The organism is Nonomuraea sp. NPDC049504, from assembly GCF_040676845.1.
Taxonomy (GTDB): Bacteria; Actinomycetota; Actinomycetes; order Streptosporangiales; family Streptosporangiaceae; genus Nonomuraea; species Nonomuraea salmonea.
Genome location: NZ_JBFAPT010000023.1, coordinates 112,003 through 168,764 on the forward strand (window position 1 = coordinate 112,003; position 56,762 = coordinate 168,764).

Here is a 56,762-nt window from a genome sequence, read left to right on the forward strand (position 1 = left end):
TGCCGCCGGGGCCGACGATGGTGCGTCCAGGCTCGATGGTGAGGCGGGGCACCGGCAGGCCGGCGTCGGTGCAGACCTTGGTGACGATCTCGCGCAGCCCGTCGGCCAGCTCCTTGATGTCGGGGGCGTCGTCGCCCTCGACGTAGGCGATGCCGTAGCCGCCGCCGAGGTCGAGCTCGGGCAGCACGACGCCGTGCTCCTCCTTGATCTCGACGAGCAGCCCGGCCAGGCGCCGCGCGGCGACCTCGAACCCGGCCGTGTCGACGATCTGGGAGCCGATGTGGGAGTGCAGCCCGACGAGCTGGAGCTGGGGCAGGGCCAGGATGCGGCGTACGGCCTCGGCCGCCGCACCCGAGTTGAGCGACAGCCCGAACTTCTGGTCGTCGTGGGCCGTGGCGATGAACTCGTGGGTGTGGGCCTCGACGCCGGTGGTCACCCGGATCATCACCTTGGGCCGCTTGCCGTGCTCCTGGGCGAGGTGGCCGAGCCGGGCGATCTCGTCGAAGGAGTCGACCACGATGTGGCCGACGCCGGCCTCCAGCGCCCTGCGCAGCTCGGCGGTGGACTTGTTGTTGCCGTGCATGGTGATGCGCTCGGCGGGGAAGCCGACGCTGAGCGCGACGGCCAGCTCGCCGCCGCTGGCGACGTCGAGGCCGAGGCCCTCGTCGAGCAGCCAGCGCACGATCTCCTTGCACAGGAACGCCTTGCCGGCGTAGTGGACCTCGGAGCCGGCGAAGGCCGTGGCGTAGTCGCGCATGCGCGAGCGCACGTCGTCCTCGTCGATGACGTAGAGCGGGGTGCCGTGCTCGCGGGCCAGGTCGCGTACGTCCACCCCGCCCACGGTCAGCGCCCCGTCGGCCCGGCTCGACGTTCGAGGCCAGATCGCGGGGTTGATCCGGTTGAGGTCGGCGGGCGCCTGCGGCGGGCGCTCGTGGGGCAGCATCTCGGCGTGCCGGTCCCCGGCGGGATGGGCGAATCGACTCACCCGATCGAGGCTATCGGAAGCGCAAGTAAGCCATGACCCTGTGACCACGTATCGAGACGCGATCAAGGTCTGGCAGGGTAATTTTTACTCTTTTTCGCCGTTTCACCGGATATTTTCTGCTCACAGCCGGTCTGGGCCGGGAAGCACCGTACGTACCACATCGGCCACCCGCACGCGGGCCGCGTGCGCCGGCGACGGCTCCTCGTCGCCCGCCGGAACGGCGGGCGCCCGCTCGTGCGCGTCGTGGTAGGCCAGCGCCAGCCGCACCAGGTACGCCTCCCACCCGGGGTCCCTGCTCGACCGGCGTCCCGGGAGCTCGGCCAGGACCCTGAGCACGTGCCGGTGCGCCGCGTCGTCGGGCAGGCCCGCCGGGCCGGGCACCCCGAGGTCCGCCGCCCACCTCAGCACGGCGCAGGCGCGCGCGTGCGCGTAGCGCACGACGAAGCCGGGGTTGTCCCAGGTGCGCGGGAAGTCGGGCCAGGACGGCTCGTACGGCACCGGCGCCGCCTCGATGAGCAGGAAGGGGTCGTCCACGACGATCCGCAGGAACCCGGCCCCCGCCACCTCGGCGCGGACCACGCCCCCGAGCGCGCGCACCCGCTCGGCCAGCTCACCGGGCGGGATCCGGCGCCGCAGGGCCGCCGCGGAGACGTAGCGGATCTCGTGCTCCCACGTGCCGTCGGGCACGGGCGGCTCCCCCAGCACGGCGACCAGCTCATCGGACGTCACTCCGAAGACCTTATGCGCATGGCACCCGGCTCGTTCCTCCCCGACGAGCGGACGGGGGCGGCTCAGATGAGCGCGTGGGGCTCGGCGGAGCCGTACTCGACGAGCTGGGCCGCGCCGAGCAGCCAGCGGTCCTCGTCGCGCACCCGTACGTAGCCGAACCGGTCGGCGGAGAAGACCTTGACGCCGTCGGTACGGCACTGCCGCATGAGCACCTCGTCCCAGCCCTCGGTGAGGTCGGCGAAGCCCAGCTCGCGCAGCGCGTTGCGGCGGGCGAGCAGGGTGCCGCCGGCGATCTCGGGCAGGTAGCCGTACTCGGCCTCCGGCTGCTTGAGCAGCGTGGCCTGCGGCTTGCGCAGGTGGGCGTAGAAGGCGGCCTTGCCGACGATGTCGGCGGTGCTGAACAGGAACGCCCTGCGCAGGTCGGACAGGTAGTGGGGGCCGTAGACGTCGCGCGGGTCCATGACCGCGACCAGGTCGGCCTCGCACAGGTCGATGCCGGCGTTGAGCATCGCGCCGACGGTCATGGACGGCGCCGGCCGCCGGTGGATGACCTCGACGTCGGGCAGCACGTCGCGGGCCCGCAGCTCGGCCTCCGGCGGCCCGATGACGATGACCTGGTCGACGCCCGATTGCCGGGCGACCTGCGCCAGCGCGTGCTCCATCGTGTAGGGGTCGACGATGGGCAGCAGCACGGAGGTGTTGAGCGTGGGCCGCGCGCTGGGCAGGCCGATCGCGTCGAGCATCTCGTCGATGCGCTCGCTCATCGTGCCCATCGCGTACGCCCGCCGCAGCGCCACGTGCGCCCGCCGCGAGTCGGCCTCGGTGCCGATGGGCGTGCCGCAGGCGGCGATCTCGGCGAGACGCCACTGCGGGGTGCCCGGCGGGCAGTCGGCGGCGGCCGGCCAGCGGTAGGAGGTCAGCACGTCGGGGTAGGTCAGGTGCTCGGGCAGGAGCTGGTCGAGCGTGAGCACGCGGTCGATGCGGCCACCGGACAGCGGCAGCGGGTTGTGCACCCGGGGCTGCACCCCGAACTGCAGGCGCGGCCACGCCACGGTCAGGTCGGCGGTGAAGCGGTGCTCGAACAGGTCGGCGGCCTGCGCGTACGCGGAGACGTCGCCCTTGGTGTGCCAGAAGACCGTGCGGATGCCGCGCTCGGCGCACCACGCGAGCAGCGACTTCAGCCCGTCGCCCGGCTCGCCGATGATCTCCTCGGCCCACGGGCCCTGCGTGACGGACTCCACGACCAGCAGGTGGGGCACCTCCAGCGGGAGCACCCTGGCGAAGTCGCGGGGCGTGAAGCCGGTGGTCTGCCGCCACTCGTAGCGCAGCAGCGCCTCGGCGTGCGGGTCGGCGATGACGGCGGCGGTCAGGTGCGGCCTGGTGTTGGGGCCGGTGGGCACCCGGAAGGGCTTGAGCTTGAACTGAGCGCCGCCCAGCGTCCTGGTGCTGGTGGTGGCCTGGAAGGCGGCGCCAGGGCGCTCGTCCTGGGGCTTGTTCCCGGTGGCGACGGGCTTGCGCTTGGGCGCCGTGGGGCGCTTGACCGGCTTGGCGGCGCCCTTGAGGCCCCTGGCCAGGCGTACCGGGTTGCTCTTGCCGCTCTTGATGGCGTCGCCCAGCCGGTTCCAGCGGGCGACCTTGATCGACGAGAGCTTCCAGTTGGCCACCTCGGCCTGGAAGCGCTGCTCGGCCAGCTCCTTGCGCAGCTTGTCCGCGGCGGCCTGCTCGGCGGCCAGCCGTTCCTCGGTCTCGCTGAGCTGCTCCGCGAGCGCCTTCGCCTCCTCGGCGCGCTGCTCGGCCTCGGCCAGCCTGGCCTGGGCGGCGTCCAGCAGCCTGGCCAGCTCGGCGGCACGCTCGGCCTGCGCGACGGCGTCACGCAGCGCTCTCCGCGTACTCTCTAGCTCAGTCGACAAACCGGACCTCCACTCTCTCAGCCCGGCAAAGGATACTCTTTTGCGGAAGCGTCTCGAAGGGATGAGATCCGGTGCAGTTCAACGTAAGGCCCTACGTCTGCGGCGCTCTCGGCCGGATCGATACCGCACTGCTCGGCAAGCTCACCGCCGCGGGACCGAAGGTCTGGCCCGCGCTGCAGTCGGCCGACGCGGCGCTGTTCAGCTCCACGCCGCTGCCGCCCTACCACCGCTCCGGTGACGCGTACGCGTTCGCCTGGGGCGAGCGCCGGCCCAAGGCGGCCGAGGACGAGTGGATCACGGTCGCGGAGACGTACGAGACCCCCGGGCTGATCGGCGACGGCGGGCGGGTGGCGCTGCACACGGGCGCGCTCGGCCTGGTGGACGTCTACTACGTGCGGGTGGACGACGCGGTCTACTTCTCGTCGCTGATCCAGCCGCTGCTCACCCTGGTGCCCGTCGCGATCGACTGGTCGGCGTGGGCCTCGATCCTGCAGGTGACGTTCCCGCTGGGCGAGGCGACGCCGTACACGGAGGTGAAACGGCTGCCGGGGGCGAGCGCGCTGGTGTGGGAGCACGGCAGGCTCACCACCGAGCGCCGGTTGCCGCGCTGGCTGCGCACGGAGCCGTACGAGGCGTGGATCAGCCCTCAGGAGATCGTCGAGCTGCTCGACCACGTCTACGCCGACTACGAAGGCCGCCCGCTGCTCGTGCCGGTCAGCGGCGGCTACGACTCCCGGCTGCTGGCCGGCGTGGCCAAGGCCAGGGGCGCGGACGTCGAGTCGTGGACGACCAGCCCCGACGACGGCACCGACACCGACATCGCGTTCGCCAGGGCGATCACCAGGGAGCTGGGCATCCCGCACCGGGTGGTCCCGCAGGACGCCGCCTCCTACCCGGCCGACGCCATGGAGGTGGCGCGCAGGCTGGAGTACCTGACGCCGCACCACGCCTGGTACGCCCCCTTCGCCAAGGAGGTGCACGGCGCGGGCCGGATCCTGGTGGACGGCCTGGCGGGCGGGCCGCTGCTGAAGAACTTCATGGTCAGCGGGGCCGCGCTGGAGGCCAGGACGCAGGCCGAGCGCTCGGCGGCGGTGCTGGGCTCGCTGTCACTGGGGCAGCCGTCGCAGCCGTTCCTGTCGAAGGCGGCCGCGCAGTGGATGGAGGAGACCGTACGCGAGCAGTTCCTCGCGGCCACCTCCATGTTCCACGGCCACCGGGCCGAGCTGCCGCTGTCGGTGCTGCACACCAGGACCGTGCGGGGCATCGCGCGCTCGGCGGTGAACCTGGTGGGCCCCGAGGCGTCGTTCCTGGCGCCGTTCATCCATCCGGAGTTCTTCGACGCGGCGCTGTCGGTCGGGGTGGCCCGCAAGCACCAGGGCCGCTTCTACCGCGAGGTGCTGCACGCGGCCAATCCGAGGGTGGCCGCTCTGCCCTCGACGAACGTGGTCAAGCAGCCGCTCATGAGGGTCCCGCTGCGCTCGACCGCGGCTCCTGCCCGAAATTATGCGCACCGGATGCTGGAGGTCGTGGTGAGCCGGGTGCCGGGGCTGCTGTCGGATGAGCTGCACGAGGTGGTGGCCGGCGGCCCCGATGCTCTGACCAGGTTCAACGGCTGGAACGACCGCTTCTGGGTGCGCGGTCTCGTGCTGTTCGGGCTGTGGCTGAACGACTTCGAGAACGACCTCTCGGACGTCGCTCCACCTTTTTAGTGAACTCTGGGTAACAGGGCGATTACATACGGATCTCTCGGGTATTAACCGTCGCACAGCAGAAGCGGGTTCCGGAAAGCCAACGGGCTGGTAGTGTTCGGCCCGTAAGCGCCGCACAAACGGGCACCAGATCACAAATCCGGTCTCGTTCGAGGGCAGTGGAGTTCGCAGGGATGACGACTCCACGCGGCGCGGTCACCAGATAGTAACGCCGGGGCAACCGGTGACTTCGTCCTGCCCACATCTCTTCCTGTGAGCGACATCATGATCAACGCATCCCCAACGCCGGAGCCGATCTCCGAGGCCTTCGTCTCGGAAGACCCAGCCTGGTACAAGCGGGCGGTGTTTTACGAGGTTCTCGTCCGGGGGTTCAAGGACTCCAACGGCGACGGCACCGGCGACCTACGTGGTCTCATCGAGAAGCTCGGCTACCTCGAGTGGCTCGGTGTCGACTGCCTGTGGTTGCTGCCGTTGTACGAGTCGCCGCTGCGCGACGGCGGGTATGACATCTCGGACTATATGAAGATCCTTCCCGACTTCGGGGACTTGGGGGACTTCGTCCAGCTGATCGAGGCCGCCCACGAACGCGGCCTGCGGATCATCACCGACCTCGTGATGAACCACACCAGCGATCGGCACCCCTGGTTCCAGGCGTCCCGGCACGACCCCGAGGGGCCGTACGGCGACTTCTACGTGTGGTCAGACCATCCCGGCGGCTACCCCGACGCACCGATCATCTTCATCGGCGCCGAGGAGTCCAACTGGACGTACGACCCGGTGCGCAAGCAGTACTACTGGCACCGTTTCTTCCACCACCAGCCGGACCTGAACTATGACAACCCGGCGGTGCAGGAGGCCATGCTGGAGGTGCTGCGGTTCTGGCTGGACCTCGGCATCGACGGTTTCCGTCTTGACGCGGTGCCCTACCTGTTCGAGCGCGAGGGCACGGCCTGCGCCGGGCTGCCCGAGACGCACTCGTACCTGAAGAAGATCAGGGCCGAGGTCGACCGCCTCTACCCCGACCGCGTGCTGCTCGCCGAGGCCAACGGCTGGCCCGAGGACGTCGTCGAATACTTCGGCGACCCCACCACGGGCGGCGACGAGTGCCACATGGCCTTCCACTTCCCGCTGATGCCGCGCATCTACATGGCGGTGAAGAAGGAGACCCGCGAGCCGATCTCCGAGATCATGTCACTCACGCCCAAGCTGCCTGAGCACGCGCAGTGGGGCATCTTCCTGCGGAACCACGACGAGCTGACGCTCGAGACGGTCACCGAGGAAGAGCGCGACTACATGCACAAGGAGTACGCCAAGGACCCGCGCATGCGGGCCTACCTCGGCATCAGGCGGCGCCTGGCCCCGCTGCTCGACAACGACCGTGACCGCATCGAGCTGTTCACGGCGCTGCTGCTGTCGCTGCCCGGCTCGCCGATCATCTACTACGGCGACGAGATCGGCATGGGCGACAACATCTGGCTGGAGGACCGCGACTCGGTCCGCACGCCGATGCAGTGGAGCCCCGACCGCAACGCCGGCTTCTCCTCGGCCGACCCCGGCCGCCTCTACCTGCCCGCCGTCATGGACCCGATCTACGGCTACCAGGCGGTCAACGTGGAGGCCCAGCAGCGCCACGAGGGGTCGCTGCTGCACTTCACCCGCAAGATGCTGGAGATCAGGCGCAAGCACCCGGTGTTCGGCGTCGGGGCGTACACCGAAATGTGGTCGTCCAACCCGTCCGTGCTGACGTACGTGCGCGAGGACGGCGACGACGTGATGCTGTGCGTCAACAACCTGTCGAAGTTCCCGCAGCCGGTGGAGCTCGACCTGCGCCGCTTCGAGGGCATGATCCCGGTCGAGGCGCGCGGCGGCGTGCAGTTCCCGCCCATCGGGGAGCTGCCCTACCTGCTGACGCTGCCCGGCCACGGCTTCTACTGGTTCGCCCTGAAGAAGGACGAGCAGAGCGAGCGCAAGGCGATCAGCGAGACGTGACCGGCACCTGGGCACGGGCCGCGCGGCGCGCTGGGATCAGCGCGACCGCGAGGGCCGTGCCCACGGCTATGAGCACGGTCACCGTCAGGGTCACCGGCGACGGCGCGCGGCCGATGCCCGCGCCGACGCCGCTGGTGTGACCCTGCAGGTCGATCAGGCCGGTGACCACGCTGACCCCCGCCACGGCGCCCACGCCCACACCGAGCACGACCAGCAGGCCCGTGCCGGTCACCAGCGTGGCCATGACCTGACGCGGGGTCAGCCCCATGGCCTTGAGCACGGCCAGGTCGAAGGCGTGGTCGCGCAGGCCGAGCGCGCTGGCGGTGAGCAGGTTGGCCAGGCCGATGAGGGCCAGCACGGCGATCATCGCCACGATCACCACTCTGATGATCGACAGCCGGTCGGCCGGGTTCACCGCGGCCTGCACGTCGAGGCTCTCGCCCGACTCCGCGAGCAGCCTGCCCCGCACCTCGCCGGGGTCCGCGCCCGGCTTGAGCGCCACCGCGTAATACTCCGGCGGCACGGAGTCCTTCGCCGCCAGGCTGTCGATGCCGACCGAGAGCACCTCGCCGTCCTGCTCCGGCTCGACGGTCCTGCCGACGATCCGGACGATCAGCGGGGTGCCGCCCACCGTGAGCCGCACCCGGTCGCCGATCTTCACCCCCAGCAGGTCGAGCAGGCCCTGCCCGGCCACGGCCTCGCCCTGGCGGGTGTACATGCGGCCCTCGACCACCGGGAACGGGTAGGGGTCCGTCGAGCTGCCGATCGCCCGCACCCTCACCGAGCGGGCCTCGCCCGGAGCCAGCGCGTTGACGTCGGTGCCCGCGTAGACGGCTTTGACGTCGCGGTCTCGGCCGGCCAGCTTCTCGGCGGCGGCCGCTTCCAGTTTGCCGGGACGTACGTAGAGGGCGGCGTGCTGGCCGACCTGCTCCGGGTGGGCCAGGAAGTTGTCCAGCGTGGCCCAGACACCGAGCCCGATGGTGATCATCATCATCGGCACGGCCAGGCCGAACGCCGTCAGGAACGCGGGCACCCTGCGGGTGAAGGCGTCGCGGGTGCCGAGCACGAGGGCGGGCGGCAGGCGTACGAGGAGGGCCAGGCGGGCCAGCCTGGACAGGCGGCCACTCGGCGGCGCCGCGGGCGCGGCCGGGATCGGCGGCGTGCGCCCGCCTCGCCAGGCCGGCACCCCGACGGCGGCCAGCACCAGCAGGGCCGTGCCCGCCACGATGGCCAGCACCGGGATGGGCGCCACGGACGTCGGGCCGAGCACGGCCGCCATCACGCCCCAGCCCGCCACCGTACCGATGGCCACGCCCAGCAGGCCGAGCGCGCCGTGCTCGACGAGGAGCAGCAGCGCGAGCTGGCCCCTGGTGAAGCCCATCGACTTGAGGGTGGCGAGGTCGCGCAGCTGCCCCAGCACCCGGCCGCCGGCCGCGTTGGCCAGCGCGAGCGCGGCGGCCACGATGCCGACCACGCCGAACAGCGCGAGCAGCGTGCCCAGCAGCCGGTTGTCCAGCTCCATGGCCGCCCTGACCTCGCGCCAGGTGTAGACGCGCTGCAGGCGGTCCTCCAGCATGACCACGACGCGCTGGGAGACCACCTGGGAGGCCTCGGCGTCGGTCAGGCGCAGCCCGGTCACCCACTCGCTGCGGCCCAGCATGGGCTCGATGCGGTCGAGCATGAGGGGCAGCACGTACGCCAGGCCGGGCGTCCACTCGGGGTAGAAGCCCTGCTCGGCGGAGTCGGCGATGCCGCGTACGTAGAGGGTGTGGCGCTGGCCGCTGAGCGCGATGATCGAGAAGGGCGCGCCGATGCGCAGCCCCAAGGAGTCGGCGAACGACCGCTCGACCACCACCCCGTCGGGCTGGGACGGGTCGAGCCACCTGCCCTCGGCCACCACGGGGTGTGCCACGGCCGGCGGCGTGGCCGGCATGGCGCGCAGCGCGGCCGGCTCCTTCTTGCCGTTCTGAGCCACGGTGACGGGCGCCGAGCGGTAGGGGCCGGCGGTCTGGGTGACGCCCTCGATGCCGCCTAAGGCGACCTGAGGGCTGTCCTTGGTGTAGAGCCAGACGTGGGCGCCGTCGGTCTGGGCGAACAGGCTGCGCCACGGGTTGGTGCCGTCCTCCAGCAGGGTCGCCGCGGTGATCAGCGCGGCGACGATGCCGGCCACGGCCAGCACGGTCAGCGCGGCCTGGCCCCTCCTGGCGCGGAGGTCGGCCCTGATCCACCGGCTGCCGGCCAGAGACGTGCTCATCGGAGGTCGATCACCTCGCCCGCCGTGCGGGTGCGGCGGCGGGCGATGCGGCCGTCGTCGACGATCTCGCCGTCGAACAGCGACACCAGCCGGTCGGCCAGGCTCGCCACGCGGGCGTCGTGGGTGACCATGACGATGGTCTGTCCCTCCTTGTGCACCTTGCTGAGCAGGTTGAGCACGTCGCGGGTGTTGCGGCTGTCGAGGTTGCCGGTGGGCTCGTCGGCCAGCAGCAGGCTGGGCTGGTTGGCCAGCGCCCTGGCCAGCGCGACCCGCTGCTGCTCGCCGCCGGAGAGCTGGGCGGGGGCCGCCTCTGCCCGGTCGGTGAGGTTGAGCGCCTCCAGCAGGCTCTCGCGGCGCTCGCGGGCCACCTTGGGCGAGGCGCCGCTCAGCAGCGCGGGCAGCTCGACGTTGTCGCCGACGGTCATGTTGGCGACCAGGTTGAAGAACTGGAAGACGAAGCCGATCTTCTTGCGCCGCAGCAGCGCCCAGGCGCTCTCCGACAGGGTGTCGACGCGCTTGCCGTCGAGCCAGATCTCCCCGCTCGTCCGCGCGTCGAGCCCGCCCAGCATGTGGACGAGCGTGGACTTCCCCGAGCCGGAAGGACCCATGATCGCGACGAACTCGCCCGGCTCGACCTGGAGATCCACCCCGCGCACGGCGGGCACCGGCACCGCGCCATCCTGGTAGATTTTGACCAGATTGACCGTTTTCACAACCGAGCTCATGCCAGATCCTCCTGGCAGCGCTCGAGCCAGTCAAGATCAGCCTGGAGATGCAGCATGGCTCCTTCGATGAGCAGCATCGCCACGCGGTCCGTCGGCGGGGTGGCGGCCAGGAGTTCGTTGAGATCGCTCATGAGTGACAAGTAGTGGCGGCGCTGACGGCTGATCAGCACCATGCGGTCGGCGATGCCGGTCAGCGGGGCGAGCACGAGCTTCATGAAGAACTCGTCGCGCACCCGGGGACCCTCGGTCGGCTCGTCGACCCAGTCCTCCAGCACCTCCCGGCCCTTGGCGGTCAGATAGTAGACCTTTTTGTTGGGCCGGTTGGACTGCTCGACGTCGACCACCCGGATGAGGCCGTCCTTCTCCAGCCTGCCGAGCGTGACGTAGACCTGCCCGATGTTGGGCGATGGATAGGCACTGCCGAAGGTCTGCTCCAGTGCCTGTTTCAGCTCGTAGCCGTGAGCCGGCTCTTTGGCCAGGAGCGCCAGCAGGTGAAGCCGCACCGCCACCTCCCCGCGTCCTGTTACGTATGCGTTACAGAGCAATCCGTTGACCTACAGATTACAGGTGTGCATAACATGAATGCATCTACCTAACACGTATGTAAAACACTCTGAACACGGAGGAAACAGGGTGCTTCGCTCGCTGCCGCTGCTCCTGGCCGTGACTCTCGCGGCCGGTTGTGCGGCGACGGGCAACGAGGGCGGAGGCGAGACGGGAACGGGCGGAACAGGCCCGATCACGTTCGCCACCGGACGCGACACCACGGCGTACCTGCAACCCCTGCTGGATCGCTGGAACGAGGCCCACCCGGCCGAGAAGGTGACGCTGCTGGAACTGCCCGAGGCCGCCGACGAGCAACGTGCTCAGATGGCGGCCAACCTCCAGGCCCAGAGCAGCCGGTACGACGTGCTCGGGCTTGACGTCTTCTGGACTGCCGAATTCGCGGAGAACGGCTGGATCATCCCCCTGGAGCGCGGGTTGTTCCCGCTCGACAGGTTCCTGCCGCCCGTCGTGGAGACGGCCGTCTACAAGGACAAGCTCTGGGCCGTCCCGTACACCAGTAATGCGGGGCTGCTCTACTACCGGGCCGACCTGGTCAAGAAGCCGCCCAGGACGTGGGCCGAGCTTCGCGCCGAGTCACGCCGAATCACGAAAAAGCACAACATAGGAGGCTATGCCGGGCAGTTCCTGGCCTACGAGGGGCTCACGGTCAACTTCTCAGAAGCCGTGCACTCGGCCGGCGGCGAGATCGTCAGCCGCGACGGCACCGAGGTGACCCTCGACCCGGCCAAGGGCGCGACCGCGATCGAATTCATGCTCCAGGGACTTCGCGAGGGCTGGATCCCGCACGAGTCGCTGAGCTACAAGGAGGAGGAGTCCCGCCTGGCCTTCCAGGAGGGACGGCTGGCCTTCGCCCGCAACTGGCCGCACGCGTACGGACCGGCCAAGGCCAAGCTGGGCAAGAAGCTGGGCGTGACCCGGCTGCCCGGCCTGGACGGCCCCGGCTCCAGCACGCTGGGCGGCGCGAACCTGGCGATCAGCGCCTACTCCAAGCACCAGCAGACCGCGCAGGAGTTCATCCGCTACTTCACGAGCCTGGAGAACGAGCGCCGGGTCCTCACCGAAGGCTCGTTCCCGCCCGTGTGGACCGAGCTCTACGACGATCCCGAGCTGATCAAACGCTTCCCCTACCTGCCCGTGCTCAAAGAGAGCATTCTGGCCGCCCACCCTCGGCCGGTGAGCGCCAACTACACCCAGCTGAGCCTGGTGATCGCGAGTTCGGTCGCCAAGGCGCTCAGCAACCCCTCCCCCGGGGCCGCGCAGGACGTGGCGGCCTCCATGAAGTCCGAACTCCAAGAGATCATCAGAACCCAGTGAGGCAGCCATGCGAAAAGGCAGAGCAGCAGCGATCCTGGCCGGGCTCGCGGTAGCCGTCGCCGCCTGCGGTAACGCGCCGACGACCACCGAGCCCACGGCGTCGGAGTCGGCTCCCGCGTCCGACGGCGCCAAGACGCTCCAGGGCGTGAAGCTCGAAGTCGCCGCCAAGTGGACCGGGGCGGAGCAGAAGAACTTCGAGCAGGTGCTCAAGGCTTTCTCCGACAAGACCGGCGCCGAGGTCACCTACGCCTCCACCGGTGAGGACACCGGCGCCTACCTCGGCCCGCGCATCCAGGGCGGCAGCCCGCCCGACGTGGCCATCCTGCCGCAGCCGGGTCTGGTGCAGCAGTACGCCGAGCAGAACGCGCTCAAGCCGCTGAACGACGACGTGGTCAAGGAGATCGACGCCAACTACACGCCGTACTGGAAGGAGCTCGGCTCCGTCGACGGCAAGGTGTACGGCGTGCTGGTCAAGGCCGCCCACAAGTCGCTGGTCTGGTACCGCTCGCAGGCGTTCGAGGACGCCGGCGTGCAGCCGCCCACCAACTGGGACGAGATGGTCAAGGCCGCTCAGACCATCGCCGACTCCGGCACCCCGCCGTTCTCCTTCTGCGGCGCCTCGGGCTGGACGCTGACCGACCTGTTCGAGAACGTCTACCTGTCCACCGCCGGCCCGGAGAACTACGACAAGCTCTCCAAGCACGAGATCCCGTGGACCGACGACACCGTCAAGGCGGCGCTGGAGAAGATCCAGCAGATCGTCTCCAAGAGCGAGTTCCTGGTCGACGGCACCTCCGGCACCATGCAGACGGACTTCCCGACCTGCGTGAGCAAGGTCTACGGCACCGACAAGGCGGCCATGGTCATCGAGGCCGACTTCGTGGCCGTCGAGGCCGACCAGTCGGGCGCCAAGCTGGGCGAGGAGGCCAAGTACTTCCCGTTCCCCTCGGCCGGTGACACCGCCCCCGTCGTGCTCGGCGGCGACGTCGCCGTGGCGATGAAGGACAACCCCGGCGCGATGGCGCTCGTGCAGTTCCTCGCCTCCAAGGAGGGCGGCGAGGTCTGGGCCAAGCTCCCCGGCTACCTGTCGCCCAACAAGAACGTCTCCCCCGACAACTACCCCGACCCGCTGACGAAGCAGCTCGGCCAGACGATCGTCTCCGCCGGTGACGCGGTCCGCTACGACATGTCCGACCTGGCCCCCAGCGCGTTCGGCGGCACGGACGGCAAGGGCGAGTGGAAGGTCCTGCAGGACTTCCTGCGCGACCCCAGCGATGTCAAGGGCACCCAGGAGGCGCTCGAAGCCGAGGCCAAGAAGGCCTGGAAGTAAAGAGGTAAGGCCGTGACCGAACGGTTGGACGGCCGGCAGGACTCGCCCGCGGCCACCGCGGGCGAGCCCCCCACCGGACCGGCTGAAACCCCCCGTACGAGAAAACGCCTCGGCCCCTCGCCGGCGGTCGCCATCGCCTTCCTCCTCCCAGCCGCGTTGCTGCTGGGCATCTGGGTGGTCTATCCGATCGTCTACTCGATTTTCCGGAGCCTGTTCGACGCGGCGGGCACCGGATTCGTGGGCCTGGGCAACTACGCCACGATCTTCAGTGATCAGGGCATGCTCACCACCATCCGCAACAACCTCATCTGGGTCGTCGTCGCACCGATCATCGTCACCACCCTGGGACTGATCTTCGCGGTGCTGACCGAGCGCATCAGGTGGGCGACCGCGTTCAAGCTGATCGTGTTCATGCCGATGGCCGTCTCCCTGATGGCGGCGGGCGTCATCTTCCGCCTCGTCTACGAGGAGAACCCCGACAAGGGCCTGGCCAACGCCGTCCTCACGACCGTGAGCGACACGTTCTCCTCCTCGCAGGGCTACCCCGAGGCCAGGCCGCGCGAGGGCGACCAGTCGCCCGTGGCCGACGAGGCCGGCTCGGTCGTCACCAAGCAGCCCGTGCAGAGCGGGCAGCCGGTGCTGATCCCGATCGTCGGCGTCAAGCCGGACGTGCTGCCCTCCGGCGCCCAGCCCGCCAAGGCCGCCACCGGTCCTGGACTGTCGGGCACGGTGTGGTTCGACTTCACGCCGGGCGGCGGCGGCCAGAGCGGCGCCGTGGACGGCACGGAGAAGGGCCTGCCCGGCATGACCGTCGAGGCCGTGCAGCAGAACGGCGAGGTCGCGGCCACCACCACGACCGCCGCCGACGGCACGTTCCGCTTCGACGGGCTGGCCGACGGCACCTACACCGTACGGCTGCCGAAGGACAACTTCGAGGCCTCCTACAACGGCCTGACCTGGCTCGGCCCGACCCTCATCACCCCGGCGATCATCGGAGCGTTCGTCTGGGTGTGGGCAGGTTTCGCCATGGTGCTGATCGCGGCGGGCCTCGCGGCCATCCCGCGTGACTCGCTGGAGGCCGCCCGCATCGACGGCGCCACGGAGTGGCAGGTGTTCCGCAGGATCACCGTGCCGCTGCTGTCGCCGGTCCTGCTCGTCGTCTTCGTGACGATGATCATCAATACCTTGAAGGTGTTCGACCTGGTGTTCATCATCGCCCCCGCCTCGGTGCAACCCCAGGCGAACGTGGTCGCGCTGGAGATGTGGCGCGTCTCCTTCGGCGGCGGGAACAACCAGGGGCTGGGCAGTGCGCTGGCCATCTTCCTGCTGATCCTGGTCCTTCCCTTCATGATCATGAACATCCGACGGTTCCGGAGGGGAGACTCATGACCACCGCGACCGCCACCGCATCCTCCGGCGCCTCGTCGGGGCTGGAGTCGGGCACGCCGCGCAGGAGCGTGGTCGGCAAGATCGTCGATCGCGTGGGCGGCGGCGCCGTCCAGGTCGTCATGGTGGTGCTGGGCCTGTTCTGGCTGGTACCTACCCTGGGCCTGCTGGTCGTCTCCATGCGTACGACGCAGGTCAACAACGCCGAGGGCTGGTGGACCGTCTTCACCAAGCCGGCCGAGCTGACCCTGCAGAACTACGCCAACCTGCTCGGCAGCGGGTTCACCGCCTCGTTCTGGAACACCGTGGCCATCACGGTACCCACCACGGTCCTGGTGATCGGCATCGCGGCCATGGCGGCGTACGCGTTCGCCTGGATGGACTTCCCCGGCCGTGACGTCAGCTTCCTCGTCGTGGTCGGCCTGCTCATCGTGCCGATCCAGATCGCGCTGATCCCCATCGCGTCCTTCTACGGGTCCACCGGCATCTTCGGCTCGATCCCCGGCGTGGTGCTGTTCCACGTGGCGTTCGGCCTGCCGTTCGCGATCTTCCTGCTGCGGAACTTCTTCGTGGGCATCCCCGCCTCGCTGCTGGAGGCCGCCCGCATGGACGGCGCATCGGAGTGGAAGATCTTCATGTCGGTGGTCTTCCCGCTGGGCAAGCCCGCCATCGCGTCGCTGGGCATCTTCCAGTTCCTGTGGGTGTGGAACGACATGCTCATCGCGCTGGTCTTCGCCAACACCGGCAACCAGCCGATGACCAAGTACCTGCAGTCGCAGATGCGGCAGTTCGGGTCGAACGTCGACATCCTGTCGTCGGGCGCGTTCATGTCGCTGATCATCCCGCTGGTCCTGTTCTTCGCCTTCCAGCGGTACTTCGTCCAGGGCATGATGGCCGGCTCCGTGAAGTGACCGGCCTGATCTGACGGGCGCCCGTTCACCCGAGGGGGTGGGCGGGCGCTCGCCCGCGTAACGGCGGCCGCCGCCGTCCCGATGTGCGTCCATGAAGCGTCTCCTCGCTCTCACCGCAGCGGCCTTCATCACGCTCCCCCTCACCCCGGCGGCCGCCTCCCCCGTGCACGGCGCCCGTCCCGGCGCGCCGGGCGCCGGCGACCCGTACTTCCCCGAGCAGGGCAACGGCGGCTACGACGCCGCCCACTACGACCTCACGCTCGACTACGACCCCGCCACGGGACGCCTGCAGGGCCTCGCCCGCATCACCGCCCGTGCCACGCAGGCGCTCAGCCGCTTCAACCTCGACCTCGTCGACACGCTCACCGTCCGGTCCGTGACCGTGGACGGCCGGGCCGCCGCCCACGCGCAGAGCGGCTCCGAACTCGTCGTCACGCCCGCACGTGCACTCCCCCGCGGCCGCGCCTTCACCACCGCCATCCGGTACGACGGCGAGCCCGTCCACGTCGTGGACCCCGACGGCTCCATGGACGGCTGGATCAAGACCTCCGACGGCGTCTACAACGCCAACGAACCCCAAGGCGCCAAGAGCTGGTTCCCCGGCAACCACCACATGACCGACAAGGCCACCCACCGGTTCACCGTGACCGTGCCGAGCACCCGGGTCGCCGTCGCCAACGGCGACCTCGTACGGCGGACGTCGAGAGCCGGGCGCACCACCTACGTGTGGAACTCCCGCGAGCCCATGGCCAACTACCTCGCCACCGTGACCATCGGCGCGTTCTCCCTCACCGACACCAGGATCGGCCGCTACCGGGTCACCACGGCCGTCGACCCCCAGCAGTCCGCGCCGGGCTTCGCCGAGCGGCACCCGCCGGTGCTCGACTACTTCAGCGGACTGTTCGGGCCGTACCCGTACTCCTCCACCGGCGGCATCGTCGACCACGCGCCCGAGGTCGGCTACGCGCTGGAGACCCAGACCAGGCCCGTCTACCCCGGCGCGCCCGGCGAGTCGCTGCTCGCGCACGAGCTGGCGCACCAGTGGTTCGGCAACTCGGTGACGCCGACCTCATGGCGCGACATCTGGCTCAACGAGGGCTTCGCCACGTACGCCGAATGGCTGTGGTCCGACAAGCTCGGCACCAGGACCGTGCAGGAGTCGTTCGAGGAGGCGTACGCGCGGCCCGCCGACGACGACTTCTGGCAAACCCCGACCGCCGACCCCGGCGGCCCCCAGAACCTCTTCCACGCCCCCGTCTACGACCGCGGCGCCATGACCCTGCACGCGCTGCGCGGCACGGTCGGCGACCGCACGTTCTTCGCCATCCTGCGGGCCTGGGCCCGCGAGCACCGCTACGGCAACGCCGACACCGCCGCCTTCGTCTCCCTCGCGGAACGCGTCGCCGGCCGGCGACTCGGCGCTCTCTTCGACGCCTGGCTCCACCAGCCCGGCAAGCCGTCCCTGTGATCATTCTGGTACGGCTCGTCCCCGACGTTTCGGCGGCAAGCCGTACCAGACCTGACTAAGCTCAACACCCATGGCCGGTCGTCCCCTGAACGAAGTCGTCGAAGCCGGATGGGCACGCGCGCTCGAGCCCGTCACCGAGCAGATCTCCCACATGGGCGAGTTCCTGCGCAAGGAGATCGCCGAAGGCAGGCAATACCTGCCCGCGGGCGCGAACGTCCTGCGCGCCTTCAACCAGCCCTTTGACGACGTCAAGGTGCTGATCGTGGGCCAGGACCCCTATCCCACCCCCGGCCACCCGGTCGGGCTGTCGTTCTCCGTCGCCCCCGACGTGCGGCCGCTGCCCGGCAGCCTGGTCAACATCTACAAGGAGATGGAGACCGATCTCGGCCTGCCCCGCCCCTCCAACGGCGACCTCACCCCGTGGGCCGAGCAGGGCGTCCTGCTGCTCAACAGGGTGCTCACCGTCATGCCGGGCAAGCCCGCCTCCCACCGGGGCAAGGGCTGGGAACAGGTCACCGAGCAGGCCATCCGCGCCCTCGTCGCGCGCCAGAAGCCCATGGTCGCCATCCTGTGGGGCCGCGACGCCCGCAACCTCGCCCCCATGCTCGGCGACATCCCGCGCATCGAGTCCGCCCACCCCTCCCCCCTCTCCGCACGCAGCGGTTTCTTCGGCTCGCGGCCCTTCAGCCGCGCCAATGAGCTGCTCGTCCAGCAAGGCGCCGCGCCTGTCGAGTGGAAGCTGCCCTAGCATCGTCGCCATGACTGATGAAGAACCGAAGTTCCTGCGTCTCACGGTCGAGCTGACCGTCGAGGTGCTCGACATGGACGCCCTACAGGCGGCGGCGCTGCGTGAGATCAGGCACCCCGACGCCGACCTGACCGACGAGGAGCGCACGGAGCAGGCCGAACTGGTCGCCTCCGACGACAGCGGCGCCTCCGCCCTGCAGTGGCTGATCGAACCCGACCACGTGCTGCAGCTCGTCGACCACATCGACGAGATCGAACCCCGGGAGGCCGTCCTCGGCGTCGAGCCGTCCGAGGGGCCCAGCGAGGAAGAGGACGAGGAAGAGCACGACCACGCGTGACCCGTACGGCGTCAGCCACGACGTCACCGAACGTCGTGGCTCTCCGCCCTCACCCAACCCCCCATCCCCCCACACCCGCATCTAGGGTCTCTCCACCGCCGACTTCCCAAAGAGGGAACCTCATGATCGTCGCATTCTCCATCACCCCGCTGGGCGTCGGCGAAGGAGTCGCCGAACCCGTCGCCCGCGCCGTCAAGGTCGTCCGCGAAAGCGGCCTCCCGAACCGCACGGACGCGATGTTCACCACCATCGAGGGCGAGTGGGACGAGGTCATGGACGTGGTGAAGCGCGCTGTGGACGCGGTGGCGGAGGTCGCCCCCAGAGTCAGCCTCGTCCTGAAGGCCGACATCAGGGAAGGCGTAACAGACGGCATGACCTCAAAACTCGAATCCCTGGAAAGCCACCTCACCTGACCCTGGGACGTCGCGGCCAGACCACCCAAGCGACGGCCCGCTCAGCCCACTTCCCTGGGCCAGCAACCTCAGCGCCCGGTCGCCAAACCGCTAACAGAAGTGCTCAGCCCTGCGCTCAAGTGGACTGCTCAGACCGGAGACCGCACCCTGGGACCAAGGTCGATGGCCGACACCGAACGTCCACATCAACTGGCTGGACCGCCTTCTCAGACCGCCTCGTCAACCCCTTGCTCAGGGCCGGGGTCGGTGAGCTCGTAGCCTGCCTCCTCGACGGCGGCCCGCACCCGCGCAAGATCCAGCTCCCGATCGCTGGTCACCGTGACCCGATCCGCCTCGACGTCCACCCGCACGGCAGTGACGCCGGGGACACGTTCGAGCTCTTCGGTGACGGCGTCCGCACAGTGCCCACACGCCATACCGCTCACCACGTACGTACTGGTGCTCACGCCGGCACCTCCCCACCGGCGCCTCCACCGAAGCGCTCCCCAGAACGATCCTCAGAACGATCGCCGTAGGGCCCATCCGAGCGCTCACCTGAATCCCCGCCAGGACGCTCGCCGAGCTTTTCGCCGGCCACCCGTGTCACCGAACCGCCCTTCCTCTCCTCGTCAGGGACCGTGCGTGTGAGCATGTGCGCCTCGCGCATCCGCCCATCGCTCGCGAACCGCCCGAAGAAGTACACCTCCATGGCGAACTCCTTCTTCCGCTGCTCCACGTGCATCGTGTAGCGGGCGGCGAGCCGATCTCCATCGGCCACCGCCTCGTGCACCTCCATGCGGCTGACGGGCCGGTTCTTGCGCACAGGGCGGGTGTGCGCGATCAGCTTCTCCCGATCCATCCGGTGACCGTCGGCTGTCTCGACGATGTCCGCCGTGTGGTAGCGATCCACGATCACCGCCGGATCCTCGTCGTCCCGCAGGAGATCCTCTGTGAAGGAGGCGAAGAACTCGGTGATGAACTCTTTGGGGTCGCTGTCGCTGAGTGGACGCATGCTCACTCCGGTCCGCTGTAGTAACTTTGACAGTACGTCAAAGATACATACGTACTCAACTTTGGCAAGGTGTAAGAATTGAGCTCCCCACCGGCCCGCGCTCGTCGCGCCGACGCCCGACGCAGCCGTGCGGCCATCCTCGACGCCGCGATCAAGCTGCTCGACGCCCGGCCGGACGCCAGCGTCGACGCCATCGCCACCGCGGCAGGCGTGACCCGCCAGACCGTCTACGCCCACTTCCCCTCACGCCAACGGTTGCTGACGGCAGTGCTCGACCGACTCACGGAAGAGGCAGTGGCGGAGATGGACGCCGCCGACCTCGACACCGGCCCAGCCGCCGACGCCCTGCTGCGCCTGATCGACGCCGGCGCCAGAGCCGCCGGCCGCCACACCAAGCTGATGCAACACCTCAGCACTCTGCCCGTCCCCCCGGACGAGGATCAGACCCGCCACACCCCGGTAGCCGACCGGCTGAGACGCGTCATCGAACGCGGCCGACAAGCAGGCGAGTTCGACAACCACCTCCCGGTGGACTGGCTGATCGCAGCCGTCATCACACTGAGCCACACCGCCGGCGAAGAACGCATGGCCGGGCGCCTCCCCGCCGCCGAGGCGGACGAAGCCCTCCGAATCAGCCTCCTCCGCCTCCTCCACCCGTCCTGACCACCCTCCCGCACCAGCGACCGCTTGACCACGCTCCTCCACCAGCGACGATCACCACACCCCGCCGGGGCAACACCCCGTCCCGCCTCTGTTGTCGTCGCCGAGAGGCCGGCGTGCGGGCCCATAAGGGTGGTGCTGGGGGCGGTGTGTCCTGAGGGTGGATTTCGAGATATATCTTGACCCGTCCTCGGACGCGACATATCTTGTTGCGTTGTAGACGCGATAGTACGCGACTTGGGAGGTGGGGGCAATGGAGCAGGAGCGGGTGCCGGTTCTTGTTGTTGGTGGGGGGTATGCGGGGCTCAGTGCGGCGGCGCTGCTGGCTTGGCGGGAGGTGCCGGTCATGCTGGTTGAGCGGCATGCCAGTACGTCCGTGCAGCCCAAGGCGTTCGGGGTCGGGCCCCAAGCTCTGGAGATGCTGCGGTCCGTGCCCGGCGTCGAGGAGGAGCTGACTGCCATCTGGGCGGGCATCGGGGAGAACATGCGGATCGCGATCGCCGGTAGCCTGGCCGATCCTCAGCCGCGCATGATCGTGCACGATGAGCAGGAGGAGTTCGCCTTCATGGCTGAGCTCACGCCTGTGCCTGCGGTGGGAGCGCCGCAGGCGGAGATCGAGCGGATTCTGCGTACCAAAGCCGAGGATCTGGGCGCTGATCTGCGCTTCTCCACTGAGCTGGTCTCTCTGGAGCAGGACGCCGCCGGGGTCAGTGCGGTGATCAGGGACAAAGATGGTGAGCGGCTCGTACGGGCCGAGTACGTGATCGCCGCCGATGGGTATCGCAGCCCGCTGCGGGCGGCGCTGGACGTTCCTACCTCCGGTAAGGGGTCGCTGGGGGAGCTGTGCTCGATCATGTTCGACGCCGATCTGTCGGGGCTGGTCAGGGAGCGGGAGGTCACTCTCTGGTATCTGCAGAACGACGTCTTCACCGGCGTGATCGTCACCGGCACCGGGACCGGGAGTCACGTGCTCGGCGTCAATCTCAAAGAGGGCGAGAGCGAGGCCGACTTCACCGAGGAGCGCTGTGTCGAACTCGTACGGCTGGCCACTGGGCGGCCTGAGCTCGACGTACGGGTGCTCGACCGGCCTCTGGTCGGGATCTCCCATGTGCTGGCCGACACCTACCGTGCTGGACGGGTGTTCTTCGCCGGGGACGCCGCTCACACCATGCCGCCTACCGGTGGGCAGGGCGGGAGCACCGCGCTCGAGGATGGGTGTGACCTGGCGTGGCGGTTGTGGCTCGTGCTCAGCGGGCAGGCAGGGCCGGCCTTCCTCGACACCTACGATGCCGAGCGCCGGCCCATCGGCAGGCTGATGGCCGACTCGCAGCTTGCCAACCTCGGTGTACGCATGCCGCCCGCCGCCCGTGTCGGGTATCCCGAGCCTCTTGAGGATCCGATCGGTGTGCTGCTCGGGCGCCGGTATCACTCCTCCGCCATCATCGATGAGCCCGGCGATGACGGGTCGATCCTGGAAGACCCGCGTGTCCCTACTGGGCGGCCCGGCAGTCGGGCCCCGCACGTCGTTCTCGACTGGGACGGGCAGCTCATCTCCACCATCGACCTGTTCGGGACCGGGTTCGTCCTGCTGGCCGCCAAGCCCGGTGGTCAGGTGTGGATGGACGCCGGGCGGCTGGTCAAGGATCGGCTCGGGATCCGGCTCACTCGGCTGCTGGTGGGTGACGAGCTTGTCGATGTGGAGGGACGCTTCATGGAGCGGTACGGCGTGCGCGAGGGCGGCGCCGTTCTGGTGCGGCCCGACGGGTACGTCGCCTGGCGGTCCCCCGACGCCGACCCGGACCCGCTGGGGACGCTCGAACGTGTCCTCCGCCGGATCCTCAGCCGCTGACGGCCTACGGGGGCCGGCGGCTGAGCCAAGGTGAGGGCAGGCGGTGATCTGCGGGGTGATGGTCATGCGGCCATCCGGGTGGTTTCAAGGGCTCCAAGGGCCCGGGCTCCGAGGCCCGGGGTGGTGTGGCGGGGGGCTTGGGTGGCGCAGAGCCAGCTGTTGAGGGAGCCGGTGAAGCCTGAGGGCGGGCCCACCTTGAGGCAGGTGACCACTCCTGCGCCTGGGGTGGGGCCGATTTTGAGTCGCCGGATGCTGCCCGTGCGGCCCAGCTCGCCGGCGTCCGCGTCGTACGGGGTCAGCTGGACGGCGAACGGGAGGCCGCCGTCGGGCTGGTCGGAGGGGTGGATGCGGAGGAAGTCGTCGATCTTGCGGGTGGCGGCTCCCGGGTGGGCGTTGAGGTAGGACAGGTGGTCGGTCACCAGGCGGTTGGCGACCGTGCGGAGGAGGTTGGTCGCGCAGAGGTTGTGGGCACAGGCGGCGCCGTCGAGGGTGATCTCGGGGAGGGCGAAGCGGCGCAGGCCCCTCGACGTGACGCGCAGGCAGTCGCAGGCGCCCATGTCGGCAGGGTCCCAAGGTGGGCAGGTGGCGGCGTCGTGGACCTGGACGTCCCAGGACAGCCAGTCGTCGGTGAGGCGGAAGTGGGTGGGCTCGCCCGAGCAGCGGCCGCAGGTGAGGATGGTGGAGGCGGTCAGCGGGTCGATCAGCAGACCGTCGCACTCCTTGGCCATGGCTCTGGCGGCGGCCCTCGCCACTTGGGCGGCGGTGGGCAGCCGGTGCGGGGGTGCCGCCGAGGTGACCACCAGGTGCTGTCTGGTGCGGCGCAGGCGGCGTCTCTCGTCGTCGGTGAGGCCGGCGCCCGCGGGTCTCCACTGGGTGGTGTGGTGGGTGACCGCCAGCATGCCGGCGGCCGCTGCGCTGATCGCCGCCCGCCTGTAGGGGGAGCCGATGCGCCAGGGAATGAAGGACGTGGGGTCGAACGGCAGGTGTTCCATGGCGACGATGAAGCGGGAGGTCGTGGTGGCCGGCAGGGGGAGGGTGATCTTCATGGGTCGGGGCCTTCGCGGAACTGGGGGTGGATGTTGGCTGCGGCGATCCGGTGAAGCGATGGATCAGGCGGCAACCAGGATGAGCGAAGGCGGGTGGGGTTCGGAGATTGGAATGCGGTTCTGTGGATGGGGGGATCCACGGCGTGCCGGTCTGTGGATAACCTCGCGTGACCGGAGCACAGAGGGCTGAAAGGGCCGGGGGCCGAGAGGCCAAGGGAAGGCCAGGGGCCGCGGTCTGAAGGCCCAAAGGGCGGCGGGCCGAGGGTGAGGGCTGGAGCCGGGGGCCAGGAACCGAAGGCTGGAAGGTGGGAACTGGGGGCGCCGGAAGCTCGGCGCCCCCATGAGAGGTCAGGCGGGGCGGGTGATGACCATGGATTGGGCCGGTAGGCGGAGGCCGTCCGTGTCGGTCGATATGGGCTCGTCCGACGCCAGCAGCACCGTTCCCTTGCCCACCGGCACCGTCACCGTCTCCTGCGCGAAGTTCACCGCCACGGCCAGCTCCCCCCTCCACATCACCAGCCACCGCGCCAGCGGATCGACCTCCACCCGCACCCGGTCGAGTCGCGGGTCGGACAGTTCGGGCAGGGCTTTGCGGAGGGCGATCAGGTCGCGGTACCAGCACAGCAGCGACCAGTGCGCCTCCTCCTTGACCTCGCTCCAGTCCAGCTTCGACCGCAGGAACGTCTCCTCATCGGACGGGTCGGGCGCGTCCCAGCGGTAGCCGTACCCGACGAACTCGCGGGCGCGCCGCGTCCCCTCGCTCCCCCGCAGTTCCTGGTCGACGTGGTCGGAGAAGAACAGGAACGGCGAGCGCGACCCCCACTCCTCCCCCATGAACAGCATCGGCGTGAACGGCGAGGTGAGCAGCAGCCCGGCGCCGAGCTTGAGTGCGGGCAGCGGGAGGCGGTCGCCGAGCGGGCGGTTGCCGATCTGGTCGTGGTTCTGCAGGCAGGCGACGAGCCGGTGTCCCGGCACGCCGGCGAAGGAGTGGCCGTGGGAGCGGGCGCGGAAGCTGGAGTACGTCCCGTCGTGCACGACCCCGTGCGTGAGCACCTTGGCCAGCGCGGAGAGGTCGGCGAAGTCCTGGTAGTAGCCGTGGCTCTCGCCGCTGACCGCGCAGTGCAGGGCGTGGTGGACGTCGTCGTTCCACTGCGCGGTCATGCCGAGGCCGCCCGCGTCGAGCGAGCGGACCATGCGCGGGTCGTTCAGGTCGGACTCGGCGATCAGCGACAGGGGACGCCCGACGGCGCAGGCGAGCACGTCCACCTCGGCGGCGAGCTCGGCCAGCAGGTGGGTGGCGCGCCGGTCGTGCAGCGCGTGGACGGCGTCGAGGCGCAGGCCGTCGATGTGGTAGTCGCGCAACCACTGCAGGGCGTTGCCGATGAAGTAGCGGCGTACCTCGTCGGAGTCGGGCCCGTCGAGGTTGACCGCCTCGCCCCAGTAGCTGCCCTCGAAGCCGGCGAAGTACGGGCCGAAGGGCCGCAGGAAGTTCCCCGACGGCCCGAGGTGGTTGTAGACGACGTCGAGGATGACACCGATCCCGGCCCGGTGGCAGGCGTCCACGAACGACTTGAGCCCGTCGGGCCCTCCGTACGTCTCGTTCACGGCGTACAGATCGACGCCGTCGTACCCCCAGTTGCGCATGCCGGGAACGGGCGCGACCGGCATGATCTCGACGAAGTCCACGCACAGCTCGATGAGGTGCGGCAGCTTCTCGATGGCGGCCGAGAACGTCCCCTCCTGGGTGAAGGTGCCGATGTGCAGCTCGTAGACGACGCCGCCGCGCAGGTCACGGCCCTTCCAGTCGTGGTCTGCCCAGGTGAAGCGGTCGTGCTCGTAGACGGCGCTCGGCCCGAAGATGCCCTCGGGCTGCCGCCTGGAGCGCGGGTCGGGGTAGGGGCCCTCGCCGTCCACCGTGAAGGCGTACCGCGTGCCGTGGCCGGCCTCCGCGACCTCCTGCGACCACCACCCTCCGTCGCCGCGTGTCATCGCCCGGCGGGAGCCCATGGTGTCGACCTCGACCGCCGTCGCCTTCGGTGCCCAGACCTCAAAGATCATGTCTCTCCAGGAGTGCGACCGGGTACTGACCGAGCAGGTGTGCGAGGGGGATGCGGCCGCTGTGGCGGCCGCCGGTGAGCAGGTCACGCCAGTTGCCGGGGGGCAGCGTGAGCGTGGTGGCGCCCCAGCCGGTGGCGGCCAGGCGTACGGGCAGCCGGGTCGCGACGGCCACGGCCTGCGGCCGGTCGCCGCGGGCGAAGGCGATCACGTGGCCGGCGCGCTCGCCCTCGGCACGCAGCGGCAGGTACGCCGCGTCGCCGTCGAGCCGCCGCCGCAGCCGCAGCGCCTGGGTGGTGACGAGCAGCTTGGCGGAGTCCCAAGCGGTCTCCGGTTTGCGTGGGTACGTCACCGGCCGCCGGTTGTCGGGATCGACCAGCGAGAAGTCGGTGGTCTCGTTGCCCTGGTAGACGTCGGGCACCCCGGGCATCATGAGCTGCACCAGCTTGGCGCCGAGCGAGTTCGCCATCGCGTACGGGTCGATGCGCTCGGTGAACCCGCCCACCGGCAGCCGCACGGCGGCCTCGGCGAAGGCCCGCAGCCGCCGCTCGTAGGCGGGGTCGGGGTTGACCCAGGAGATCGCGGTCTTGGCCTCGCGCGCCGCCTTCAGCAGGTAGTCGGTGAACCGCTCGGCGGAGATGGGCCAGGCCGCCATGAGGTTCTGCCAGGCCAGGTAGTCGAGGTGCGGGTCGAAGCTGACCTGCGCCGACCACTCGGCCACGGCCGCCGCCCACTCCCCCGGCATCTCCGCCAGCACCGACAGCCGCGCCCGGACGTCCTCGGAGCGTTTGGTGTCGTGGGTGGACAGCGTGGTCATCGTGTACGGCCACATCCGCCCGCAGAAGTCGTGGAACTCCTCCACCGGGGTCCCGAACACGTCCGGCTCGCCGCCCACCTCGTTGAGGCAGGCCAGGGGGAACCACCGGTAGAGCGCCGTGTCCTCGACGCCCTTGGCCATGACGGGGCCGCACGCCTGCTGGAAACGCACGATCGACTCGGCGGAGCCGTACAGGACCTCCTGCACGAGCGGCCGGACGGCGGGAGAGCAGGTCGCGGCGGCCCGCTCGACGATCTCGACCGACTCGGGCGGCGGCGGCTCGCCCGGCACCACGTACGCGCGATAGACCGGCATCGCGGCGAGCAGCTCGCGCACGGCGTCAGGCGCGCACGAGGTGATCCTGGCCAGCCGGTCCACCTCGGCGCCGAAGAACAGGTCGAGCACCTCCCGCTTGGCCCGCGCCATCACCGGCCGGTAGTCGGCGGGCTGCCCGGTCAGCCGGGTGAACAGCTCGACCAGCGGCTCCTTGCCTTGGGGGTCGACGAACAGGCCGTTGACCCGGTTGAGCACGTCGTAGCCGGTCGTGCCGTCGCAGGCCCAGTCGGCGGGCAGCCGCTCGGGCCCGATGAGGATCTTCTCGACCACCGTCCAGGCGCCGCCCGTGCGCTCGCGCAGCCGTTCGAGGTAGCCGCGCGGGTCGGCCAGGCCGTCGGGGTGATCGACGCGCAGCCCGTCGACCAGCCCTTCGTCCAGCAGCCAGAAGATCACCTCGTGGGTGGCGAACATCACCGCCTCGTCCTCGACGCGCAGCCCGATCAGCGACGAGACATCGAAGAAGCGCCGGTAGCCGGGCCCCTCGCGCCAGTCGACCAGGCGGTAGCGGCCGGGGTGGGGGTAGGCGTGCTCGTGGTAGCGCAGCACGTCGCCGTCCACGACGGGCCGCACGTCGTCGCCGATCACGGGCAGCGCGACCGTGCCGTCGGTCCAGTCGATGTCGAACCAGCTCGCGTACCGCGACTCCGGCCCGTCCTTCAGCACCGACCAGAACGCGGCGTTCACGGTGTTCATGTGGTTGGGCACGATGTCGAGCACGATGCCGAGGTCGTGCGCCGCGAGCTGCTGCGCCATCTCCCTGAACCCGGTCGCGCCGCCGAACTCCTCCCTGATCCTGGAGTGGTCGGTGACGTCGTAGCCGTGCCGCGACTCGGGCGTGGCCTGCAGGACCGGCGACAGGTAGACGTGGCTGACGCCGAGGTCGCGGAGCTGGCCCGCGATCTCGGCCACCTCCGCGAAACCGAAGTCGGGGGTGAGCTGCACCCGGTAGGTCGAGGTGGGCCTAGACACGGCGCAGCACCCGTACGCTGCGGCCCGGCACCTCGATGGCGTCCCCTGCCTTCACCATGCGCGCGTCGAGCCTGATCGGCATGGCCGTGTCGATCTCGGTGTGCCACATCTCGCCGTAGTCCTTGGGGATCGTGAAGGTGATCGTGTCGTGGTGGGCGTTGAACAGCAACAGGAACGAGTCGTCCCTGATCGGCCGACCGCGCCGGTCGGGCTCGGTGATGGCGTCGCCGTTGAGGAAGACGGCCAGCGACTTGGCGTAGCCGACGTGCCAGTCGCCGTCCGTCATCTCCTCCCCTGACGGGGTGAGCCAGGCGATGTCGTTCAGGCCGCGTACCGGCTTGCCGTAGAAGAAGCGGCGCCGCCGGAAGACCGGATGTTTCTTGCGCAGCTCCGCCAGCGTCTGGGTGAACTCGAGCAGCAGCCAGTTCTCCCTGACGTCCGACCAGTCCACCCAGGTGATCTCGTTGTCCTGGCAGTAGCCGTTGTTGTTGCCGCGCTGCGTGCGGCCCAGCTCGTCGCCGTGGGAGAGCATCGGCACGCCCTGCGACAGGAACAGCGTGGTGAGGAAGTTGCGCTTCTGCTGCTCGCGCAGCGACTCGACGGCGATGCCCGCGGGTCCCTCCTCGCCGCAGTTCCAGGACCGGTTGTCGTCGGTGCCGTCGCGGTTGCCCTCTTTGTTCGCCTCGTTGTGCTTGTTGTTGTACGACACCAGATCCTGCAGCGTGAACCCGTCGTGACAGGTCACGAAGTTGATCGAGGCGGCTGGGCGGCGGCTGTCGTCCTTGTAGAGGTCGCTCGATCCGGTGAAGCGGGAGCCGAACTCCGGCAGCGTGGCCGCCTGCCCCCGCCACAGGTCGCGGATGGTGTCGCGGTAGCGGCCGTTCCACTCCGTCCAGCGCGAGGGGAAGTTGCCGACCTGGTAGCCGCCGGGCCCGACGTCCCACGGCTCGGCGATGAGCTTGACCTGCGACAGCACGGGGTCCTGCTGCACCAGGTCGAAGAACGCGCTCAGCCGGTCGACCTCGTGCAGCTCCCTGGCCAGCGTCGAGGCCAGGTCGAACCTGAACCCGTCCACGTGCATCTCGATGACCCAGTAGCGGAGCGAGTCCATGATCATCTGCAGGACGTGCGGCGAGCGCATGAGCAGGCTGTTGCCGGTGCCCGTGGTGTCGACGTAGTAGCGCTTGTCGTTCTCGACCAGCCGGTAGTAGTTGACGTTGTCGATGCCCCTGAAGCCCAGCGTGGGCCCCAGGTGGTTGCCCTCGGCCGTGTGGTTGTAGACGACGTCGAGGATCACCTCGATGCCCGCCTCGTGCAGCGAGCGCACCATCGCCTTGAACTCCAGCACCTGCCCGCCGCGCTGCCCCTGGCTGGAGTAGCGGTTGTGCGGGGCGAAGAAGCCGATCGAGTTGTAGCCCCAGTAGTTGGCCAGGCCGCGCTGCTCAAGGATGTGGTCGGTGACGAACTGGTGCACCGGCATCAGCTCCAGCGCCGTCACGCCGAGCTTGGTGAGGTGGTCGAGGATCTCCGGGTGGCCGAGGGCCGCGTACGTGCCGCGCAGGTGCTTCGGGATCTTGGGATGGCCGATCGTCAGGCCCCGCACGTGGGCCTCGTAGATCACCGTGTCGTGGTACGGCGTCGCCGGCGGCCGGTCGTGGCCCCACCCGAAGAACGGGTTGATCACGATCGAGCGCGGCACGTAAGGGGCCGAGTCGGCGTCGTTCCTGCTGTCGGGCTGGCCGAAGCGGTAGCCGTAGACCGCCTCGTTCCAGTCGACCCCGCCCTCGATGGCCATCGCGTACGGGTCGAGCAGCAGCTTGGCCGGGTTGCAGCGCAGCCCGCTCGCCGGGTCGTTGGGCCCGTGCACCCGGTAGCCGTAGCGCTGGCCTGGCCCGATGCCCGGCAGGTAGCCGTGCCAGATGAACCCGTCGACCTCCGTCAGCGGCACCCGGGACTCGACGTTGTCGTCGTCGAACAGGCACAGCTCGACCTTGTCCGCGACCTCGGTGTAGAGCGAGAAGTTCGTGCCGGCCCCGTCGTACGTCGCCCCGAGCGGGTAGGGGTCTCCCGGCCAGATCTCGATCATCGAGGCTCCCTTGCGGTCTTTCCCCATGTTCCGTTCCCCCGCTCCACGCGACAACCCCGCCCCCTGACCACCCTGTTCCTTCCCACGCCACGCCCGTAGTTACTCCGGCCGAGGTCAAAGGGGTGGGCCGTCCCCGACGGCGCGGTATCGGAGACGGCCCACGTCTCCAGCATCGTTTGCCACCGCCTGTTCGGGCTACATGCTGATGTCATGGGCGGTTTCAGACAGTTCTTACTGCGCGGCAACATCGTCGAACTGGCGGTCGCGGTCATCATCGGCGCCACGTTCAGCGGCCTCGTCGAGGCCCTCGTCACCGACCTCGTCACGCCGCTGATCGGCGCCGTGACCGGCGGCCGGCAACCCGACTTCGCCGACTACTCCTTCACGATCAACGGCAGTCGTTTCCTGTACGGCGACTTCCTCAACCACCTGGTCACCTTCCTGATCATCGCGGCCGTCGTCTACTGGCTGATCGTGGCTCCGATGACCCGGCTCGTGAAGCTGTTCGAGCGGGACAAGGCGGCCACCACCAAGCAGTGCCCCGAGTGCCTGTCGGAAATCCCCGCCGAGGCGCGCCGGTGCGCCCACTGCACCGCCCACCTGGTGCCGGATTCGGAAAAACCCAGGTAGTGACGCACGGCACGGGTGCGGGTCCGTCAAGATGGACCGATGAGCGTTGAGTTGATGGTCTGGGACGAACCGGTGCCGATCAGCAGGGACCAGGCGCGCGCGACGTACCTGGCGGTCAAGCGGACCGAGCCCGGCGACGGCCCCACACCCGACGTCGCCAAGGAGCTGCCGGGAGAGGTCACGCTCTATCCCGGCCACGTGCTGGTGACGATGGACCTCGACACCATGGACGAGGTCTCCGCGCAGGTGTTCACGGTGGCCCGCGCGCACGGCATGGTCTGCTACGACCCGCAGCGCGACCTGGTGCACAACGTGGCGCCGCTCGGGGTCTACGAGGGCATGCAGCTCCACACCGGAGACGGCATGACCGTCAACGACCCCGACCTGGGCCTCGTGCACGACGTCCTGGCCACGATGTCCCCCCAGAACCCGTTCGTCGCCCTGGTCAACTTCGGCCGGCACTTCCTCCAGGTGTCGCCGGGGTACGAGCTGGAGTACAAGGAGGGCACGCTGATCCGCACGATGGTCGAGGACCTGTCAGAGGTCCAGCAGTCCTTCCACGACTACGCGACCGGCGACCGCGCCTTCCTCAGCCGGCACACCTGGTCTCAGTAGACGACGACTCGCCGGGAGGAATGCGGCAGGATCAGGTCGCATGAGAACTCTGTACCCGCCCATCGACCCGTACGACTCCGGCCTGCTCGACGTGGGCGACGGCAACCAGATCTACTACGAGGTCTGCGGCAACCCCGAGGGCAAGCCCGCGGTCATGCTGCACGGCGGGCCGGGCGGCGGGTGCAACGCCGGGCACCGCCGCCAGTGGGACCCGGAGCGGTACCGGATCGTGCTGTTCGACCAGCGCAACTGCGGCCGCAGCCGCCCGCACGCCTCGGACCCGGCGACCGACCTGAGCACGAACACGACCTGGCACCTGGTCGCCGACATGGAGCGGCTGCGCGAGCACCTGGGCGTCGAGCGGTGGCAGGTGTTCGGCGGGTCGTGGGGCAGCTCGCTGGCCCTCGCGTACGCCCAGACGCACCCGGACAGGACGTCCGAGCTGATCCTGCGCGGCATCTTCACGCTGCGCCCGCAGGAGCTGCGCTGGTTCTACCAGGAGGGCACCTCGTTCCTCTTCCCCGACCTGTGGGAGACGTTCGTGGCGCCGATCCCCGAGGACGAGCGGGACGACCTCATCGGCGCCTTCAGGAAGCGGCTTGAGGGCGACGACGACGCGGCCCGGCTGGCGGCGGCCCGCGCGTGGGCGCAGTGGGAGGGCGGCACGGTCACGCTGATGCCGGACCCCGAGCTGGTCGAGCACTTCGGCGAGGCGGAGACGGCGGTCGCGTTCGCCAGGATCGAGAACCACTACTTCACCCACGGCGGCTGGTTCGAGCCCGACCAGCTCATCAGGAACGCGGACCGGATCCGGCACATCCCGGGCGTGATCGTCCAGGGCCGCCATGACCTCTGTACGCCCATGGCCACGGCCTGGGACCTGCACAAGGCGTGGCCCGAGGCGGAGTTCCACGTCATCCCGGGGGCCGGGCACGCCTACTCGGAGCCGGGCATCCTCGACCGGTTGATCGCCGCCACGGACGGGTTCGCGGACTCGGGGAAGTAGCGCGGCAGGCGGGCGCGCAGCAGCCGTACGGCGGGGGTGATCGCCCCCACCAGGAGCAGCGCGAACAGCGGCGCCAGGGCGAGGCCGAACAGGAAGCCGCCGGCCACGTCGTGCGGGTAGTGCACGCCCACGAACACCCGCGAGAACGCCATGAGCGCGGCCAGCGGGAACACCGCCCAGGCCAGGGCGCGCCAGCACAGCACGAGGGTGGCCGCCGCGCCGGCCGCGATCACGGAGTGGTTGCTGGGGAAGGACCAGTCGTCGAGGGGCGGGCACGCGGCGATCGTCGCGATCCCGCCCCGGCACGGCCGGTCCTCCTTCACGAGCACCTTGACGACCTCGCTCAGCACGTACGCGAGCACGATCCCGGCCGGCCCGGCGACGACGAGCGCCAGGTCGCGCGCGGGACCGCGCCAGGCCCGCACCGCCGCCACCACGAAGAGCAGCGCGAACAGGAAGAGCCCCGCGTCCGTGCCGACCTCGGCGACGGTGTGCAGCCATGCGGGTGTGCTGAGAGCGAAGTCGACGATGTCGTGGTACACGCCTGTCCAATCGATGAATGTCCGATGGACAGAACCTTACGAACAGGAAGCCTCTGGCGCCTCCACCATAAGGCGGAAAGTCATCAGGTCAGGAGCTGACGCGCCAATGCGGCCTGTTTCGACTCCAGCTCGGCGCGGGTGATCAGCCCGCGGTCGAACGCCTCGGTGGTGGCGTCGCGCTCGGCGACGTAGTAGGCGGCCATGATCTCGCTGCGCAGCGGGGTGAAGCCGCGCTCGACGCAGTCGGCGAAGACGGTCACCTTCTGCTCCAGGGCGTCGGCGGCGACCGTACAGGCGAGATCCCGTGCCCTGAGCTGCTGAACCGCTTCACGAAGGGTCACGGGGCCGAGAGACCCGTGGAAACGGGTATCAAGAGTGATCTTCACGTTCTTTACGCCTCCGCACGTTGACAACGTTCGGATCAAAGCGGCGTATTCCCTGGTGAGAGTGGGTAAGAGGGCCGTCGTGATCGGAGCGCACGTGATCGTCGGATATGCGAACGACCCAGGCGGGCGGGACGCGCTCGCCCTCGCCGCCGTGATCACCCGTGTCACCGGCGGCGAGCTGACGGTCGCCACGATCTACCCTCCGGGCAGCCCAGGGCTGGCGGTCGAGGCGCAGGCCAACCTCGCGCACGCGGCCGAGGAGCTGGGACCGGTGCCGGCCGAGTACCTCACGTTCGAGAGCAGGGGAACGGGACGCGGGCTGTCGGTGCTGGCCAGCCGGATCAAGGCCGACCTGATCGTGGTCGGCTCGGGCGGTGGCGGGCAGCACGGCCGCATCTCCATCGGCGCCACCGCCGACCACCTGCTGCACATGTCACCCGAGGCGGTCATGCTGGCGCCGACCGACTACGTCCCGCCCGACGAGCTGACCAGGCTCACGCTGGCCTACGTGCACCGGCCCCAGTGCGACGCCGCGGTCGAGCAGGTGGCGCAGGCCGCGCTGCGCTTCGGCGTGCCGCTGCGGCTGCTCACGTTCGACCTGCGCACCGAGGACCAGGGCAGGCTCCGCGACGACCTCGCGCTCGCCGTGCGCCTGGCCTGGGAGAGCACCGGCATCGAGGCGGAGGCCGAGGTCGCCGAGGGCCACGACGTCGCCGCCGCGCTCGGCGACGTCGAGTGGCTGGACGGCGAGCTGCTGGTCTGCGCGGCCAGCGAGGACGCGCAGCCGCACCGGGTGTTCCTCGGCGAGCTGGCCATGAAGGTGCTGCGCGCGTCCCCGCGTCCCGTCACCGTGCTGCCGCGCGGCTTCGGCTAACGCCGCCTGATCACCTGCTCGTACAGCTCCAGGTAGCGGTCGGCCATCACCGACGGCGAGAAGCGGCGGCGGGCCTCGCGGCGGCACTCCTCGGGGTCGATCTCGTCGGCCCGCAGCACCCACTCGGCCAGCTCCTCCTCGCTGTCGGCGAGGAAGCCGGTACGTCCGTGGTCGATGATCTCCGGCAGGCAGCCCCTGCGCAGCCCGATCGGGGGCACCCCGAGCGCCAGGGCCTCGACGACGGCGGTGCCGCCCGGCTCGTCCCACTGGATGGGGAACAGGGCGGCGCGGGCGGAGCCGTACAGGTCGTCGCGCTCCTGGCCGCCGACCGCCCCGACCCACTTCACGACCTCGCCGTCGAGGTAGGGGGCCACGTGGTCGAGGTGGTAGCGGACGTCGGGATGGCTGTGCAGCGGGTGGTAGGGGTTCTGGGCGACGATGTCCAGCTCGGCCTGCGAGTCGCGGGCGCTCACCGGACCGGCCAGCACCAGCGGCAGGCCCAGCTTCTGGCAGATCCTGGCGGCCACGTGCTGGCCCTTGAGCCCGCAGATGCGGCCCATCACCACCAGGTGCTCGCCGCGCGGCACCCGCACGTCGCGGGCGGCCAGCGGGGTCGCCAGGTGGATCGCGCCCAGGGAGGCGGCGCGCAGCGCCCCGGGGGCGCGGGCGAGCTGCGACTCCGACACGCCGTTGACCGCGATCTCGCCGGGGAAGGCGCCGTAGAAGGCCGGATGCTTGCGCAGGTCCCAGTGCAGGGTGTGCAGGACGGGCGGGCCGCCGTACGCCGAGAGCACCGCGGGGCCGACCACCTCCACGTGGTCGTGCACGAGGTCGATGTCGTCGCGCCGCCGCAGCTCGGCCACGACCCGGGCGAGATGGGCGTGGGTGATGCCCATGACCTGGTTGTACGGCTTCTGCAGCTCGCTGAAGCAGCCCTCGTCGTACGCGGAGACCAGCTCGTCCACCTCCAGCGTGCTGGAGCCGACGGAGGCCAGCACCACGCTCACCCCGCGCTCGCGCAGCGCGGGCACCAGCGTGGCCACCACGTTCTCGATCCCGCCGTAGCCCGCCGGCGGCACCTCCAGCCACGGCCCCGCGTTCATCAGGACTCTCATGCCAGATCCTCCTCCAGGACGAGGGAGGCCAGTGGGGGACGCTCCGCCACGGCCACGTCCACCAGGCCCGCCTCTCCTTCGAGCCCGAACTGCAGCAGCGTGTGCCCCGGAGGCTCCGGGGCGAGCACGCGGCCCTGACGCTCCAGCCGCGACCAGGCGGTCTGCATGATCTGCCCGGCCATCCTGCCGAGCGCGGCCATCGACTGGTGGGTGTGGGTGCGGTGTCCCAGGTCCACCTGAGCCATCGCGTCAAGACCGACGAGGTGCAGCAGGTCGACGAGCAGGCCGAACTCGACGCCGTACTCGGTGACGTAAGGGACCTGCTCCAGCACCTCGCGCCGGGCGGCGTACTCGCCGCCGAGCGGCTGGGAGAAGCCGGCCAGCTCGGGCCAGAACATGTTGAGCAGCGGCCGCGCGACCAGCTCGGTGACCCGCCCGCCGCCGCCGCGCTGGACGACCCCGTCGGCCCCGGTGTAGGGCCGCTCGTACGTCGCCTTGACGAAGTGCGTGTGGGCGTCGACCAGCAGCGGGCCGACTAAGCCCGACACGTAGTGGGGGCCGAAGCTGCGCAGGTCCGCGTCGATGTAGACGACGATGTCGCCCTTCGAGGCGGCGAGCCCCTTCCACAGGGCCTCGCCCTTGCCGGTGAGCGGTTCGAGGTGGGGCAGCACCTCGTTCTGTGCGACGACGCGGGCGCCCGCCTCGCGTGCGCGCTGGGCGGTCGCGTCGGTGGAGTTGGAGTCGACGACGAGGATCTCGTCGACGAGCGGCACGCGCTCGACGAGGTGGCGGCGGATGGCGGTGACGATGCCGCCCACCGTGCTCTCCTCGTCGCGGGCGGGCAGCACCACGCTCACCGTGGTGTTCCCCTTGGCCATCAGCAGGGCGTCGACCGGCCATTCGGCCGCCGTACTCGAATGCGGTCCGTACCATTCACGGACTCTGGCCAAGGCTCGCAGATCTTTTTCCATGTATCAGCCCCGATCTATAGAGGTCCCGACCTCTGCCCGATCTATAGGCGCTTGAACATGTTTGTTTGATTAAGCCCACAAGTGGCATATGCCGGGTTGTGTCCCCAATGACCCGTGTCGGCATCATAGGTGCCGGAAATGTCGCCGCTCGCCATGCAGATGTCCTGTCCGGCTTCCCCGATGTGACCATCGCCGGGATCGCCGACACCGATCCCCACAGGGCCGAGGCTCTGGCCTCGAAGCACGACTCCCCCGCCTATGGCGGCCACGCCGACCTGCTCAGCGCCGGCGGCTTGGACGCTGTCTACGTCTGTGTGCCTCCTTTCGCGCACGGTAACCCGGAACAGGACGTTCTGTCGTGTAATCTCCCGATTTTCGTGGAAAAGCCACTGTCTCTTGACCTCCAGACCGCAGAAAACATCGCATCCGAAATCGAACGGAGATCTCTGCCCTCAGCAGTCGGACATCACTGGCGATATCTAGACATTGTCCGACAGGCGCATGACCTGCTCGCCGGCCGCCCCGTCCACCTCGCGCTCGGCCACTGGCTGGACAAGGTGCCGCCGGTCGCCTGGTGGCTCGACCCCAGCAGGTCGGGCGGCCAGATCGTCGAGCAGGCCGTGCACGTGCTGGACCTGGCGCGGGTGCTGGTGGGCGAGGTGTCCATGGTGCACGCGGTGCCCGGCGGGACCCCCGTGGACGGCGAGATCGACCGGGCCACCTCCGCCGTGCTGCGCTTCTCCGGCGGCGCGGCCGGGCTGCTCGCCACCTCCTGCCTGCTCACCCGCAAGCACCGGGTGGGGCTGGAGGTGTGCGCCGACGGGATCGCGCTGGAGCTGAGCGAGACCCGGCTGCTCGTGGACGGGCACCGCGCCATCGAGGACGACGGGCGGGCGAAGACGCGGGTGGATCGCGAGTTCATCAACGCGGTGCAGGGCAAGGCGGCCGACGTGCGCGTACCGTACGGGGAGGCGCTGCGGACCCACCGCCTGGCGCTGGCACTCGCCCGATCCGCAGCCGAGCAGAGGCCGGTGATGCTCGATGACCAGTGAGACCCTCAGCATCGAGGCGCCTGGGGAGGTGTGCCTGGTCGAGGAGAAGCTGCCCGACCTGCCCGACGGCGGGTTCATGGTCGCCACCGCTCACAGCGGCGTCTCGGCCGGCACCGAGCTGACCTACGTCAAGGGCACCAACCCCTATCTCGGCGCGAGCTGGGACCCGGCGCTCGGGCTGTTCCTCGACGGCGCGCCGTCGGTGGCGTACCCCGTGCGCGGCATCGGCTACATGCAGGTGGGGCTGGTGGTCGAGACGCGGACGCGGGCCGTGCGCGAGGGCGCGCTGGTCGCGATGGCGTACGGGCACCGCACGGCGTACGTGGCCGACCCGATGACCGACCGCTTCGTGGAGCTGCCCGACGACCTCGACCCGCTGCTCGGCATCTACGTCGCCCACATGGGACCGATCTGCGCCAACGGCCTGCTGCACGCCGCCCATGACCTGCACGGCCCGGCGGTGCGCGACCTGGGCGACGGGGTGCGCGGCCGGCGGGTCGCGGTGGTCGGCGCCGGCGTGGTGGGGCTGCTGACGGCCTGCTTCGCGATGTACGCGGGCGCGGCCGAGGTCGTGGTGGTGGACGAGACGCCGTCCCGGCTGGAGATCGCCGCCGCGCTGGGCACCGGCACCATGGACGCCGCGCAGGACCCGGCGGTGGAGCTCAAGCGGCGCTGGCGGCACGGGCCCAACGACCGCGGCGCCGACGTCGTCTTCCAGTGCCGCGGCCAGGCCAGGGCGCTGGCGCTCGGCCTGCGCCTGCTGCGCCCCCAGGGCACGCTGATCGACCTGGCCTTCTACACCGGCGGCGCCCCCGAGGTGCGGCTCGGGGAGGAGTTCCACCACAACGGGCTCACCGTGCGCTGCGCCCAGATCGGCCGGGTGCCGCGCGGTCTCGCGCACGCCTGGGACAGGGAGCGCCTGTCGCACGAGACCATCGCGCTGCTGCGGCGGCACGGCCCGGCACTACGCCGGCACGTGGTCACCGATCTGGTCGGATTCGGCGAAGCGCCACGTCTCATGACAGAGCTCGCGGCCGGACGGCTGCAGTGCGTTCAGGCCGTACTCTGCGACGAGGTCGAGGATGAGGGCGGCTGACCAGCTGAAGTCGCGCGAGCCGTGGCCGCGCAGGCTGACCGGATCGAAATACTCACGAAAGCCCGACCTGCACACCGCGCGCCGCATGGAGTCGGCGAGGTCGGCGGCGAGGTCGGGCCGGCGGTCCTTGAGCCCGTGCCAGACCAGCCAGCCGACGTTGATCCAGCTCGGGCCGCGCCAGTAGCGGGCGGGGTCGAACTCCGCGGCGTCGATGGCGTAGCTGGGCAGCGGCAGCTCCTTGAGCCCGAACCGGTCGAGCGCGGTCCTGACCAGCGTGTCGGCCACCTCGTCCGGCAGCCCCGGCAGCACGAGCGGGGTCAGCCCGGCCGCGCTCGCGGACTCGGTCGGCTTGCCGGTGCGCACGTCGCGGGCCTGGAAGAGCGCGCCGTCCCACAGGTGCTCGGCCATGGCTCGGGTGACGGCCGCCGCCTCGCGCTCGTGCGGCTCGGGGTCGAGCCCGAGCGTCCGCGCGATGTCCGCCAGCGTCGACTCGGCCAGCCCGTACGCGGCGTTGAACAGCGGATCCTCGACCTGGAACGCGCCCGCCGCGGTGTAGCCGGACTCGCGGTAGGCCTCGGCCAGCGCGATGTAGAGCTGGTAGTCGCGGTCGGTGGGCCGCTCGTCGGCACTGACGCTCTGCAGATCCCTGCGGACGAACCCGCCGGGCGCCGCCTCGACCGCGGCCAGCGGCACGTCCCAGGCGGGGCTGTTGTCCATGCCCGACTCCCAGGGGTGCACGATCGCGATCAGCCCTTCGGGCGAGCGCCGCTGGGCCCGCAGGAACTCCTGCTGCGCCACCAGCCGGGGGTAGACGCGGTCGAGGAACCCGAGATCGGGCTCGGCGAGGTACGTCTTCCACGCGGCCAGCGCGTGCACGGGCGGCTGGACGATGCCGGAGGTGCGCACGCCCGACGGCGCCCGCGCGGCCCAGAAGGCCGGCCCGGGGAAGTAGGCGCCCTCGGCCACCTCGGGATTGAACACGATGTGCGGCACCCGGCCGTCGCTCCACTGCGCACCGAACAGGGTCAGCAACTCCGACCTGGCCCTTCGCGGCGACAGGCGGGCGTTGCCGATCGCCACGAAGGCGGAGTCCCAGCTCCACTGGTGGGGGTAGAGGCGACGGGAGGGGACCGTGTAGCTGCCGTCCCAGTTGCTCACCAGAACGCGCACGGCGTCGCGAAGGATCATAGATATTTCCTGACGAAGGCGGCGGTCTGGGGGAGGACGATCTCGGGCTCGCCGCGCAGGCGGCATTCGAGGGCGAGATAGCCGTCGTAGCCCACGGCGTCGAGGGTGGCGAGCTGGGCGCCCCAGTCGAGGTGGCCGGTGCCGGGCTGGTGTCTGTTGGACTCGCTGATCTGCATGTGGGCGAGGTAGGGGGCCGCCGCGATGAGGGCGCGGCAGGGGTCGTCCTCCTCGATGTTCATGTGGTAGGTGTCGCCGACGATCCTGATGGAGTCCATCGAGCAGTACGAGACGGCCTCGGCCAGCGTGTTGACCATGTGGTTCTCGTACCGGTTGAGAGGCTCCAGCATGATCAGCACGCCGTTGCGGTGGGCGTGCTCGCCGAGGATGCCGAGCGCCTCGGCCAGCACCTCGCGGTCCTCCTCCGGGCTGCGCGGCGGCTCGAACGGGGGCAGCCGGCGGGAGAACTGACCCCAGGAGGCGGGGGTCATGACGCCGATGCCGCCGAGCTCGCCGATCACGGTGAGCTGCGATCGGAGCTGCTGGATCGTGTCCTTGCGTTTGGCCGGGTCGAAGTCGCCGATGAAGTGGGGCATGTCCACGCAGACCGTCGGCATGACGACGCCGTCGGCCCGCGCGCGCTTGAGCTCCGTGAGCCGGCCCGCGAAGTGGAAATCGCCCTTGCCGCGAAGCTCGATGGCGTCGAAGCCGGCGTCGAGTGCGAAGGCGAACTTCTCCTGCAGGCTGCGGCCAGGCAGCAGCTGCTCCTGTACGGCGAGCTTCACTGTCACTCCTTGAATTCGAAGACGAGCTGAAGCACCTCGGACTGGTGCTTGTCGAGCAGGTCGAAGGCTTCAGGGGCCCGGTCGACGGGCACGACGTGGCTGATGAGAGCGCGCGCGTCGACCTCGCCGCGGTGCACGAGCTCCATGAACGTGCGCTGCAGCCGCTCGACGTCCCAGCGGTGCGCCAGCCACGAGGCGACGCCACCGATCTGCGAGGAGACGAGCTGGACCTGGTTGTGGTGGAACTCCTCGCCGAGCCGCAGGCCGACGCCGTCGCCCTGGTAGAACCCGGCGGCGACCACCCGGCCGCCCCTGCGCACGGTCCTGATCGCCTCGTGCAGGCCGGCGTTGCTGCCGCTCAGCTCGATGACGCCGTCGGCGCCCTCGACGCGCTTGCGCATGAACTCGGCCACCGAGCCCGAGGCGATGTCGAAGGTCTCGGCGGCGCCGAAGCGCCTGGCCAGCTCCAGCCGGTCGGCGATGGCGTCGGCGGCGACCACGCGGGCGCCGCTGAGCACGGCCATCCGGGTGGCGAGCAGCCCGATGACGCCCTGGCCGAAGACGGCGATCTGGTCACCGAGGTGCACGTCGGCGGCGTGCACGGCGTTGAGCGCGATGGCGCCCACACGGGCGAAGACACCGGTCAGCGGGTCGGCGCCGGGCGGCAGCACGTGGCCCTCCAGCTTGGCGGCCGGGACGACCGCCTCGGCGCGGTGACCCCAGATGCCCCAGACCAGGCTGCCGAGCGGCGGGTCGGCCACGTCGGGCGCGGCCTCGATGACCTCGCCGACCTCCTGGTAGCCCCACCCGGCCAGCGGGTAGGCATGCGTCTGGCCCTCGACGAAGAGCCGGCGCTCGGTGTCCCATCTGCGATTGAGGTACGGATTGGTGCCGCGGTAGGCGGTGAGTTCGGTGCCCGCTGAGACTCCTGAATAGAGAGTGCGTACGCGCACTGTGCCCGGGACGAGATCGGCGGGCGACTCCAGGCCGACGCGGACATGGCCTGGCTCTTCGAAGGTGATGACGCGCATTCTCCACACTTACGCTTAATGATCAAACAGAAGTCAAAGATTTAGTGATTCTTGGTACGCAGTAGTGGCGTTCGTAACACGCTTAAGTCTACGACTTCTGTCGGAGGTGACTGATGAAATTGGGGTTTCTGACAGCGTGTCTTCCGGAAAGCGACCTTACCGACATTGCCCGGTGGGCCGCGAACCAGGGCTACGAGGCTCTCGAAGTCGCGGGTTGGCCGGCTCCGGATGACCGAAATCACATCAAGGTAGATTGTTTCGACGAGGCAGAAAACGCCCGAGTCCGGCGAATCTTCACGGAGACCGGACTGACGCTTTCCTCGATCGCCTATTACGAGAACAATCTTCACCCTGAGCAAGGACCGCAGGTGAACGCGCACGTGATGCGCTGCGTGGACGCCGCCGCCGCGCTCGGCTGCCCGACGGTCGGCACGTTCATCGGCCGCGACCCGGGGCTGCCGGTCCGCGACAACCTCAAGCGCGCCGAGGACGTCTTCGGCCCGCTCGTCGAGTACGCCACCGCCCGCGGGGTCGAGCTGGTCATCGAGAACTGCGTGATGAAGAGCTGGCACCCCGACGGCTATCCCGGCAACCTCGCCTACTCCCCCGAGCTGTGGGAGTGGATGTTCACGCTCGGGCTCAAGCTCAACTACGACCCGTCCCACCTGGTGGCGCTCGGCATCGACCCGGTGGCCGCGCTCCGGCCGTACATCTCGAACGTCGCGCACGTGCAGGCCAAGGACACCCAGATCCTGCCCGGCGCGATCGACCGGCACGGCTTCTACGGCCCGATCAGCGGCGAGAAGGGCTGGTACCGCTTCCGCGTGCCGGGGCTCGGCCAGGTGGACTGGACGCGGGTGATCGACACGCTGTACGAGGGCGGCTACGACGGGGTGGTCTCCGTCGAGCACGAGGACCCGGTGTGGAGCGGAAGCACGGAGAGGGTACGGACCGGTCTCGGTATCGCCTACCGCACGTTGCGCCATCTCGTGCAGGGGTAAGTGCGGCGTATCCCCAATCGGAGGAGCGTGCCATGCCGACGAAGGTAACCGCCGTCCTCTCCGTCGCCCTGCTGGCCGCCGTCTCGCTGGCGGCCTGCGGCGACGACGGTGGCGAGCAGTCAGCGAACAACGAGATCACGGTCTGGACCGAGGAGAACCTCGAGGACCGGATGGCCGTGCAGAACGCGATCGTCACCGAGTTCACCCAGAAGACCGGGATCAAGGTGAAGCTGGTCGGCGTGGCCGAGGACCAGTTCAGCCAGACCATCACGGCCGCGGCGGCGGCCGACGACCTGCCCGACGTGATCGGGGCGCTGCCGCTGTCGGCCGTCCGCGAGCTGGAGGCCAACGACCTGCTCGACACCGAGACGCCGGGGAAGATCGTCGACGGGCTCGGCCGCGACACGTTCTCGCCGCGCGCTCTGGAGCTCGACAGCTCGGGCGGGACGCTGCTCGCGGTGCCCAGCGACGGATGGGCACAGCTGATCCTCTACCGCAAGGACCTGTTCGACAAGGCCGGGCTGCGCCCGCCGGACACGTACGAGGCGCTGCAGGAGGCCGCCACCAAGCTCAACACCGGCGGCGTCGCCGGCATCACGCTCGCCATCGCGCCGAAGGACTCCTTCACCGCGCAGAGCTTCGAGCACATCGCCCAGGCCAACGGCTGCCAGCTCGTGGACGGCTCGGGCAACGTCACACTGGACTCGCCGCAGTGCGTCAAGGCGTTCGAGTTCTACGCGAACCTGGCCAAGAACCTGTCCGTCAAGGGCAAGCAGGACGTCGACTCGACCAGGGCCACCTACTTCTCGGGCAAGGCGGCCATGACGATCTGGTCGTCGTTCATCCTCGACGAGCTGGCCGGGCTGCGTAAGGACGCGCTGCCGAGCTGCGCGCAGTGCCGCGAGAACCCCGAGTGGCTGGCCGGGAACACCGGTGTGGTCACCGCGCTCAAGGGCCCTGACGGCGCCGCGCCCGCCCAGTACGGCGAGATCGTCTCCTGGGTGATCACCCGCGACGCCGCCAAGGACCCGGCCAGCACATTCGTGTCGTACATGATGAACGAGGGCTACGAGCGCTGGATCGGGATGGCGCCCGAGGGCAAGTTCCCGACCCGCAAGGGCTTCGAGGCGAAGTGGGACGCGCTGCCCGCCGGCGTCGACACCAAGAAGCCGCTCGCCGACGTCTACCCCGCCGACGTGCTCGACGCGCTGCGCAAGAGCCCCGACACCTTCGCCCGCTGGGGCATCCCGCAGGGCCAGGGCAAGCTGGTCGGCGCCACGATGGGCGAGCTGCCCGTGCCCAAGGCGCTCAGCATGGTCGTGGACGGGTCGCTGACCCCGCAGGCCGCCGCCGCGCAGGCCAAGGCAGACGTCGAGAGCATCAAGCGCGGGATCAGGCAGTGACCGCCACCGGCACGGGGGAGCCGCGCACACCGGCCGGCTCCCCGCCCCGCCGGCGGCGCATGGGCACGCTGCGGCAGCAGGAGGGCCGCGCCGGGCTCGTGCTCATCTCGCCGACGCTGATCATCACGCTGGTCGTGGTGGTGCTGCCGCTGCTGTGGGCGATCATGCTGGCGTTCCAGGACGCGCGGCTGATCAACATCAGGCGGGTGGGCGTCTTCGGGCACTACACGCTGGAGAACTTCACGTACGTGATCTCCGAGCCCGGCTTCTGGTCGTCGCTGGTCAACACGCTCGTCTACACCGTCGCGGGGACGGCGCTGTCGATCGCGATCGGGCTGGTGACCGCGCTCGCGCTGCGCGACAGGTTCAAGGGCCGCACGCTGGTCAGGGCCTCGATCCTGATCCCGTACGTGGCCCCGGTGGTGGCCGTGGCGTTCCTGTGGGAGACGATGCTCAACCCGCAGTACGGCATCGTCAACACCTGGCTGGACGAGCCGATCGCGTTCCTCACCCAGGCCAAGGGCGAGATCCTCGGCGTGCAGGTGCCGGTCGCGCTGCTCACCGTGATCGCGTTCGAGGCGTGGCGGTACTTCCCGTTCGCGTTCCTGTTCATCCTGGCCCGGCTGCAGGCGCTGCCAAAAGAGCTGGACGAGGCCGCCGTGGTGGACGGCGCCACGCCCACCCAGCGCTTCCGCTACGTGATCATGCCGCAGCTGTGGCGCATCATCGCGCTGCTGTCGGTGCTGCGCTTCGTCTTCACCTTCACCAAGTTCGACGACGTCTACCTGCTGACCGGCGGCGGCGCCGGCACGGAGGTGGTCAGCGTGCGCGTCTACAACTTCCTGACCTCGCGCGACGACATCGGGGCGGCCGCCGCCCAGGCGATCGTGCTGGCCGTCTTCCTGGTCGTCTTCCTGGCGATCTACCTCAGGTTCTTCGCGGGAGGCGAGCGTGAGCAGGGATAGGTTCGAGCGGGGCCTGTTCAGGGTCCTCAGGCCGCTGGTGATCGCGTTCCTCTTCCTGATCACCGCGTTCCCGTTCCTCTACATGGTGATGCTGTCCGTACGCGACATCCAGGAGCTCATCCTCGACCCAGGCTCGCTGTGGCCGTCGGCGTTCACCCTCGACACGTACGTGAACGTGCTGACCAGGCAGGGCTTCCTGACCTTCCTCAGGAACAGCGCGATCATCGCGGTCGCGTCGGTGGCGGTGACGCTGCTGATCTCGATCCCGGGCGCGTACGCGGTGGCCAGACTGCGCTTCTTCGGCCGCCGCCAGGTGCACTTCCTCTTCCTCGCGGTGTACCTGTTCCCGGCGATCGTGCTGGCCATCCCCCTGTTCGTGCTGTTCACCATGATCGGCCTGCGCGGATCTCTTGTGGGCCTGATCCTCGTCTATATCGCGCAGACGGTGCCGGTCACGGTATACATGCTCCGCAACTACTTCGAGACCGTGCCGCAAAGCGTGGAGGAAGCGGCCGCGATCGACGGGTGCACGAGGTTGTCGACCATCTGGCGGGTGGTGCTGCCGCTCTCCAAACCCGCCCTGATGGCCACCGGCCTCTACGCGTTCATGATCGCGTGGAACGAGTTCCTGTTCGCCCTGCTCTTCCTCGTGGAACGGCGGGAGAGCTGGACGGTGTCCCTGGGGCTCTCGCAGCTCGCGGGGAGCATCGAGATTCCGACGACGGTCCTGATGGCAGGGTCGGTGGTGCTCACGCTGCCCATCGTGATCGTGTTCTTCGCCAGTGAGCGACTGCTGACGGAGGGCCTCACCGCAGGAGCGGAGAAGGGATAGACCCCATGCTGACGGCAGGGCAGATCCTCCAGCTCATCCGCCATGGCTCCTGCCGTACCCGTAAAGAGCTCATCGAGCACACCGGCCTGTCCCGCTCGACCATCACCGAGCGGGTCGACCGGCTGATCGCCGCCGGATACATCCACGAGTCCGGCGTCGGCGCGTCCGGGGGCGGGCGGCCGCCCTCGGTGCTCGACGTGCACGCCGCCAGGCGGCTGATCCTGGTGGCCGACCTGGGCGCCGCCCACGCCAGGGTGGCGCTCACCGACCTCGCCGCCCGCTCCATGGCGGAAGAGCGCACCGAGATGCGCATCGAGCTGGGCCCCGACGCGGTGCTCTCGTGGGTGCGCGAGGCGTTCCAGCGCATGCTGGACCGGGCCGGGCGGCCCGCCGCCGACGTGTGCGGCATCGGGCTCGACGTGCCCGGCTCGGTCGATCACGTCACCGGGCACGTCATCAGGTCGTTCCTCATGCCCGGCTGGGACGACCATCCCGTGCGCGAGGCCATCAGGGCGTCCTACGACGTGCCCATCCTGGTCGAGAACGACGCCAACGCGATGGCGCTCGGCGAGTGGTGGTCGTCGTGGCGCGGCACCGACTCGCTCGTCCTGGTCAAGGTCTCCACCGGCATCGGCACCGGCATCGTGCTCGACGGGCAGGTCTACCGCGGCGTCGAGGACGCGGCGGGCAACATCGGCCACGTACGCCTGCGCGAGACCGACGACCGGGTCTGCACCTGCGGCTCGCGCGGCTGCGTGGCCTCGCTGGCGAGCGGCCACGCGCTGGCCTCCGACCTCGGCGTGTCCTCCAGCCGCGAGGTCGTCAGGCTCGTGCAGAGCGGCGACGCCGCCGCCATCGCCAAGGTGCAGGAGGCGGGGCGCACGCTCGGCGTCGTCCTCGCCACCGCGGTCAGCCTGCTCAACCCCGGCGTGCTGGTGCTGGCCGGCGACATGGCGCGCACCAGGGAGCACTACCTGACCGGCATCAGGGAGACCGTCTACCGGCGCAGCCTGCCGTACACGACCCGCAACCTCGAGATCGTCACCAGCTCGCTCGGCGACCGGGCCGGCATCGTGGGCATGGCGGTGATCGTCATGGAGCGCGTGCTGTCGGCGGCCGCCGTCGACACCGCGCTGGCCGAGGCCAGGCGCGACAAGGTCAGCTGAGCGCCCGGCGCAGCTCGCCGGCCGCTTCCGCCAGCGAAGGGCCGTACCACGTGAGCAGCCGGCCGCTGACGAGCACGCAGCGCAGGCCGGGGAACGCCTCGGGGCCGTCGGTCGCGCTGAAGGCGTAGGGCTCGTCAGGCAGCACCACGAGGTCGGGGCGGCGGCCGGCCAGCTCGTCGAGCGGGATCTTGGGGTAGCGCTCGGGGTGGCCGGCGTACAGGTTGTCGACGCCGAGGCGCCTGAGCACGTCGCCGGTGAAGGTGTCGCGGCCCACGACCATCCAGGGCCGCCGCCAGATCGGGATGATCGCCGTACGCCTCGGGCCCTCCCACGGCGTGCTCCACGCCGCGCGGGCCTCGGCCAGCCACCCAGGCGGGTCCGTACGGCAGGCGTGCGTGAACATCCGCTCCAGCGACGCGAACGCCTCCTCCAGCGTCGCGATCCTGGTCACCCAGACGGCGACGCCTGACCTGCGCAGCGCCTCGATGTCGGACGGGCGGTTCTCCTCGGCGTTGGCGAGCACCACGTCGGGCCGCAGCCGCAGGATCGCGCCGAGGTCGGGGTTCTTGGTGCCGCGCACCCTCGCCACGTCGAGATCGGCCGGATGCGAGCACCACTTCGTGGCCCCGACCAGCGCGTGCGGCACGGTGGCCGCCACCGACTCGGTCAGCGACGGCACCAGCGACACGATCCGCCGCACCTCGCCGGGAATCTTTACGGTCGTCCCGGTGTCATCCACATTGACAGCCTAGATCGACGGCTCGATGATCTCTTTTGTCGGCGCCGGGCCGTAGACTCCAGGCAAAGATCGTTACCTCGATGATCGGGAGAAGACGGTTGGAGCAGGAGTCACTCGGTTTCGACCCCAACACCCCCAGCGTGGCCCGGCTCTACGACTACTACCTCGGCGGGAAGGACCACTTCCCCGCCGATCGCGAGGCGGCCGAGCAGATCCTGAAGGTCGCCCCCGAGCTGCGGGCCGCCGCCAGGGCCAATCGCGCCTTCCTGGGCCGCGCGGTGCGTCACCTGGCCGAGACCGGCATCACGCAGTTCCTCGACATCGGCACCGGGCTGCCCACCCAGGGCAACGTGCACGAGGTGGCCAAGAAGGTCGTGCCCGACGCCAAGGTGGTCTACGTCGACCGCGACCCCGTGGTGCTGGTGCACGCCAGGGCGCTGCTGGCCGACCAGGGCGGCGACACCACCGTGATCGAGGCCGACGTGCGCGACCCCGCGGCCATCCTCGCCCATCCCGAGGTGACGCGGACCATCGACTTCAGCAAGCCCGTGGGGCTGCTGCTGGTCGCGATCCTGCACTTCATCACCGAGGCCGAGCGGCCCGACGAGATTCTCGCCACCCTGCGCGACGCGCTCGCGCCCGGCAGCTACCTCGTGCTGTCCCACGGCACCAGCGACGCCAGGGCCGCCGCCGTCGATCGCGGCACCCAGGTCTACCAGAGCGCCAGCGCCCCGCTCACGCTGCGCGGCAGAGAGCGCGTCCGCGAGCTGTTCGAAGGGTTCACGCTCATCGACCCCGGGCTGGTGTGGCTGCCCGAGTGGCGGCCCGAGCAGGCCGACGTCATCGACTTCGTCGACGACCCCGCCTCCTCGCTCATCCTGTGCGGCGTCGGCAGGAAGGGCTGAGCCATGCGCGTCGGGCTGGCCGTCCCGCAGTACGGCAGGTTCGCCTCGCTCGCCAGCGTGCTGGAGGTGGCGCGGGCGGCCGAGAAGATGGGCTTCCACAGCCTGTGGGCCGGTGACCGGCTGCTGACCCCGCTGCGGCCGAAGGACCGCTACCCCGGCGGCGACGGCTCCATCCCCGAGGCCCACCGGGTCTTCCTCGACCCGTTCGCGGTGCTGTCGGTCGCCGCGTCCGTCACCACGTCCGTACGCCTCGGCACCAGCGCACTCAACGCCTGCTGGTACGCCCCCGCCGTGCTGGCCCGCTCGCTCACCACCATCGACCACCTCAGCGGCGGCCGGCTCGACGCGGGCCTCGGGCTCGGCTGGTCGTCCGACGAATACACCGCCGCCGGTGTGCCGTGGCAGGACCGGGCCCGGCGCTACGACGCCACGCTCGACGCGCTCGAGGCCATCTGGACCACCGACCCCGTCTCGTTCGAGCACGAGCTGTGGACGATCCCGCCCAGCCACATCGAGCCCAAGCCGGCCCGACGGCCGCCGCTCTACCTCGCGGGTTTCGCCGAGCCCGCGCTGCGCCGCATCGGTCGGCGTGGCGACGGCTGGCTGACGGCCACGCTGCCCATCCCCATGCTGACGGCGATGTGGCAGACCGTCTGCCGGGCCGCGGAAGAGGCCGGGCGCGACCCCGGCGCGCTGCGCATGATCCTGCGCGCCAACCCGATCGTCACCGGCGACGGCCGGCCGCCGAGGAGCGGCACCGTCGCCGAGATCAGCGCCTACCTCGCCGAGGCGGTGGAGGCCGGGGCGCACGAGCTGATCCTCGACCTCCAGCACACCGCCACCGACGACCGCCACCTGCTCGACCTCGCCGCGTCCTTCCAGGACGAGCTGACCGCCCGCCTCGGCTGACCGCTTACTTGAGGGCCGCGAGGGCGGCGTCGTAGTCGGGCTCCTGGGTGATCTCCGGCACCAGCTGCGAGTAGACGACCTTGTTGTCGCCGTCGAGCACGACCACCGCGCGGGCGGCGAGCCCGGCCAGCGGGCCCGACTCCTGCGCCACGCCGTAGTCGGCGAGGAACTCGCGGCCGCGCATCATCGACAGCGTGGTGACGTTCTCCAGGCCCTCGGCGCCGCAGAAGCGGCCCTGCGCGAAGGGCAGGTCGGCCGAGATGCAGAGCACGGCCACATCGGGGTGCTCACCGGCGATCTCGTTGAAGCGGCGCACCGAGGCGGCGCACACGCCGGTGTCGAGGCTCGGGAAGATGTTGAGCACCTTGGTCTTCTGGCCGAAGTCGTCGAGCGTGCGCTCGGCGAGGTCGCTGCCCACCAGCCGGAACGCGGGAGCGGTGTCGCCGGCCTTGGGGAAGGTGCCGGCGACGGTGATGGGGTTGCCCTTGAACGTGACGTCGGACATGAAAAGCCTCCTGATGACGATGGTCCCCTGATCTTGCCCAGCAGCGCGATCCTATCGACGCCGGCCCGCCGCCCCGGCCCACCGGGTCGTGCTCAGACGTTGCGCCGGTACTGTCCGCCGGCCTCGAACAGGGCGTCGGTGATCTGGCCGAGCGAGCAGTGCCTGGCCGCCTCCATCAGCACCTCGAAGGCGTTCCCGTCGGACATGGCGGCCTCGCGCAGCCGGGCGAGCTGGGCGGACGCCTCGGAGCGGTGCCGCTCGTGGAAGGCGCGCAGCCGGTCGAGCTGCGACTGCTTCTCCTCCTCCGTGCCCCTCGCGAGCTCCAGCTTGTGCGGGTCGGCGTCGTCGGAGTGCGCGGGGTTGCGGAAGGTGTTGACCCCGATGATGGGCAGCGAGCCGTCGTGCTTGCGCGTCTCGTACAGCATCGACTCGTCCTGGATGCGGCCGCGCTGGTAGCCGGTCTCCATCGCGCCGAGCACGCCGCCGCGGTCCGACAGCCGCTCGAACTCGGCCAGCACCGCCTCCTCGACCAGGTCGGTCAGCTCCTCGATGATGAACGCGCCCTGCAGCGGGTTCTCGTTCTTGGCCAGGCCCCACTCGCGGTTGATGATGAGCTGGATGGCCATGGCCCGGCGCACCGAGTCGGCCGAGGGCGTGGTGACGGCCTCGTCGTAGGCGTTGGTGTGCAGGCTGTTGCAGTTGTCGTAAATGGCGATGAGCGCCTGCAGCGTGGTGCGGATGTCGTTGAAGTGCATCTCCTGGGCGTGCAGCGAGCGCCCAGAGGTCTGGATGTGGTACTTCAGCTTCTGCGAGCGCTCCCCCGCGCCGTAGCGCTCGCGCATGGCGACCGCCCAGATGCGGCGGGCCACCCGGCCGAGCACGCTGTACTCGGGGTCCATGCCGTTGGAGAAGAAGAACGACAGGTTGGGCGCGAAGTCGTCCACCTTCATGCCCCTGGCCAGGTACGCCTCCACGTACGTGAACCCGTTGGCCAGCGTGAACGCGAGCTGGCTGATCGGGTTGGCCCCCGCCTCGGCGATGTGGTAGCCGGAGATGGAGACCGAGTAGAAGTTCCTGACCCCGTGCTGGATGAACCACTCCTGGATGTCGGCCATCATCCGCAGCGAGAACTCGGTGGAGAAGATGCAGGTGTTCTGCCCCTGGTCCTCCTTGAGGATGTCGGCCTGCACGGTGCCCCTGACGGTGGCCAGCGTGCGGGCGCACAGCTCGCGGTCCTCCTGCTCGCCGGGGTCGCGGCCGTGCTCGGCGCGGAAGCGGTCCCTCGCCTGGTCGACGGCGGCGTTGAGGTAGAAGGCCAGGATCGTCGGGGCGGGCCCGTTGATCGTCATCGACACCGACGTGTTGGGCGCCGCCAGGTCGAAGCCGTCGTAGAGGACCTTCATGTCGTCGAGCGTGGCGATGGAGACGCCGGAGGTGCCGACCTTGCCGTAGATGTCGGGCCTGGGGTCGGGGTCGTGGCCGTACAGGGTGACGGAGTCGAACGCGGTGGACAGCCGGGTCGCGGGCTGGCCCTCCGAGAGGAGCTTGAAGCGCCTGTTGGTGCGGAACGGGTCGCCCTCGCCGGCGAACATCCTCGTCGGATCCTCGTCGTCGCGCTTGAACGGGAACACCCCGGCGGTGAACGGGAACATGCCGGGCAGGTTCTCGCTCCGCAGGAACCGCAGCAGGTCGCCGTGGTCGGTGTAGCGGGGCAGCGCGACCCTGGGGATGCGGTTGCCGGAGAGCGTCTCGCGCCACAGCGGCGTGCGGATCTCGCGGTCGCGGATCCTCACCACCAGCTCGTCGGCGCGGTAGCGCTCCTTGAGCGCGGGCCAGGCGTCGAGCAGCGCGCGGCTCTCGTCGCTCAGCTCCCGCTCGGCCTGCTCGGTCAGCTCGGCGAGCCGCGCCGGCTCCGTGCCCTCCCCTGTGCCCTCCCCCAGCAGGTCGCGTACGGCGGCCAGTTGCTGCCTGCGCCTGGCCACCTCCGCCTGGGCCAGCGTCTCGGCGTGGTAGCCGCGCACGGTCTCGGCGATCTCGGCCAGGTAGCGGGCCCTCGCGGGCGGCACGATGGCCGCCGACACCTTCGACGTCCGCCCCTCGACCGGCGCCAGCAGCCCAGGACCCGTCGTGCCGGTGAACAGCAGCGGCTTGAGGTGGTGGTAGAGGGCGGTGACGCCGCTGTCGTTGTAGCGGGCGGCGATGGTGCCGAAGACCGGCATGTCCTCGGGTGCGACGCCGAACGCCTCGCGGTTGCGTACGAGCTGGCGGCGCACGTCGCGCAGGGCGTCCTCGGCGCCGCGCCGCTCGTACTTGTTGATCACCACGGCCTCGGCGAAGTCGAGCATGTCGATCTTCTCCAGCTGCGAGGCCGCGCCGAACTCGGGCGTCATGACGTAGATCGGCACGTCCACGTGCGGCACGATGCCCGCGTCGCCCTGGCCGATGCCGGGCGTCTCGACGATCACCAGGTCGTAGCCGGCGGCCCGGCAGGCGGCGATGACGTCGTCGAGGCAGGCGGGCACCTCGTTGGGCGCGCCCCTGGTGGCCAGGGAGCGGAAGTAGGTCTGCGGGCTCAGGCTGTTCATCCTGATGCGGTCGCCGAGCAGCGCGCCGCCGCCGCGCCTGCGGGTGGGGTCGATGGCGATGACGGCGATGCGCAGCTTGTCGTCGTGGTCCACGCGGAAGCGTCTGACCAGCTCGTCGGTGAGCGAGGACTTGCCCGAGCCGCCCGTACCGGTGATGCCGAGGACGGGCGCGCGCCGGTCGGTGGCGTTCTTCAAGCCGTCCAGCAGGTCGGCGGGGGCTCTGCCGCCCTCGATGAGGGTGATCGCGCGGGCCAGCGCCGCCTGGTCGCCGGCAAGCACGGCCTCGGCGGGGGGCGGGTCGCCCAGCTCGACGTCGCACTCCTGGACGAGCTGGTTGATCATGCCGGGCAGGCCGTAGCGCTGGCCGTCCTCGGGCGAGAAGATGCGCGCCACGCCACGCGAGTGCAGCAGCTCGATCTCCTCGGGGACGATCACGCCTCCGCCGCCGCCGTACACCTTGACGTGGCCCGCACCGCGCTCGCGCAGCAGGTCGACCAGGTAGCTGAAGAACTCGACGTGCCCGCCCTGGTAGGAGCTGATCGCCACGCCCTGGACGTCCTCCTGGATGGCGGCCGTGACGATCTCGTCGACCGAGCGGTTGTGCCCGAGATGGATGACCTCGGCTCCCTGGGACTGGAGGATGCGCCGCATGATGTTGATCGCCGCGTCGTGCCCGTCGAACAGGGCCGCGGCGGTCACGAAGCGGACGGGGTGTACCGGGACGTGCACGCCTGATCACTCCTTCGTGGAGGCTTCACTTACGAAGATACTAGGACGTCCTACTATTTCCCAAGGGACTCCGGGGTAGGGGCCGTGGCGAGGAGGTGAGGCGATGCGCGCGCTCACGTTCGTGCCGGGCGGCAAGGGCACGCTGGAGGTGCGGGAGGTGCCCGACCCCGAGCCGCGCCAGGGCGAGCTGCTCGTCCAGGGGCTCGCCCTGGGGATCTGCGGGACCGACAGGGAGCTGGAGCAGGGCGACTACGGCTGGCCGCCACCCGGCGAGGAGCGACTGATCATCGGGCACGAGTCGCTCGGCCGGGTGCTGCGGGCCCCCGACGGCTCCGCGTTCTCGCCCGGCGACCTGGTGGTGGGCGTCGTCCGCCGGCCCGACCCCGAGCCGTGCGGCGCGTGCCGGCGCGGCGAGTTCGACATGTGCCGCAACGGCCGCTACACCGAGCGGGGCATCAAGGAGCTGGACGGCTTCGGCAGCGAGCGGTGGACGATCGAGGCCGCCTACGCCGTCCGCGTCGATCCCGCGCTGGACACCCTCGGCGTGCTGGTGGAGCCCGCCTCCGTGGTCGCCAAGGCATGGGAGCAGATCGAGCGCATCGGCGCCAGGGCGTGGTTCGAGCCGCGCACGCTGCTGGTGACGGGCGCCGGGCCGATCGGGCTGCTGGCGGCGCTGTTCGGCCGGCAGCGCGGGCTGGAGACGCACGTGCTCGACCGGTCACCGCCGGGGCTCAAGTCGAGCCTCGTGGAGGAGCTGGGAGGCATCTACCACTCGTCCTCGACGCTGGAGGACTTCCAGCAGGCCAAGCCGGACATCATCATCGAGTGCACGGGCGCGGGGCAGCTCGTCATCGACTCGCTCACGACCACCGCGGCGGTGGGCATCGTGTGCCTGTGCGGGCTGGCTCCCGGCGGGCGGGCGCACCGCGTGGACGCGGGCGTCATCAACCGGGACATCGTGCTGGAGAACGACGTGGTCTTCGGAACGGTCAACGCGAACCTGCGGCACTTCCGCGCGGCGGCCGAGGCGCTGGCGCGGGCCGACCGGGGGTGGCTGGAGCGGCTCATCACCCGGCGGGTGCCGCTGACGCGGGCGCTGGAGGCGTTCGAGCCGGCCAAGGACGTCAAGGCGGTGATCGACCTGACGGCCTAGCCCTCGTCGTACGGCCTGCGCCGTCTCGGGGCGTGCTCGGCGGCGGCGGAACCGGAACCGGCGGGCACCCGCGGACGCGCGGGACGCGCGGGCGCCGCGCCCTGCGCCTTGGCGGGCTGGGGCCGGGCGGGCTGGGAAGGAGCGGGCCTGGGTTGCGGCCTGGCGGGCTTGCGCTCGGCGCCCTTGGCGGCTCCCTCGCCCGCGAACGGGTTCCTGGGAGACGGGACGCGCTGGATGTCAGGGGCGCTGGAAGGGCGGCCTCCGAGCCACGGCCACGCGAGGCGGCGATGCGTGCCGCGGCGGCGGGTGACGCGCAGCGAGAGGATGATCGTCGTCAGCACCATCACGGCCAGTAACGCGGGCGGCGTGCCTAAGACGTCGAAGGGCGAGCCGTGCCCGGTCTGCGTCCGCGGCGGCGAGACGAAGGGCTGCTCGGTCGAGCGGATCTCCTCCTCGTCGGCCTTGGCCTTGACCAGGCGCGGGATGCCGTAGCCCACGACCTTGTCGGTCTCTCTGGTCTTGCGTTTGAGCCAGACGCGATCGACGTTCGCCTCGATGGTGTGGATCTTCTTGCCGGCCACCCGCTCGACGACGCCGACGTGGTCGATGCCCTTGTAGCTCTTGCCGCCGCGCCAGTCGAAGAAGACCAGCGCGCCCGGCTCAGGACGCTGGCTCCACGCGTCCTTCTGGATGAACCAGGCCGCGTGGGAGGGCGTCCAGGCGAACTCCCCGACGTAGTCGGAGACGCCGGCCTTGTCCGCGGCCCAGGCGAGGAACATGTCGCACCACGGCGCGTCGCGGTATTGGGTGTCCTGGACACGATCGGCGTACCACTGACCGAACTTGGTGAACTGGCCGCTCTTCTCCTTGTATCCGAGTTCCTGTCGCACCGTCTTCAGCAGCTTGTCGGCGATCGGGTCCAGCGTGACTCCTCCAAGAAAACCGGCGAATCACGATGGACTGTAGTAGCGCCATCGAGAATGCGCGCGGGTCACCTCGAAAGTGTCACCCTATGAGCCGAAATTTCGGTTGTGTTACTGCTGATGCTGATGAGACGGGCTACTACGTGATTTAGGAGCCGGCGCCCACACGGTAGACGGTCACGTCCCCCGCGCCCGGCGCCACGACGTCGGCCACGATCACGGTGACGTTGTCGGGCGAGCCGCCCTCGTTGGCGAGGTCGATGAGCCGCTGGACGGCCGCCGCCGGGTCTGCCACATTGGTCAGCACCTCGTGCAGGACCTCGGGCCCGAGCACGGTCGTGAGCCCGTCGGAGCAGAGGAGGTAGCGGTCATCAGGCTCGGCTTCGCGCAGCGCCATGTCGGGCTCCGCCCGTCCCTCGCTGCCCAACACGCGCAGCACCATCGACCGCCGGGGGTGCACGGCGGCCTGGTCCTCCGTGATGCGCCCTTCGTCCACCATCGACTGCACAAGTGTGTGATCCTTGGTCATCTGGTAGAGAGCGCCATCGCGAAGCAGATATCCGCGGGAGTCACCGAGATGAGCCAGGGCGAAGCGGTAGCCGTCCCAGAGCATGGCGGTCACCGTGGTCCCCATCCCCCTGCGAGCGGGGTCGATGTCGGCCAGCTCGACCAGCCTGCGTGCCGCCTCGTGCACGGCGCCCTCCAGGGCCGCCTCGAGGTCGGCGCCCGTCTCGGGAAGCGTGGCATCCAGCTCGCGCATGACGGCGATCGCCGCCGAGCTCGCCAGCTCGCCGGCCGCGTGTCCACCCATCCCGTCAGCCACCACGAGCAACCGGCCGCTCGCGTAGCCAGAATCCTCGTTCTGCTCCCTGCGGCGGCCCACATCTGATCCGGCGGCATAGCGGATGTTGTGCTTCATACCCTGCAGTAAATCATTGGTTGAAAGACTTCACAAGCAGATGCGCTGAAGACTCGTTGTGAACTACTGTGGGCTCCATGAGCCACGACCCGACCGTCAACGCCGGGGACATCGCCCGGCTCGCCGGCGTCGGGCGGGCCGCGGTGAGCAACTGGCGCCGTCGCCACGACGACTTCCCCCAGCCCATCGGCGGCACCGCCAACCAGCCGCTGTTCTCGCTGCGGCAGGTCGAGTCATGGCTGCGTCGCTATGGGAAGTCCTACCAGGTCTCCCTGGGAGATCGGGCGTGGCAACGCCTGAAAGCCGCCGGAGATTTGCGGCTGGGCGAGCTGGTGGCCCGCGCGGGAGCGCTGCTGACCGGCGCGGCCCACGCCGCCGGCGACGGCCGGACTGACGCCCCCGGCCAGGAAACCGCAGGTCATCCGGGGGCGCTCGATCCCGAGCTGACCGGGCTCATCCTGGAGCTGGGTAAGGAGCTGGGGCCGCTGCGTGCGTACGAGTTCCTCTGCGAGCGTTATCTCGAGGCCCACTCGCGCCAGCTCTCGGTCACCCGCGACGACGTCGCCGCGCTCATGGTCCGGCTGGCCGGCGCCGACGGCGCCACCGTGCTCGACCCCGCGTGCGGCGTCGGCACGCTGCTGCTGGCCTCCAGCCGCGCGGGCCGCATCCTCGGCCAGGAGCTCAGCGAGACCTCCGCCGCCATCGCCGCCTCCCGGCTGCGGCTGCGCGGCGTCGAGGCCACGATCGTGGCCGGCGACTCCATGCGGCGCGACGGCTTCGCCGGCGAGCGCGCCGACGCGGTGGTGTGCGACCCGCCGTTCAACGAGCGGGCCTGGGGCTATGAGGAGCTGACCGGCGACCCCCGCTGGGAGTACGGCCTGCCGCCCAGGGGCGAGCCCGAGCTGGCCTGGGTTCAGCACTGCCTCACCCACGTCAAGCCGCGCGGCCTGGTGGCCATCCTGATGCCGCCGGCCGCCGCCAGCCGCAAGGCGGGCCGCCGCATCAGGGCCAACCTGCTGCGCGCGGGCGCCCTGCGGGCCGTCGTGGCGCTGCCCGGCAGCGACCTGTGGCTGTTGCGCCGCCCGGCCGCCGGTGAGCGCCCGCCGTCGGAGGTGCTGATCCTCGACGCCACAGCCGACCTGTCGGCGGTGGAGCC

Annotated in this window: 50 protein-coding genes (2 of these 50 only partly in view); 27 read left to right on the plus strand and 23 right to left on the minus strand. The window is 70.1% G+C overall.

Annotated elements, in window-relative coordinates; translation table 11 throughout:
* From lysA to AB0K28_RS36325, 3 genes are all read right to left on the minus strand, one after another.
* On the minus strand, window positions 1-985 hold the 5' portion of the coding sequence (gene lysA / locus AB0K28_RS36315; RefSeq protein ID WP_364378862.1) for a diaminopimelate decarboxylase. It extends 398 nt beyond the left edge of the window; only the first 985 of its 1,383 coding nucleotides appear in the window; the start codon lies at window positions 983-985; its stop codon lies off the left edge, out of view.
* 120 nt (window positions 986-1,105) lie between these two features.
* Complete coding sequence (locus AB0K28_RS36320; RefSeq protein ID WP_364378865.1) at window positions 1,106-1,714, minus strand: anticodon-binding protein; 609 nt, start codon at window positions 1,712-1,714, stop codon at window positions 1,106-1,108.
* A 62-nt stretch (window positions 1,715-1,776) separates the two neighbouring features.
* On the minus strand, window positions 1,777-3,624 hold the full coding sequence (locus AB0K28_RS36325; protein ID WP_364378868.1) for a hypothetical protein: 1,848 nt from the start codon (window positions 3,622-3,624) through the stop codon (window positions 1,777-1,779).
* Between the two features lie 71 nt (window positions 3,625-3,695).
* Here AB0K28_RS36325 and AB0K28_RS36330 point away from each other — a divergent pair, with 71 nt between their 5' ends.
* Together AB0K28_RS36330 and treS are read left to right on the plus strand one after the other, a co-directional pair.
* Entirely contained in the window at window positions 3,696-5,333 is a 1,638-nt protein-coding gene (locus tag AB0K28_RS36330; RefSeq protein ID WP_364378871.1) for an asparagine synthetase B family protein, read from the plus strand.
* A 264-nt stretch (window positions 5,334-5,597) separates the two neighbouring features.
* Entirely contained in the window at window positions 5,598-7,322 is a 1,725-nt protein-coding gene (treS, locus tag AB0K28_RS36335) for a maltose alpha-D-glucosyltransferase (protein ID WP_364379024.1), read from the plus strand.
* Here treS and AB0K28_RS36340 read toward each other — a convergent pair.
* Genes AB0K28_RS36340 through AB0K28_RS36350 form a run of 3 tightly spaced genes read right to left on the minus strand, consistent with a single transcriptional unit; the run spans window position 7,309 to window position 10,804 of the window.
* The gene (locus AB0K28_RS36340; RefSeq protein WP_364378874.1) at window positions 7,309-9,576 is read right to left on the minus strand and encodes an FtsX-like permease family protein; all 2,268 of its coding nucleotides are present in this window, start codon (window positions 9,574-9,576) and stop codon (window positions 7,309-7,311) included. The genes treS and AB0K28_RS36340 overlap by 14 nt on opposite strands.
* Window positions 9,573-10,301 carry an ABC transporter ATP-binding protein gene (locus AB0K28_RS36345; RefSeq protein WP_355411976.1) on the minus strand — a complete coding sequence of 243 codons (729 nt, stop codon included), beginning with the start codon at window positions 10,299-10,301 and terminating at the stop codon, window positions 9,573-9,575. Before AB0K28_RS36345 ends, AB0K28_RS36340 begins: the two co-directional genes overlap by 4 nt.
* Entirely contained in the window at window positions 10,298-10,804 is a 507-nt protein-coding gene (locus AB0K28_RS36350) for a PadR family transcriptional regulator (RefSeq protein WP_364378877.1), read from the minus strand. Before AB0K28_RS36350 ends, AB0K28_RS36345 begins: the two co-directional genes overlap by 4 nt.
* 130 nt (window positions 10,805-10,934) lie before the next feature.
* Between AB0K28_RS36350 and AB0K28_RS36355 the strand changes: the two genes are divergently transcribed.
* The 8 genes from AB0K28_RS36355 to AB0K28_RS36390 all read left to right on the plus strand — a co-directional run bounded on the left by AB0K28_RS36355 (window position 10,935) and on the right by AB0K28_RS36390 (window position 18,775).
* A complete protein-coding gene (locus AB0K28_RS36355; protein ID WP_364378880.1) occupies window positions 10,935-12,182 on the plus strand; it encodes an ABC transporter substrate-binding protein in 1,248 nt (415 codons plus the stop codon).
* A gap of 7 nt (window positions 12,183-12,189) precedes the next feature.
* The gene (locus AB0K28_RS36360) at window positions 12,190-13,512 is read left to right on the plus strand and encodes an ABC transporter substrate-binding protein (protein ID WP_364378883.1); all 1,323 of its coding nucleotides are present in this window, start codon (window positions 12,190-12,192) and stop codon (window positions 13,510-13,512) included.
* A 12-nt stretch (window positions 13,513-13,524) separates the two neighbouring features.
* Complete coding sequence (locus AB0K28_RS36365) at window positions 13,525-14,901, plus strand: sugar ABC transporter permease (protein WP_364378886.1); 1,377 nt, start codon at window positions 13,525-13,527, stop codon at window positions 14,899-14,901.
* Window positions 14,898-15,809 (plus strand): carbohydrate ABC transporter permease, encoded by a 912-nt coding sequence (locus AB0K28_RS36370; protein WP_345397488.1) that lies wholly within the window; start codon window positions 14,898-14,900, stop codon window positions 15,807-15,809. Before AB0K28_RS36365 ends, AB0K28_RS36370 begins: the two co-directional genes overlap by 4 nt.
* 91 nt (window positions 15,810-15,900) lie before the next feature.
* Complete coding sequence (locus AB0K28_RS36375) at window positions 15,901-17,277, plus strand: M1 family metallopeptidase (RefSeq protein ID WP_364378890.1); 1,377 nt, start codon at window positions 15,901-15,903, stop codon at window positions 17,275-17,277.
* Window positions 17,278-17,347: 70 nt separating this feature from the next.
* The gene (locus tag AB0K28_RS36380) at window positions 17,348-18,025 is read left to right on the plus strand and encodes a uracil-DNA glycosylase (RefSeq protein ID WP_364378893.1); all 678 of its coding nucleotides are present in this window, start codon (window positions 17,348-17,350) and stop codon (window positions 18,023-18,025) included.
* 10 nt (window positions 18,026-18,035) lie between these two features.
* Window positions 18,036-18,362 carry a hypothetical protein gene (locus AB0K28_RS36385; RefSeq protein WP_345397482.1) on the plus strand — a complete coding sequence of 109 codons (327 nt, stop codon included), beginning with the start codon at window positions 18,036-18,038 and terminating at the stop codon, window positions 18,360-18,362.
* A gap of 122 nt (window positions 18,363-18,484) precedes the next feature.
* Window positions 18,485-18,775: an MTH1187 family thiamine-binding protein gene (locus AB0K28_RS36390; protein ID WP_364378896.1), complete on the plus strand. Its 291-nt coding sequence runs from the start codon at window positions 18,485-18,487 to the stop codon at window positions 18,773-18,775.
* 206 nt (window positions 18,776-18,981) lie between these two features.
* Here AB0K28_RS36390 and AB0K28_RS36395 read toward each other — a convergent pair whose 3' ends face one another.
* Together AB0K28_RS36395 and AB0K28_RS36400 are read right to left on the minus strand one after the other, a co-directional pair.
* Window positions 18,982-19,221 (minus strand): heavy-metal-associated domain-containing protein, encoded by a 240-nt coding sequence (locus tag AB0K28_RS36395; RefSeq protein WP_364378899.1) that lies wholly within the window; start codon window positions 19,219-19,221, stop codon window positions 18,982-18,984.
* On the minus strand, window positions 19,218-19,766 hold the full coding sequence (locus tag AB0K28_RS36400) for a nuclear transport factor 2 family protein (RefSeq protein ID WP_364378902.1): 549 nt from the start codon (window positions 19,764-19,766) through the stop codon (window positions 19,218-19,220). The genes AB0K28_RS36395 and AB0K28_RS36400 overlap by 4 nt, the downstream gene beginning before the upstream one ends.
* 78 nt (window positions 19,767-19,844) lie before the next feature.
* Between AB0K28_RS36400 and AB0K28_RS36405 the strand changes: the two genes are divergently transcribed.
* Together AB0K28_RS36405 and AB0K28_RS36410 are read left to right on the plus strand one after the other, a co-directional pair.
* On the plus strand, window positions 19,845-20,429 hold the full coding sequence (locus AB0K28_RS36405) for a TetR/AcrR family transcriptional regulator (RefSeq protein WP_345397473.1): 585 nt from the start codon (window positions 19,845-19,847) through the stop codon (window positions 20,427-20,429).
* 250 nt (window positions 20,430-20,679) lie between these two features.
* Window positions 20,680-22,275 carry an FAD-dependent monooxygenase gene (locus tag AB0K28_RS36410; RefSeq protein WP_364378905.1) on the plus strand — a complete coding sequence of 532 codons (1,596 nt, stop codon included), beginning with the start codon at window positions 20,680-20,682 and terminating at the stop codon, window positions 22,273-22,275.
* Between the two features lie 62 nt (window positions 22,276-22,337).
* Here AB0K28_RS36410 and AB0K28_RS36415 read toward each other — a convergent pair whose 3' ends face one another.
* The 4 genes from AB0K28_RS36415 to glgX form a co-directional block, all read right to left on the minus strand.
* The gene (locus AB0K28_RS36415; RefSeq protein WP_364378908.1) at window positions 22,338-23,321 is read right to left on the minus strand and encodes a hypothetical protein; all 984 of its coding nucleotides are present in this window, start codon (window positions 23,319-23,321) and stop codon (window positions 22,338-22,340) included.
* Between the two features lie 348 nt (window positions 23,322-23,669).
* Window positions 23,670-25,379, minus strand: coding sequence for a malto-oligosyltrehalose trehalohydrolase (gene treZ / locus AB0K28_RS36420; RefSeq protein WP_364378911.1), 1,710 nt, complete (start codon window positions 25,377-25,379; stop codon window positions 23,670-23,672).
* A complete protein-coding gene (gene treY / locus AB0K28_RS36425; protein WP_364378914.1) occupies window positions 25,369-27,498 on the minus strand; it encodes a malto-oligosyltrehalose synthase in 2,130 nt (709 codons plus the stop codon). The genes treZ and treY overlap by 11 nt, the downstream gene beginning before the upstream one ends.
* Entirely contained in the window at window positions 27,491-29,584 is a 2,094-nt protein-coding gene (glgX, locus tag AB0K28_RS36430) for a glycogen debranching protein GlgX (protein WP_364378917.1), read from the minus strand. The genes treY and glgX overlap by 8 nt, the downstream gene beginning before the upstream one ends.
* A 210-nt stretch (window positions 29,585-29,794) precedes the next feature.
* Between glgX and mscL the strand changes: the two genes are divergently transcribed.
* Genes mscL through pip form a run of 3 tightly spaced genes read left to right on the plus strand, consistent with a single transcriptional unit; the run spans window position 29,795 to window position 31,835 of the window.
* Window positions 29,795-30,214 carry a large conductance mechanosensitive channel protein MscL gene (mscL, locus tag AB0K28_RS36435; RefSeq protein ID WP_364378920.1) on the plus strand — a complete coding sequence of 140 codons (420 nt, stop codon included), beginning with the start codon at window positions 29,795-29,797 and terminating at the stop codon, window positions 30,212-30,214.
* Between the two features lie 39 nt (window positions 30,215-30,253).
* Window positions 30,254-30,829 (plus strand): hypothetical protein, encoded by a 576-nt coding sequence (locus tag AB0K28_RS36440; RefSeq protein WP_364378923.1) that lies wholly within the window; start codon window positions 30,254-30,256, stop codon window positions 30,827-30,829.
* 40 nt (window positions 30,830-30,869) lie between these two features.
* A complete protein-coding gene (gene pip, locus AB0K28_RS36445) occupies window positions 30,870-31,835 on the plus strand; it encodes a prolyl aminopeptidase (RefSeq protein WP_364378926.1) in 966 nt (321 codons plus the stop codon).
* On the opposite strand, the gene AB0K28_RS36450 is transcribed toward pip, so the two are convergent.
* Window positions 31,766-32,377, minus strand: a complete 612-nt coding sequence (locus AB0K28_RS36450; protein WP_364378929.1) for a phosphatase PAP2 family protein — start codon at window positions 32,375-32,377, stop codon at window positions 31,766-31,768. The two genes, pip and AB0K28_RS36450, sit on opposite strands and share 70 nt — an antisense overlap.
* Before the next feature lie 83 nt (window positions 32,378-32,460).
* On the minus strand, window positions 32,461-32,718 hold the full coding sequence (locus AB0K28_RS36455; RefSeq protein ID WP_345397446.1) for a hypothetical protein: 258 nt from the start codon (window positions 32,716-32,718) through the stop codon (window positions 32,461-32,463).
* A gap of 124 nt (window positions 32,719-32,842) precedes the next feature.
* Between AB0K28_RS36455 and AB0K28_RS36460 the strand changes: the two genes are divergently transcribed.
* Window positions 32,843-33,637 (plus strand): universal stress protein, encoded by a 795-nt coding sequence (locus tag AB0K28_RS36460; protein ID WP_345397444.1) that lies wholly within the window; start codon window positions 32,843-32,845, stop codon window positions 33,635-33,637.
* On the opposite strand, the gene AB0K28_RS36465 is transcribed toward AB0K28_RS36460, so the two are convergent.
* Both AB0K28_RS36465 and AB0K28_RS36470 read right to left on the minus strand, forming a co-directional pair.
* Window positions 33,634-34,752, minus strand: a complete 1,119-nt coding sequence (locus tag AB0K28_RS36465; RefSeq protein ID WP_364378933.1) for a glycosyltransferase — start codon at window positions 34,750-34,752, stop codon at window positions 33,634-33,636. The two genes, AB0K28_RS36460 and AB0K28_RS36465, sit on opposite strands and share 4 nt — an antisense overlap.
* A complete protein-coding gene (locus AB0K28_RS36470) occupies window positions 34,749-35,723 on the minus strand; it encodes a glucosyl-3-phosphoglycerate synthase (RefSeq protein ID WP_364378936.1) in 975 nt (324 codons plus the stop codon). The genes AB0K28_RS36465 and AB0K28_RS36470 overlap by 4 nt, the downstream gene beginning before the upstream one ends.
* Window positions 35,724-35,830: 107 nt before the next feature.
* On the opposite strand from AB0K28_RS36470, the gene AB0K28_RS36475 reads away from it, so the two are divergent.
* On the plus strand, window positions 35,831-36,775 hold the full coding sequence (locus AB0K28_RS36475; RefSeq protein ID WP_364378939.1) for a Gfo/Idh/MocA family oxidoreductase: 945 nt from the start codon (window positions 35,831-35,833) through the stop codon (window positions 36,773-36,775).
* Window positions 36,765-37,871, plus strand: a complete 1,107-nt coding sequence (locus tag AB0K28_RS36480; protein ID WP_364378942.1) for a zinc-binding dehydrogenase — start codon at window positions 36,765-36,767, stop codon at window positions 37,869-37,871. The genes AB0K28_RS36475 and AB0K28_RS36480 overlap by 11 nt, the downstream gene beginning before the upstream one ends.
* Window positions 37,872-39,055: 1,184 nt before the next feature.
* On the opposite strand, the gene AB0K28_RS36485 is transcribed toward AB0K28_RS36480, so the two are convergent.
* Complete coding sequence (locus AB0K28_RS36485; protein ID WP_364378945.1) at window positions 39,056-39,841, minus strand: sugar phosphate isomerase/epimerase family protein; 786 nt, start codon at window positions 39,839-39,841, stop codon at window positions 39,056-39,058.
* Window positions 39,842-39,843: 2 nt separating this feature from the next.
* A complete protein-coding gene (locus tag AB0K28_RS36490; RefSeq protein WP_345397415.1) occupies window positions 39,844-40,872 on the minus strand; it encodes a zinc-binding alcohol dehydrogenase in 1,029 nt (342 codons plus the stop codon).
* 113 nt (window positions 40,873-40,985) lie between these two features.
* On the opposite strand from AB0K28_RS36490, the gene AB0K28_RS36495 reads away from it, so the two are divergent.
* Genes AB0K28_RS36495 through AB0K28_RS36515 form a run of 5 tightly spaced genes read left to right on the plus strand, consistent with a single transcriptional unit; the run spans window position 40,986 to window position 46,239 of the window.
* The gene (locus AB0K28_RS36495; protein WP_345397412.1) at window positions 40,986-41,873 is read left to right on the plus strand and encodes a sugar phosphate isomerase/epimerase family protein; all 888 of its coding nucleotides are present in this window, start codon (window positions 40,986-40,988) and stop codon (window positions 41,871-41,873) included.
* A gap of 32 nt (window positions 41,874-41,905) precedes the next feature.
* Window positions 41,906-43,276 carry an extracellular solute-binding protein gene (locus AB0K28_RS36500; RefSeq protein WP_345397409.1) on the plus strand — a complete coding sequence of 457 codons (1,371 nt, stop codon included), beginning with the start codon at window positions 41,906-41,908 and terminating at the stop codon, window positions 43,274-43,276.
* Window positions 43,273-44,241, plus strand: coding sequence for a sugar ABC transporter permease (locus AB0K28_RS36505; RefSeq protein WP_345397405.1), 969 nt, complete (start codon window positions 43,273-43,275; stop codon window positions 44,239-44,241). The genes AB0K28_RS36500 and AB0K28_RS36505 overlap by 4 nt, the downstream gene beginning before the upstream one ends.
* Window positions 44,228-45,073: a carbohydrate ABC transporter permease gene (locus AB0K28_RS36510; protein WP_364378950.1), complete on the plus strand. Its 846-nt coding sequence runs from the start codon at window positions 44,228-44,230 to the stop codon at window positions 45,071-45,073. Before AB0K28_RS36505 ends, AB0K28_RS36510 begins: the two co-directional genes overlap by 14 nt.
* A gap of 5 nt (window positions 45,074-45,078) precedes the next feature.
* Window positions 45,079-46,239 carry an ROK family transcriptional regulator gene (locus AB0K28_RS36515; protein ID WP_345397396.1) on the plus strand — a complete coding sequence of 387 codons (1,161 nt, stop codon included), beginning with the start codon at window positions 45,079-45,081 and terminating at the stop codon, window positions 46,237-46,239.
* On the opposite strand, the gene AB0K28_RS36520 is transcribed toward AB0K28_RS36515, so the two are convergent.
* Window positions 46,232-46,978, minus strand: coding sequence for a helical backbone metal receptor (locus tag AB0K28_RS36520; protein ID WP_364378953.1), 747 nt, complete (start codon window positions 46,976-46,978; stop codon window positions 46,232-46,234). The genes AB0K28_RS36515 and AB0K28_RS36520 overlap by 8 nt on opposite strands.
* Window positions 46,979-47,058: 80 nt before the next feature.
* On the opposite strand from AB0K28_RS36520, the gene AB0K28_RS36525 reads away from it, so the two are divergent.
* Window positions 47,059-47,883, plus strand: a complete 825-nt coding sequence (locus tag AB0K28_RS36525) for an SAM-dependent methyltransferase (protein ID WP_364378956.1) — start codon at window positions 47,059-47,061, stop codon at window positions 47,881-47,883.
* A gap of 3 nt (window positions 47,884-47,886) precedes the next feature.
* On the plus strand, window positions 47,887-48,792 hold the full coding sequence (locus tag AB0K28_RS36530) for a TIGR03619 family F420-dependent LLM class oxidoreductase (RefSeq protein WP_364378959.1): 906 nt from the start codon (window positions 47,887-47,889) through the stop codon (window positions 48,790-48,792).
* Between the two features lie 4 nt (window positions 48,793-48,796).
* On the opposite strand, the gene tpx is transcribed toward AB0K28_RS36530, so the two are convergent.
* Window positions 48,797-49,297, minus strand: a complete 501-nt coding sequence (gene tpx, locus AB0K28_RS36535) for a thiol peroxidase (RefSeq protein WP_345397384.1) — start codon at window positions 49,295-49,297, stop codon at window positions 48,797-48,799.
* A 92-nt stretch (window positions 49,298-49,389) separates the two neighbouring features.
* Window positions 49,390-52,611, minus strand: coding sequence for a fused isobutyryl-CoA mutase/GTPase IcmF (gene icmF / locus AB0K28_RS36540; RefSeq protein ID WP_364378963.1), 3,222 nt, complete (start codon window positions 52,609-52,611; stop codon window positions 49,390-49,392).
* Between the two features lie 103 nt (window positions 52,612-52,714).
* Here icmF and AB0K28_RS36545 point away from each other — a divergent pair, with 103 nt between their 5' ends.
* Window positions 52,715-53,764: a glucose 1-dehydrogenase gene (locus tag AB0K28_RS36545; RefSeq protein ID WP_345397381.1), complete on the plus strand. Its 1,050-nt coding sequence runs from the start codon at window positions 52,715-52,717 to the stop codon at window positions 53,762-53,764.
* Here the strand turns inward: AB0K28_RS36545 and AB0K28_RS36550 are convergent.
* Together AB0K28_RS36550 and AB0K28_RS36555 are read right to left on the minus strand one after the other, a co-directional pair.
* Window positions 53,761-54,654: a CHAP domain-containing protein gene (locus tag AB0K28_RS36550; protein WP_364378967.1), complete on the minus strand. Its 894-nt coding sequence runs from the start codon at window positions 54,652-54,654 to the stop codon at window positions 53,761-53,763. The two genes, AB0K28_RS36545 and AB0K28_RS36550, sit on opposite strands and share 4 nt — an antisense overlap.
* 181 nt (window positions 54,655-54,835) lie before the next feature.
* On the minus strand, window positions 54,836-55,606 hold the full coding sequence (locus AB0K28_RS36555; protein ID WP_355411898.1) for a protein phosphatase 2C domain-containing protein: 771 nt from the start codon (window positions 55,604-55,606) through the stop codon (window positions 54,836-54,838).
* A gap of 77 nt (window positions 55,607-55,683) precedes the next feature.
* Here AB0K28_RS36555 and AB0K28_RS36560 point away from each other — a divergent pair, with 77 nt between their 5' ends.
* On the plus strand, window positions 55,684-56,762 hold the 5' portion of the coding sequence (locus AB0K28_RS36560) for an N-6 DNA methylase (RefSeq protein ID WP_364378971.1). Its footprint extends 730 nt past the window's final position; 1,079 of the gene's 1,809 nt are visible here — the first part of the coding sequence; it begins with the start codon at window positions 55,684-55,686; its stop codon lies off the right edge, out of view.

Excerpts from the sequence above, each read along its gene's own strand:
- AB0K28_RS36555 (WP_355411898.1), bottom strand. The coding sequence starts at position 55,606 with ATGAAGCACAACATCCGCTATGCCGCCGGATCAGATGTGGGCCGCCGC.
- pip (WP_364378926.1), top strand. The coding sequence starts at position 30,870 with ATGAGAACTCTGTACCCGCCCATCGACCCGTACGACTCCGGCCTGCTC.
- AB0K28_RS36390 (WP_364378896.1), top strand. The coding sequence starts at position 18,485 with ATGATCGTCGCATTCTCCATCACCCCGCTGGGCGTCGGCGAAGGAGTC.
- AB0K28_RS36525 (WP_364378956.1), top strand. The coding sequence starts at position 47,059 with ATGATCGGGAGAAGACGGTTGGAGCAGGAGTCACTCGGTTTCGACCCC.
- AB0K28_RS36495 (WP_345397412.1), top strand. The coding sequence starts at position 40,986 with ATGAAATTGGGGTTTCTGACAGCGTGTCTTCCGGAAAGCGACCTTACC.
- AB0K28_RS36470 (WP_364378936.1), bottom strand. The coding sequence starts at position 35,723 with ATGGAAAAAGATCTGCGAGCCTTGGCCAGAGTCCGTGAATGGTACGGA.
- AB0K28_RS36400 (WP_364378902.1), bottom strand. The coding sequence starts at position 19,766 with ATGCGTCCACTCAGCGACAGCGACCCCAAAGAGTTCATCACCGAGTTC.
- AB0K28_RS36375 (WP_364378890.1), top strand. The coding sequence starts at position 15,901 with ATGAAGCGTCTCCTCGCTCTCACCGCAGCGGCCTTCATCACGCTCCCC.
- AB0K28_RS36380 (WP_364378893.1), top strand. The coding sequence starts at position 17,348 with ATGGCCGGTCGTCCCCTGAACGAAGTCGTCGAAGCCGGATGGGCACGC.
- AB0K28_RS36500 (WP_345397409.1), top strand. The coding sequence starts at position 41,906 with ATGCCGACGAAGGTAACCGCCGTCCTCTCCGTCGCCCTGCTGGCCGCC.
- AB0K28_RS36480 (WP_364378942.1), top strand. The coding sequence starts at position 36,765 with ATGACCAGTGAGACCCTCAGCATCGAGGCGCCTGGGGAGGTGTGCCTG.
- AB0K28_RS36410 (WP_364378905.1), top strand. The coding sequence starts at position 20,680 with ATGGAGCAGGAGCGGGTGCCGGTTCTTGTTGTTGGTGGGGGGTATGCG.
- AB0K28_RS36385 (WP_345397482.1), top strand. The coding sequence starts at position 18,036 with ATGACTGATGAAGAACCGAAGTTCCTGCGTCTCACGGTCGAGCTGACC.
- AB0K28_RS36360 (WP_364378883.1), top strand. The coding sequence starts at position 12,190 with ATGCGAAAAGGCAGAGCAGCAGCGATCCTGGCCGGGCTCGCGGTAGCC.
- AB0K28_RS36515 (WP_345397396.1), top strand. The coding sequence starts at position 45,079 with ATGCTGACGGCAGGGCAGATCCTCCAGCTCATCCGCCATGGCTCCTGC.
- AB0K28_RS36370 (WP_345397488.1), top strand. The coding sequence starts at position 14,898 with ATGACCACCGCGACCGCCACCGCATCCTCCGGCGCCTCGTCGGGGCTG.
- treZ (WP_364378911.1), bottom strand. The coding sequence starts at position 25,379 with ATGATCTTTGAGGTCTGGGCACCGAAGGCGACGGCGGTCGAGGTCGAC.
- AB0K28_RS36440 (WP_364378923.1), top strand. The coding sequence starts at position 30,254 with ATGAGCGTTGAGTTGATGGTCTGGGACGAACCGGTGCCGATCAGCAGG.
- AB0K28_RS36545 (WP_345397381.1), top strand. The coding sequence starts at position 52,715 with ATGCGCGCGCTCACGTTCGTGCCGGGCGGCAAGGGCACGCTGGAGGTG.
- mscL (WP_364378920.1), top strand. The coding sequence starts at position 29,795 with ATGGGCGGTTTCAGACAGTTCTTACTGCGCGGCAACATCGTCGAACTG.
- AB0K28_RS36340 (WP_364378874.1), bottom strand. The coding sequence starts at position 9,576 with ATGAGCACGTCTCTGGCCGGCAGCCGGTGGATCAGGGCCGACCTCCGC.
- AB0K28_RS36345 (WP_355411976.1), bottom strand. The coding sequence starts at position 10,301 with ATGAGCTCGGTTGTGAAAACGGTCAATCTGGTCAAAATCTACCAGGAT.
- treS (WP_364379024.1), top strand. The coding sequence starts at position 5,598 with ATGATCAACGCATCCCCAACGCCGGAGCCGATCTCCGAGGCCTTCGTC.
- glgX (WP_364378917.1), bottom strand. The coding sequence starts at position 29,584 with ATGATCGAGATCTGGCCGGGAGACCCCTACCCGCTCGGGGCGACGTAC.
- tpx (WP_345397384.1), bottom strand. The coding sequence starts at position 49,297 with ATGTCCGACGTCACGTTCAAGGGCAACCCCATCACCGTCGCCGGCACC.
- AB0K28_RS36465 (WP_364378933.1), bottom strand. The coding sequence starts at position 34,752 with ATGAGAGTCCTGATGAACGCGGGGCCGTGGCTGGAGGTGCCGCCGGCG.
- AB0K28_RS36530 (WP_364378959.1), top strand. The coding sequence starts at position 47,887 with ATGCGCGTCGGGCTGGCCGTCCCGCAGTACGGCAGGTTCGCCTCGCTC.
- AB0K28_RS36475 (WP_364378939.1), top strand. The coding sequence starts at position 35,831 with ATGACCCGTGTCGGCATCATAGGTGCCGGAAATGTCGCCGCTCGCCAT.
- AB0K28_RS36415 (WP_364378908.1), bottom strand. The coding sequence starts at position 23,321 with ATGAAGATCACCCTCCCCCTGCCGGCCACCACGACCTCCCGCTTCATC.
- AB0K28_RS36490 (WP_345397415.1), bottom strand. The coding sequence starts at position 40,872 with ATGCGCGTCATCACCTTCGAAGAGCCAGGCCATGTCCGCGTCGGCCTG.